50 protein-coding genes (1 of these 50 cut by a window edge) are annotated in these 56,587 nt (G+C 72.8%); 28 read left to right on the top strand and 22 right to left on the bottom strand.

All coding sequences use genetic code 11. From position 1 onward, the window contains the following. Positions 1-143 precede the first annotated feature (143 nt). Positions 144-899 carry a potassium channel family protein gene (locus ACFV9D_RS08350; protein WP_385142813.1) on the top strand — a complete coding sequence of 252 codons (756 nt, stop codon included), beginning with the start codon at positions 144-146 and terminating at the stop codon, positions 897-899. On the opposite strand, the gene ACFV9D_RS08355 is transcribed toward ACFV9D_RS08350, so the two are convergent. Then, complete coding sequence (locus ACFV9D_RS08355; RefSeq protein WP_385143211.1) at positions 880-1,215, bottom strand: peptidase inhibitor family I36 protein; 336 nt, start codon at positions 1,213-1,215, stop codon at positions 880-882. The two genes, ACFV9D_RS08350 and ACFV9D_RS08355, sit on opposite strands and share 20 nt — an antisense overlap. Before the next feature lie 204 nt (positions 1,216-1,419). Next, positions 1,420-3,042 (bottom strand): MFS transporter, encoded by a 1,623-nt coding sequence (locus ACFV9D_RS08360; RefSeq protein WP_385142816.1) that lies wholly within the window; start codon positions 3,040-3,042, stop codon positions 1,420-1,422. Between the two features lie 126 nt (positions 3,043-3,168). On the opposite strand from ACFV9D_RS08360, the gene ACFV9D_RS08365 reads away from it, so the two are divergent. The 7 genes from ACFV9D_RS08365 (at position 3,169) to ACFV9D_RS08395 (ending at position 11,033) form a co-directional block, all read left to right on the top strand. Next, positions 3,169-3,801: a TetR/AcrR family transcriptional regulator gene (locus ACFV9D_RS08365; RefSeq protein ID WP_385142819.1), complete on the top strand. Its 633-nt coding sequence runs from the start codon at positions 3,169-3,171 to the stop codon at positions 3,799-3,801. A 208-nt stretch (positions 3,802-4,009) separates the two neighbouring features. Then, positions 4,010-5,221 carry an alpha/beta hydrolase gene (locus tag ACFV9D_RS08370; protein ID WP_385142822.1) on the top strand — a complete coding sequence of 404 codons (1,212 nt, stop codon included), beginning with the start codon at positions 4,010-4,012 and terminating at the stop codon, positions 5,219-5,221. Between the two features lie 74 nt (positions 5,222-5,295). Continuing rightward, on the top strand, positions 5,296-6,147 hold the full coding sequence (locus ACFV9D_RS08375) for a DUF4429 domain-containing protein (protein WP_385142824.1): 852 nt from the start codon (positions 5,296-5,298) through the stop codon (positions 6,145-6,147). Positions 6,148-6,369: 222 nt separating this feature from the next. Continuing rightward, positions 6,370-7,689: a sensor histidine kinase gene (locus ACFV9D_RS08380; protein ID WP_385142827.1), complete on the top strand. Its 1,320-nt coding sequence runs from the start codon at positions 6,370-6,372 to the stop codon at positions 7,687-7,689. Then, positions 7,686-8,372: a response regulator gene (locus ACFV9D_RS08385; RefSeq protein ID WP_385142831.1), complete on the top strand. Its 687-nt coding sequence runs from the start codon at positions 7,686-7,688 to the stop codon at positions 8,370-8,372. Before ACFV9D_RS08380 ends, ACFV9D_RS08385 begins: the two co-directional genes overlap by 4 nt. Positions 8,373-8,847: 475 nt before the next feature. Then, on the top strand, positions 8,848-9,828 hold the full coding sequence (locus ACFV9D_RS08390) for an alpha/beta hydrolase (RefSeq protein WP_385142833.1): 981 nt from the start codon (positions 8,848-8,850) through the stop codon (positions 9,826-9,828). Then, positions 9,825-11,033 carry an acyltransferase gene (locus ACFV9D_RS08395; protein ID WP_385142836.1) on the top strand — a complete coding sequence of 403 codons (1,209 nt, stop codon included), beginning with the start codon at positions 9,825-9,827 and terminating at the stop codon, positions 11,031-11,033. The genes ACFV9D_RS08390 and ACFV9D_RS08395 overlap by 4 nt, the downstream gene beginning before the upstream one ends. Positions 11,034-11,072: 39 nt before the next feature. Here ACFV9D_RS08395 and ACFV9D_RS08400 read toward each other — a convergent pair whose 3' ends face one another. Beyond that, on the bottom strand, positions 11,073-12,083 hold the full coding sequence (locus ACFV9D_RS08400; RefSeq protein ID WP_385142839.1) for an aldo/keto reductase: 1,011 nt from the start codon (positions 12,081-12,083) through the stop codon (positions 11,073-11,075). Positions 12,084-12,087: 4 nt separating this feature from the next. Beyond that, on the bottom strand, positions 12,088-12,462 hold the full coding sequence (locus ACFV9D_RS08405; protein ID WP_385142842.1) for a MerR family transcriptional regulator: 375 nt from the start codon (positions 12,460-12,462) through the stop codon (positions 12,088-12,090). A 52-nt stretch (positions 12,463-12,514) separates the two neighbouring features. Between ACFV9D_RS08405 and ACFV9D_RS08410 the strand changes: the two genes are divergently transcribed. Beyond that, positions 12,515-13,345: a serine hydrolase domain-containing protein gene (locus ACFV9D_RS08410; RefSeq protein WP_385142845.1), complete on the top strand. Its 831-nt coding sequence runs from the start codon at positions 12,515-12,517 to the stop codon at positions 13,343-13,345. A 15-nt stretch (positions 13,346-13,360) separates the two neighbouring features. Here ACFV9D_RS08410 and ACFV9D_RS08415 read toward each other — a convergent pair whose 3' ends face one another. From ACFV9D_RS08415 to ACFV9D_RS08435, 5 genes are all read right to left on the bottom strand, one after another. After that, positions 13,361-13,990: a hypothetical protein gene (locus ACFV9D_RS08415; RefSeq protein WP_385142848.1), complete on the bottom strand. Its 630-nt coding sequence runs from the start codon at positions 13,988-13,990 to the stop codon at positions 13,361-13,363. Then, positions 13,987-15,414 (bottom strand): ATP-binding protein, encoded by a 1,428-nt coding sequence (locus ACFV9D_RS08420; protein ID WP_385142850.1) that lies wholly within the window; start codon positions 15,412-15,414, stop codon positions 13,987-13,989. The genes ACFV9D_RS08415 and ACFV9D_RS08420 overlap by 4 nt, the downstream gene beginning before the upstream one ends. After that, the gene (locus tag ACFV9D_RS08425) at positions 15,411-16,094 is read right to left on the bottom strand and encodes a response regulator (protein WP_385142853.1); all 684 of its coding nucleotides are present in this window, start codon (positions 16,092-16,094) and stop codon (positions 15,411-15,413) included. Before ACFV9D_RS08425 ends, ACFV9D_RS08420 begins: the two co-directional genes overlap by 4 nt. 67 nt (positions 16,095-16,161) lie before the next feature. Continuing rightward, the gene (gene murJ, locus ACFV9D_RS08430) at positions 16,162-17,817 is read right to left on the bottom strand and encodes a murein biosynthesis integral membrane protein MurJ (RefSeq protein ID WP_385142856.1); all 1,656 of its coding nucleotides are present in this window, start codon (positions 17,815-17,817) and stop codon (positions 16,162-16,164) included. Next, positions 17,814-18,989 carry a lipid II:glycine glycyltransferase FemX gene (locus ACFV9D_RS08435; protein ID WP_385142858.1) on the bottom strand — a complete coding sequence of 392 codons (1,176 nt, stop codon included), beginning with the start codon at positions 18,987-18,989 and terminating at the stop codon, positions 17,814-17,816. Before ACFV9D_RS08435 ends, murJ begins: the two co-directional genes overlap by 4 nt. Before the next feature lie 190 nt (positions 18,990-19,179). On the opposite strand from ACFV9D_RS08435, the gene ACFV9D_RS08440 reads away from it, so the two are divergent. Continuing rightward, a complete protein-coding gene (locus ACFV9D_RS08440; protein WP_385142861.1) occupies positions 19,180-20,373 on the top strand; it encodes an Ig-like domain-containing protein in 1,194 nt (397 codons plus the stop codon). 114 nt (positions 20,374-20,487) lie between these two features. On the opposite strand, the gene ACFV9D_RS08445 is transcribed toward ACFV9D_RS08440, so the two are convergent. Continuing rightward, positions 20,488-21,144 (bottom strand): pirin family protein, encoded by a 657-nt coding sequence (locus tag ACFV9D_RS08445; protein ID WP_385142864.1) that lies wholly within the window; start codon positions 21,142-21,144, stop codon positions 20,488-20,490. A 104-nt stretch (positions 21,145-21,248) separates the two neighbouring features. Between ACFV9D_RS08445 and fasR the strand changes: the two genes are divergently transcribed. The 5 genes from fasR to fabF all read left to right on the top strand — a co-directional run bounded on the left by fasR (position 21,249) and on the right by fabF (position 26,172). Further along, entirely contained in the window at positions 21,249-22,430 is a 1,182-nt protein-coding gene (fasR, locus tag ACFV9D_RS08450) for a fatty acid biosynthesis transcriptional regulator FasR (protein WP_385142867.1), read from the top strand. A gap of 89 nt (positions 22,431-22,519) precedes the next feature. Continuing rightward, entirely contained in the window at positions 22,520-23,437 is a 918-nt protein-coding gene (locus ACFV9D_RS08455) for an ACP S-malonyltransferase (RefSeq protein WP_385142870.1), read from the top strand. Positions 23,438-23,453: 16 nt separating this feature from the next. After that, a complete protein-coding gene (locus ACFV9D_RS08460) occupies positions 23,454-24,524 on the top strand; it encodes a ketoacyl-ACP synthase III (RefSeq protein WP_385142872.1) in 1,071 nt (356 codons plus the stop codon). 57 nt (positions 24,525-24,581) lie between these two features. Further along, on the top strand, positions 24,582-24,830 hold the full coding sequence (locus ACFV9D_RS08465) for an acyl carrier protein (RefSeq protein ID WP_385142874.1): 249 nt from the start codon (positions 24,582-24,584) through the stop codon (positions 24,828-24,830). A 79-nt stretch (positions 24,831-24,909) separates the two neighbouring features. Beyond that, positions 24,910-26,172 carry a beta-ketoacyl-ACP synthase II gene (fabF, locus tag ACFV9D_RS08470; RefSeq protein ID WP_385142877.1) on the top strand — a complete coding sequence of 421 codons (1,263 nt, stop codon included), beginning with the start codon at positions 24,910-24,912 and terminating at the stop codon, positions 26,170-26,172. Between the two features lie 239 nt (positions 26,173-26,411). On the opposite strand, the gene ACFV9D_RS08475 is transcribed toward fabF, so the two are convergent. Next, a complete protein-coding gene (locus ACFV9D_RS08475) occupies positions 26,412-28,025 on the bottom strand; it encodes a PQQ-binding-like beta-propeller repeat protein (RefSeq protein WP_385142880.1) in 1,614 nt (537 codons plus the stop codon). 49 nt (positions 28,026-28,074) lie between these two features. Next, on the bottom strand, positions 28,075-28,569 hold the full coding sequence (locus tag ACFV9D_RS08480; protein WP_137989482.1) for a DUF3145 domain-containing protein: 495 nt from the start codon (positions 28,567-28,569) through the stop codon (positions 28,075-28,077). A gap of 271 nt (positions 28,570-28,840) precedes the next feature. Here ACFV9D_RS08480 and ACFV9D_RS08485 point away from each other — a divergent pair, with 271 nt between their 5' ends. Together ACFV9D_RS08485 and ACFV9D_RS08490 are read left to right on the top strand one after the other, a co-directional pair. Further along, positions 28,841-29,740, top strand: a complete 900-nt coding sequence (locus ACFV9D_RS08485; RefSeq protein WP_385142883.1) for an SGNH/GDSL hydrolase family protein — start codon at positions 28,841-28,843, stop codon at positions 29,738-29,740. A gap of 11 nt (positions 29,741-29,751) precedes the next feature. Further along, positions 29,752-30,684, top strand: a complete 933-nt coding sequence (locus ACFV9D_RS08490; protein ID WP_385142886.1) for an aldose epimerase family protein — start codon at positions 29,752-29,754, stop codon at positions 30,682-30,684. A gap of 60 nt (positions 30,685-30,744) precedes the next feature. Here the strand turns inward: ACFV9D_RS08490 and ACFV9D_RS08495 are convergent, their stop codons facing one another. Beyond that, a complete protein-coding gene (locus ACFV9D_RS08495) occupies positions 30,745-33,219 on the bottom strand; it encodes a glycoside hydrolase family 3 protein (protein ID WP_385142889.1) in 2,475 nt (824 codons plus the stop codon). 117 nt (positions 33,220-33,336) lie between these two features. Between ACFV9D_RS08495 and ACFV9D_RS08500 the strand changes: the two genes are divergently transcribed. The 3 genes from ACFV9D_RS08500 (at position 33,337) to ACFV9D_RS08510 (ending at position 35,987) form a co-directional block, all read left to right on the top strand. Further along, the gene (locus tag ACFV9D_RS08500) at positions 33,337-33,906 is read left to right on the top strand and encodes a TetR/AcrR family transcriptional regulator (protein WP_385142892.1); all 570 of its coding nucleotides are present in this window, start codon (positions 33,337-33,339) and stop codon (positions 33,904-33,906) included. A 78-nt stretch (positions 33,907-33,984) separates the two neighbouring features. Then, positions 33,985-35,235, top strand: coding sequence for a pyroglutamyl peptidase (locus ACFV9D_RS08505; RefSeq protein WP_385143214.1), 1,251 nt, complete (start codon positions 33,985-33,987; stop codon positions 35,233-35,235). Between the two features lie 11 nt (positions 35,236-35,246). Further along, the gene (locus ACFV9D_RS08510; RefSeq protein WP_385142894.1) at positions 35,247-35,987 is read left to right on the top strand and encodes a carbon-nitrogen hydrolase family protein; all 741 of its coding nucleotides are present in this window, start codon (positions 35,247-35,249) and stop codon (positions 35,985-35,987) included. Between the two features lie 4 nt (positions 35,988-35,991). Here ACFV9D_RS08510 and ACFV9D_RS08515 read toward each other — a convergent pair whose 3' ends face one another. From ACFV9D_RS08515 to ACFV9D_RS08525, 3 genes are all read right to left on the bottom strand, one after another. After that, the gene (locus ACFV9D_RS08515; protein ID WP_385142896.1) at positions 35,992-36,543 is read right to left on the bottom strand and encodes a Clp protease N-terminal domain-containing protein; all 552 of its coding nucleotides are present in this window, start codon (positions 36,541-36,543) and stop codon (positions 35,992-35,994) included. Next, positions 36,543-36,752: a helix-turn-helix domain-containing protein gene (locus ACFV9D_RS08520; RefSeq protein WP_315894318.1), complete on the bottom strand. Its 210-nt coding sequence runs from the start codon at positions 36,750-36,752 to the stop codon at positions 36,543-36,545. Before ACFV9D_RS08520 ends, ACFV9D_RS08515 begins: the two co-directional genes overlap by 1 nt. Positions 36,753-36,842: 90 nt before the next feature. Further along, positions 36,843-37,664, bottom strand: coding sequence for an EI24 domain-containing protein (locus tag ACFV9D_RS08525; protein WP_385142899.1), 822 nt, complete (start codon positions 37,662-37,664; stop codon positions 36,843-36,845). A 100-nt stretch (positions 37,665-37,764) separates the two neighbouring features. On the opposite strand from ACFV9D_RS08525, the gene ACFV9D_RS08530 reads away from it, so the two are divergent. After that, positions 37,765-40,269 (top strand): M14 family zinc carboxypeptidase, encoded by a 2,505-nt coding sequence (locus ACFV9D_RS08530; protein ID WP_385142902.1) that lies wholly within the window; start codon positions 37,765-37,767, stop codon positions 40,267-40,269. 61 nt (positions 40,270-40,330) lie between these two features. Here ACFV9D_RS08530 and ACFV9D_RS08535 read toward each other — a convergent pair whose 3' ends face one another. Both ACFV9D_RS08535 and ACFV9D_RS08540 read right to left on the bottom strand, forming a co-directional pair. Then, on the bottom strand, positions 40,331-40,753 hold the full coding sequence (locus tag ACFV9D_RS08535; protein WP_385142905.1) for an organic hydroperoxide resistance protein: 423 nt from the start codon (positions 40,751-40,753) through the stop codon (positions 40,331-40,333). A gap of 63 nt (positions 40,754-40,816) precedes the next feature. Beyond that, complete coding sequence (locus ACFV9D_RS08540; RefSeq protein ID WP_385142908.1) at positions 40,817-41,836, bottom strand: NADP-dependent oxidoreductase; 1,020 nt, start codon at positions 41,834-41,836, stop codon at positions 40,817-40,819. 98 nt (positions 41,837-41,934) lie between these two features. Between ACFV9D_RS08540 and ACFV9D_RS08545 the strand changes: the two genes are divergently transcribed. Continuing rightward, on the top strand, positions 41,935-42,369 hold the full coding sequence (locus ACFV9D_RS08545; RefSeq protein ID WP_385142911.1) for a MarR family winged helix-turn-helix transcriptional regulator: 435 nt from the start codon (positions 41,935-41,937) through the stop codon (positions 42,367-42,369). A gap of 16 nt (positions 42,370-42,385) precedes the next feature. Here the strand turns inward: ACFV9D_RS08545 and ACFV9D_RS08550 are convergent, their stop codons facing one another. Next, positions 42,386-43,213 (bottom strand): hypothetical protein, encoded by an 828-nt coding sequence (locus ACFV9D_RS08550; RefSeq protein WP_385142913.1) that lies wholly within the window; start codon positions 43,211-43,213, stop codon positions 42,386-42,388. 122 nt (positions 43,214-43,335) lie between these two features. On the opposite strand from ACFV9D_RS08550, the gene ACFV9D_RS08555 reads away from it, so the two are divergent. From ACFV9D_RS08555 to ACFV9D_RS08580, 6 genes are all read left to right on the top strand, one after another. Next, a complete protein-coding gene (locus tag ACFV9D_RS08555; protein WP_385142916.1) occupies positions 43,336-43,920 on the top strand; it encodes a hypothetical protein in 585 nt (194 codons plus the stop codon). A gap of 328 nt (positions 43,921-44,248) precedes the next feature. Beyond that, positions 44,249-45,292 carry a rod shape-determining protein gene (locus tag ACFV9D_RS08560; protein ID WP_385142918.1) on the top strand — a complete coding sequence of 348 codons (1,044 nt, stop codon included), beginning with the start codon at positions 44,249-44,251 and terminating at the stop codon, positions 45,290-45,292. A 36-nt stretch (positions 45,293-45,328) separates the two neighbouring features. Continuing rightward, on the top strand, positions 45,329-46,855 hold the full coding sequence (locus tag ACFV9D_RS08565) for a GAF domain-containing protein (RefSeq protein WP_385142921.1): 1,527 nt from the start codon (positions 45,329-45,331) through the stop codon (positions 46,853-46,855). A gap of 169 nt (positions 46,856-47,024) precedes the next feature. After that, positions 47,025-48,218, top strand: a complete 1,194-nt coding sequence (locus tag ACFV9D_RS08570; RefSeq protein WP_385143216.1) for an MFS transporter — start codon at positions 47,025-47,027, stop codon at positions 48,216-48,218. A gap of 50 nt (positions 48,219-48,268) precedes the next feature. Next, entirely contained in the window at positions 48,269-49,828 is a 1,560-nt protein-coding gene (locus ACFV9D_RS08575; protein WP_385142923.1) for an acyl-CoA synthetase, read from the top strand. Continuing rightward, the gene (locus tag ACFV9D_RS08580) at positions 49,821-51,347 is read left to right on the top strand and encodes a carboxyl transferase domain-containing protein (protein WP_385142926.1); all 1,527 of its coding nucleotides are present in this window, start codon (positions 49,821-49,823) and stop codon (positions 51,345-51,347) included. The genes ACFV9D_RS08575 and ACFV9D_RS08580 overlap by 8 nt, the downstream gene beginning before the upstream one ends. 28 nt (positions 51,348-51,375) lie before the next feature. On the opposite strand, the gene ACFV9D_RS08585 is transcribed toward ACFV9D_RS08580, so the two are convergent. The 3 genes from ACFV9D_RS08585 to ACFV9D_RS08595 all read right to left on the bottom strand — a co-directional run. After that, positions 51,376-51,555 carry a hypothetical protein gene (locus ACFV9D_RS08585; RefSeq protein ID WP_385142928.1) on the bottom strand — a complete coding sequence of 60 codons (180 nt, stop codon included), beginning with the start codon at positions 51,553-51,555 and terminating at the stop codon, positions 51,376-51,378. 175 nt (positions 51,556-51,730) lie between these two features. Next, positions 51,731-55,402 carry a S8 family serine peptidase gene (locus tag ACFV9D_RS08590; protein ID WP_385142931.1) on the bottom strand — a complete coding sequence of 1,224 codons (3,672 nt, stop codon included), beginning with the start codon at positions 55,400-55,402 and terminating at the stop codon, positions 51,731-51,733. 125 nt (positions 55,403-55,527) lie between these two features. After that, positions 55,528-56,587 carry the 3' portion of an MFS transporter gene (locus ACFV9D_RS08595; RefSeq protein WP_385142934.1) on the bottom strand. Its footprint extends 191 nt past the window's final position, so the window shows 1,060 of its 1,251 coding nt (coding positions 192-1,251); its start codon lies off the right edge, out of view; the stop codon is at positions 55,528-55,530.

Below are 56,587 nucleotides of genomic sequence, written 5' to 3' on the forward strand. Positions count from 1 at the left end.
TCCTCTAGGCGGGCCCCCGCACCGCGCGGCCCGTGGGGGGGGGGCCCGACGGGGGCGCGGCGGGGGGCGCGGGGGGCGGGGGTACGGGGGGGGGGGGGGGGGGGGGGCGGGGCCCCCCCCCCACCCCCCATACGATTCCCGGCATGAAGGAACGCTGGGAGAAGCGCACCCAGACGCCACTGCTGATCCTGGCAGTGGCGTTCGGCGTTGCATACGCCATTCCGATCGTGGCGCCGGACGCCGATCGCTGGGTCCATGAGCTGTGTCTGGCCATGGAGTGGGTGGTGTGGGGCGCCTTCGCCTGCGACTACGCCGTACGTCTCGCCCTGGCCCCGGCCAAGTGGCAGTTCGTGCGCGGTCACCCGCTCGACCTCCTCGCGGTCCTGCTGCCGCTCGTGCAGCCGCTGCGGCTGCTGCGTCTGGTCTCCACGCTCCTCCTGGTGGGCCGGCGGGCCCGGATGGCCCCGCAGATAACGCTCACCACCTATGTGGCGGGCGCGGTGGTCGGGCTGATGATGTTCGGCTCACTGGCCGTGCTCCATGTGGAGCGCACGGCACCCAACGGCAACATCAAGACGCTCGGCGACGCGGTGTGGTGGTCGTTCACCACGATGACGACCGTGGGCTACGGCGATCACGCCCCGACCACGGGTCTCGGCCGCGTCCTCGCCGTCGGCCTGATGCTCTCGGGGATCGCCCTGCTCGGTGTGGTGACCGCCAACATCGCGGCCTGGTTCATCTCCCGCTTCGAGCGGGACGACGCCGCCGAGCGCCGGCAGACGGAGCTCCTGGAGGCCCTGACCCGGGAGGTCCGGGAGCTGCGCACCGAGGTGGCGCGGCTCTCCGCGCCGAGCCCGGTGCCGCCGCAGGGCGAGCTCCCTACCTCTCCCAGATCTTGAAGGCTCTGACCTCGTACGGAGTCTCCGGCACCCAGGTCCCGCGCCCGGGATAGGTCTCGAACTCCCCGGTCTCGGCGCACTCCGCCGACTGATACGTGGTGACCGGCCGTCCGGTGCGGTTCGCGAGCGCCCGCGCGCTCGTGCCGGGCGGGAGGGCGACACAGCTCTCGATGTCGGTGTCGGCCAGTTCGTGGGTGCGCACCGTGCCCTTGAAGCCCGCCTTGGGCCACAGACACAACTGACCGGGCCCGCAGGCCCCGAGCCCGGGTGCCGGAGCGGCCGCCACGGGCGCGGCGGTGAGCAGGGTGGCGGCCATGGCGACCAGCGCGACCAGTGCGCCCGGGAACACGTGCTTCGTATACATGTCGATGAACCCCCCGTTTTCGTAACTCTCTGTAATCAGAACTCTGACGGAGGTCACTGCCCGTTGGGAAGAGGCCAAGGGTCGGTTCACCCGGATGGGTGACAGCCCCGCCGGACTCGGTCCGGCGGGGCTGTCATCAGGTCTCACAGATCGACGTCAGATGTGGGCGCCGCCCGCACCTGCCTCCGCGTTCGCGCCGCGCTCGGTGAGCGTGGCGACCCCGGCCGCGACGACGGCGACGACACCGGCCACGGTGAAGGCCAGGCCCATGCCCTCCATGAAGGTGTCGTGGATGACGCCGCCGATCCGGTCGAGCATGTCCGGGGTCATGCCGGGCGCCTGCGCGAGCTCCGGCGGGACCATGCCGAACTCGGCCGCCTCCTCCAGACCGGGCGCGGGCGCACCCGGGACTCCGGCGGCCGTCCAGTTCTCCTCGAAGGTGCCGGCCACCTTGGAGGACATGACCGCGCCGAGCACGGCCGTACCGAGCGCGCCGCCGACCTGCATCGCGGCCTGCTGCAGACCGCCCGCGACACCGGAGAGCTCCAGCGGGGCGTTGCCGACGATGACCTCGGTGGCGCCGACCATGACCGGGGCGAGACCCAGGCCGAGCAGAGCGAACCAGAGGGACATCACGAGCGTGTCGGTGGTCTCGGTGAGCGTGATCATGCCGAACATGGCGGCCGCGGTGCACACCATGCCGCCGACGAGCGGGATGCGGGGCCCGAACTTGGTGATGAGCGCACCGGCGAGCGGCGAGGAGACGATCATCATCGCGGTCAGCGGCAGCAGGTGCAGTCCGGCGTCGATCGGGCCGAGCCCCTGGACACCCTGGAGGTAGAAGGTCACGAAGAACAGGCCGCCCATGAAGGCGAAGGCCATCAGGACCATCAGCACCACACCGGCCGAGAGCGGCACGGAGCGGAACATCGCCAGCGGGATGAGCGGCTCCTTGACCTTGGTCTCCCAGAAGGCGAAGAGCCCGAAGAGCAGGATCGCGCCGGCCAGGCAGCCCCAGGTGTTGCCGCTCGCCCAGCCCCAGTCCGCACCCGCCTGGATGATGCCCCAGATGAGGGAGCCCATCGCGCCGGAGAGCAGCAGGATGCCGAGGATGTCGAAGGAGCGCGGGGCGTTCTCGGCGCGGAGGTCCTTGAGGATCACCAGACCCAGGACGAGCGCGAGCACACCGACCGGCACGTTGATGAAGAAGACCGACTGCCAGCTGACGTGCTCGACGAGGAAGCCGCCGAGGATCGGACCGCCGGCGGTGGACGCGCCGATCACCATGCCCCAGATGCCGATGGCCATGTTGAGCTTCTCGGCGGGGAAGGTGGCACGCAGCAGGCCGAGCGCGGCCGGCATGAGCAGGGCGCCGAAGAGGCCCTGGAGGACTCGGAAGGCGATCACGAAGGCGATCGAGTCGGAGAGGCCGATCGCGGCCGACGCGGCGGCGAAGCCGGCGATGCCGATCAGGAAGGTCTGCCGGTGGCCGAAGCGGTCACCCAGCTTGCCGGCCGTGATCAGGGCGACGGCGAGCGCGAGCAGATAGCCGTTGGTGATCCACTGGAGCTGGTCGAGCGTGGCTCCGAGGTCCTGCTGGATGGCGGGGTTGGCGATGGCGACGATCGTGCCGTCGAGCGCGACCATCATCACGCCGACCGCCACGGCGAACAACGTCAGCCAGGGGTGGCCTCGCAGGCCCTTCGCCGGAGCCGGGGCGGGGCTCCGGTCACCCCCCTGACCCTGCGGGGCCTTTTCCACGGTGGTCTGACTAGTCATGGGAATGAGGCTAATGTCAGCGACTGACAATTGACAAAGCAATTCACGCGACGGTAACTGTCACGTAGCTCACAGGTACCCTGAGCTGCACGAAGCCTTGGAAAGTGGCGAAAAGAGGGCCATACGGTGACGGTTTCCGGTCTGCGGGAACGGAAGAAGCAGCGCACACGGGACGCGCTGCTGCGCGTCGCCCTCGAACTGTTCACGACCCAGGGGTACGAGCAGACCACCGTCGACGAGATCGCCGACGCGGTCGAGGTCTCCCAGCGCACCTTCTTCCGCTACTTCTCCTCCAAGGAGGAGGTCGCCTTCGCCGTCCAGCACATGGTGGAGGACCGCTTCGTCCAGGCACTGGCGGAACGGCCCCCCGAGGAGGGCCCGCTCGACGCGATGCGCAAGGCCGTGCTCTCCGCCTGGGACACCATCGGCGAGGCGATCATGGAGGTCGTCCCCCTGGAGCTGTATCTGCGGAGCTTCCAGATGATCGAGTCGACTCCCGCGCTGCTCGCCGCCCACCTGCGCCGCTCCAGCGAGATGGAGGAGGCCATCGCCCGGCTCATCGCCGAACGCGAGGGCCTGGACGTGGACGAGGACCCGCGCCCCCGGATCGCGGTGGCGGCGTTCAGCGGCGTCATGCGGGTGACCGGCCAGCTCTGGGGCCGGGGCACGGACCCGACCCTTCAGGGGATGCGCGAGATGACCGAGCACTACCTGGACCACCTCGGCCCGGCCCTCGAACCGGAGTGGCGGAGCGCTTAGTCCCGTACGTCCGAGGGGTACGCCCCAGGGGTACATCCTGGTACGTCCTAGGGGTACATCCTGGTACGTCCCGGGGGTACAGCGTGCGCAGAGCGGATACCCGAGGCGTACGCCCGCGCGTACGGAACGTCACCCCGCCCCACCGTGCGCGGTGATCCACGTCACTCGACGCCCGGTGCCCGGCGCCCGTCTCCTAGGGTGTGGCGCAGTGACTTCCTTCGACTCCTCCCCCACCCTCACCGTCTGGCGCATGATGCTCGCGCTGGCCGTGGTGTTCGTGCTCCTGGCGACCACCGGCTGGACGACGATCCGGCATCAGCGCGGGCCAGGAGAGTCCCGGGAGGCGGCGCTCGCCACCTGGGTGCACGGCAGGATCGGCCACCGGGCCCTGCCGGACCCGGCCGCCCCCGCCCGTACGATCGCCGCGTTCTTCGCCTCGATAGGCCCGGCGCAAGGCGCCTTCCTCGCCGAGGCGCACCCGCTCGTCGTGGGCAATCTCAACGGCGCCCCGGTCACCCTCCGCTACCGGGCCAACCGGATCTCCCTCGCCCGCGCCCTCGACACCGAGCAGGACAGGGTCGAGGACTCCAGGCTGACCGCCGACGGCCGGCACGAGGCGCTGCGCCGCGCGCACCGCTTCACCTCGCTGATGCGTGCGGACCGCCAGATCCTCGCCTTCGACCCGACCGGCGGCGGCCGGACGGCCGAGGTGCTCGGCGATCTGGAGCGGGCGCAGCGGGTCTCGGTGATCGTGCCCGGCGTCGACACCAATCTGCTGACCTTCCAGAAGACCAGCCGCAAGTATTCGGCCCCGGCCGGGATGGCGCAGTCGCTGTACGCCGCCGAACGCCGGGCCGCCCCCCGGGGCCGTACGGCCGTCATCGCCTGGGCCGACTACACGGCCCCCGTCGGGGTCGGCATCGACGCCGCGATGGGGCGGCTCGCCTCGGCGGGCGCGGTACGGCTCGTCGACATGACCGCCGCGCTGCCCGGCTCCTCCCGCGTCAGCCTGTTCTGCCACAGCTACGGCTCCGTGCTCTGCGGGGTCTCCGCGGCGCGGCTGCCCACCCGGGTGACGGACGTGGTCGTGGCCGGAAGCCCCGGCATGCGCGTGGAGAGCGCGGCGGAGCTGTCCACCCGGGCCCGTGTGTGGGCCATGCGGGACGCGGACGACTGGATCGAGGGAGTCCCGCACCTCGCGGTCGGCGGGGTCGGGCACGGGGCGGACCCGGTGGAGCCGGAGTTCGGTGCGCGGCTGCTCTCGGCGGCCGGCGCGAGCGGCCACACCGGCTATTTCGAGCCGGGCACCGACAGCCTCGACAACTTCGCCGCGATAGGCGTTGGTTCGTACCAGAGCCTGACCTGCGCGAGCGTCGACAGCGCCTGCCGCAGCGGAATCTCCGGCGCGGAAGGCGTCTGACGCGCGTAGAGCGCGGGATTTCGGCCCCCCGTACAGGGGCGACGCACGGGCGCCCGCCGCATACGATGAGGCACATGGGTGATGTGCTGGCCGGAATTCATGCCACCTGGGAGTTCGAGAGCGACGCCGTCGTCATCCGCTTCGAACGGGGGATCCGCACACCGAAACTGTTCCAGGCGCTGCGCGAACGACGTATCCCGCACGAGGCGTTGACGTCGGTGACGCTCGCCCCGGGCAAGCGGGGCACCGTCGTGCTGCACGCGGTGCCGCGGCTCGGCGCCGACCCCCTGATGGAAGCCGCCGCGGGGCAGCTGAAGGAGGGGTGCGATCCGTACCGGCTGGTGCTGCCGGCCGAGCGGGAGACGCTGGCCGAGTACTACCGCGACGAGCTGCGCGCGATGCTCGCGCCGGAGGACGGGCCCTCGGACGCCTTCCTCGTGGCGGCGCCCCAGGGGCCGCAGTCCTTCAAGGCGTACGACGGTAAGGCGAGCTTCGACGGCTCGTCGCTGGTGTCGTTCCGCTGGTTCTGGACGGGCGCGTCCTCGGAGAAGTGGAAGGCGGGCGACCAGACCTTTCCGGTACGGGAGCTCAGCGGGGTCGAGTGGCGCTCGCCGGACGTCTTCGACGGGTATCTTCGCCTGCTCCCCCGATCCGGGGAACCCCGGCCGGCCCAGGCGGACCACGACCCGGCGGCCGTCGTCTTCGGCCTCGGCTACGGCCCGGTCCACGAGTCCCTGCCGTTCGCCGCGGCGGTCCTGGCGGCGATCCGCGGCACGGGACGGACGGCCGCGCTCCCGGAGGCGGAGCTGCGCGACCCGGCGGGGGTCGCGGAGCGGATCCGGCACCTGGGGGAGCTGCACCGGGCCGGTCTGGTGACGGACGAGGAGTTCACGGTGAAGAAGGCGGAGCTGCTGGCGGAGCTCTGACGTCGCTGGGCGGGTTCGCGGGTCATGGCGCGGGCTCGCGGGGCATGGCCCCGGCTTCGCGGTCCCAGCGGGGGCTTCCCAGGTTCTGGCGCGGGCTTCGCTGTCCTGGCCCGGGCTTCGCTGTCCTGGCGCGGGGTTCGCCGTCATACCCGGGTATCACCCGCCGACCGGGTCCTCGGTATGACGCCCGGCGGCCGTCCGGCTGCCTACCCTGAGCGGGCCATGAAGATCACACGCTCCCTGCGAGCCGACCACCCCGTCGCCCGGATGCTCGCGCCCGTCCGAGGGGTGATGCAGTCCTTCGGTACCGCCCTCGCGACCCCGACGGAACCCGGCGCCCCGCTGCTCGCCGACGCGCGCACGCGCTGGCTGAGGCTGCTCCCCTACGGCGTCGCGTTCGCCTTCGTCGCCTCGCTGCTGCCCACGAGCATCACGGTGCTCATGAACGACTACCAGGTCAACGGCGGCCTCGCCGGAGCCCTGGCTACCGCGCAGACCGCGCCACTGCTGCTCGCCGTGACCCGCCCCCTCCAGGCCTGGTGGATCATCGGCGTCGCCGATCTGGCCGGGGCGCTGGTCATGCTCGGCGCGGACGGCCTCGACGGGCGCTCATGGCCGTGGACGCCGCCGGTCGTGGTCGGCTATCTCGCCCTGATGCTCGCCCTCGGGCTGCGCGAGCCGCGCCGGACGCTGCTCGGGGTGTGGCTGGTGACCGGGGCCACGGGGTTCGTCCTCACCGCGGTCGCGCCGGAGAACACCGACGGCATCCACGTCCTGCTCTTCGTCCTGAGCGGGGTGGCCCTGCTCGTCATGGCGACGCTCCGCGAGCGCGGGGACGCCGAGCGCCGCAGCGCGGCCGAACGGGCCCGCAGCACGCTCCTGGAGGAGCGGGCCCGGATCGCGCGCGAGCTGCACGACGTCGTCGCCCACCACATGTCCGTGATCACGGTCCAGGCGGACTCGGCGCCGTACCGGATCCCGGACCTTCCGGAGGCGGCCCGCGAGGAGTTCACCTCCATCGCCGCGAGCGCGCGGGAGTCGCTGACCGAGATGCGGCGCCTGCTCGTGGTGCTGCGCAGCGACGGCACGGAGGGCGAACGCGCCCCGCAGCCCGGCCTCGACCGGGTGCAGCAGCTGATCGAGGCGACGGTACGGGCGGGGGTGCCGGCCGAGTTGTCGATGGCGGCGGACCTCAAGGACTTCGGCGACGTACCGCAGGCGGTGGATCTGTCGGCGTACCGGATCGTGCAGGAGGCCCTGGCGAACGTGGTCCGGCACGCGCCGGGCGCCGAGACCCGGGTCTCGATCCGTTCGGACGGCGACTGGCTGACGGTCCTGGTCGTCAACGGCCCGGTCGCCCGGCGCACTTCGCCCCTGGAGGGCGGGGCCGGGACCGGGCACGGGCTGGTCGGGATGCGGGAGCGCGTACGGTTGACGGGCGGCACGCTGGACACCGGGCCGCTGCCGGACGGCGGCTTCCGGGTCGCGGCCCGGCTCCCGTTGACCGCGACGACCCCGCTGACCTCGAAGGACGTGTCGTGACCATCCGCGTGATCATCGTCGACGACCAGGCCATGGTGCGGGCGGGGTTCGCCGCACTCCTCGCGGCGCAGGCCGACATCGACGTGGTGGGCGAGGCGCCGGACGGGCGGCAGGGCGTGGACGTGGCACGGTCGACGCACCCGGACGTGGTGCTGATGGACGTACGGATGCCGGAGATGGACGGGCTCGCGGCGGCGCGGGAGATCCTGAACCCTCCGCCGGGGGGCACGCACCGGCCGAAGGTGCTGATGCTGACCACCTTCGACGTGGACGACTACGTGTACGAGGCGCTGCGCGCGGGCGCGTCGGGCTTTCTGCTGAAGGACGCGCCGCCGGCCGATCTGATCGCAGCGGTGCGGGTGGTGGCGGCGGGTGAGGCGCTGCTCGCCCCGTCGGTGACGCGGCGGCTGATCGCCGACTTCGCCGCGTCGAGGCCGGCCCCGCGGGCGGACCGGGCGGCGCTGCGGCTCAACGGTCTGACGCCGCGTGAGACGGAGGTCCTTGAGCTGATCGCGCGGGGCCTGTCGAACCAGGAGATCGCGGGCCGGCTGGTCCTCGCGGAGCAGACGGTCAAGACGCACATCGGCCGGGTCCTGGCCAAGCTCGATCTGCGCGATCGGGCGCAGGCGGTGATCTTCGCGTACGAGTCGGGGCTGGTCACCCCGGGCGACGGGCACCGCTGACGCGGCGGGTTCCCTCACGGGGGCGGCTCCCCACGGGGTACTCCCCCACCCCACCCTCCCCCAGACTCCGTCCGGGGGGACCCCCATCCCGAAACTCTGACGAGACCGGGGGCTCCGCCCCCGTACCCCGTGCGCGGCAGCTTCGCGCCGCGACCTGGACCATCCGGTGCCGCCCACATCGGTGCCGGCGGCCCCGCGTGGCCTCGGACGGACCGACTCCGGCTCCGGCTGGGGCGGGTGGGCCCAGCTGCGGCGGCGGGCCGCCGCCCCGCTCGAGGCGTGGGCCGCGCGCGGCGGCCCTGGGCCACCTCGCCCCCGGGGGTAAACCCCACCCCCGCGCGGGGGTGGGCCCCTCGTCCACCCCCTACCTCGGTATCAAGGGGGACTTGGCTCCCGGGTGTGACGTGTCGTCACCCACCCTCTTCCTACCTTCCTCTCGCCACGGACGAGAGACACGAAGAGGGAGGGCCCCCATATGCGCCGCTACACGAGGACCTTGATCGCCGCCGCGCTCACCACGACGGTGGTCGCAGGGACCGCGGGGTGGGCGTCCGGGAGTGGGCAGCAGGCCGTGACGGGAGCACCGGTCGGCACGGCGGCCTGGCGGGCGGACGGGCTGCCCGATCCGGCAGGGATGAAGCCGTCCCAAGTCGCCGCGTTCTTCCGGGACCTGACACCCGGTCGACAGCAGCAGCTGGTCCGGGAGCACCCCTCCGTCGTCGGCAACCTCGACGGCGCCCCGCTGCGACTGCGGTACGAGGCGAACGCCCGTACCACCGGCGGGCGGTACGCCGGGCAGCAGGTCCTCGCCGTCGACCCGCGGGACCGCGGCCAGGTCGCCCTCGTCTCCGGGGACCTGGCGACGGCCGAGCACGTGGCCGTGATCGTGCCCGGGTCCGACATCGACGCCGGGAACATCACACCGCTCACCGACAAGGCCGAGGCCCTGCGCCGGGCCACGCACGGCCGCACCGCCGTCATCGCCTGGGCCGGCTACACCACGCCCGTCGGCGTCGGTATCGACGCCGCCACCGGGGACCTCGCCGAGGCCGGGGCGGAGCGGCTGACCCGGCTGACCGACGGCCTGGCCGCGACCGGGCTCCCCGCCCCGTCCGTGTTCTGCCACAGCTACGGCTCCGTCGTCTGCGGTCTGGCCGCCCACGACCTCAAGGCCAAGGACCTCGTCGTCTTCGGCTCCCCCGGCATGCGCGCCACCAACGTCGCCGAACTGCGCACCTCGGCCCGGGTGTGGGCCGCCAAGGACCCGTCCGACTGGATCGACAAGGTCCCGAACGTCTCGTTCGCCGGGCTCGGGCACGGGGCGGACCCCGCCGACCCCGCCTTCGGCGCCCGCCCCGTCCCCGCCACCGACGCCCGTGGCCACGACGGGTACTTCGCGCCCGGCACGCAGTCCCTCCGTACGTTCGCCGCCATCGCCGAGGGGGATGTCCGATGAGCACGACGCTGACCCGCGCCGTCGAGAAGATCGAGTCGCGCACCCCCGCCCACCGCGACCGGGCGATCGACGGGCTGCGCGCCCTCGCTCTGCTCGCCGTGCCCACCGGGCACTGGCTGCTCGGCGGGTTCACGCTCTCCGCCGACGGGGCCCTCCACAACGCCAGCCCGCTCTCCGCGTTCGCCGGCCTCGCGCCCGTCAGCTGGATCCTCCAGATGCTGGGGATCTTCTTCCTGGTCGGGGGGTACGCCTCCGTCCTCTCCTACCGGCGGCACACCGGCTCCACCGGTGCGTGGCTGAAAGGTCGCCTGGCCCGGCTCGGCCGCCCCGTCCTCGGGGTCACGGCCGTCTGGGCGGCGCTGCTCCCGCTCCTCCACTACGGGTTCGGGGTGCCGGGCGACACGCTGCGGACGGCGTCCACGCTCGTGATCCAGCCGCTGTGGTTCGTCGGGGTGTACACGGTCGTCACCGCCCTGACCCCGCTCTGCGTGCGCGCCGCCCGCCGGACGGGCGTGTGGGCGGCGGCCCCGCTCCTCGCCTCGGTCGCCGTCGTCGACTTCCTGCGCTACGGGCCGTACGCGGATGCCGTGCCGTCCTGGCTGAGCCTGCTCAACATCCTGCCCGGCTGGCTCTTCGCCTACCAGCTCGGTGTCTCCTGGGGCGAGGGCCGGGTCACCCGGCGGCACGCCTGGGCCCTGCTGCTCGGCGGCGCGGCGCTGTTCGCCGCCCTGCTGCTCGCCTTCGGCTACCCCGCCTCGATGGTCGGCGTCCCCGGCGAGGCCCGCACCAATTCGCACCCGCCGTCGCTGCTCGTCCTCGCCCTCGCCGCCGCGCAGAGCGGTGCGGCGATCCTGCTCCGCGACCGGCTGGGCAAGCTGCTGAAGCGGCCCGCGTTGTGGGCACCGGTCGTGGTCGTCAACCTGTCCGCGATGACGATCCTGTGCTGGCACCAGACGGCGATGCTCGCCGCCGCGATCCCGGCCTCGTACGTGGGTGAGGTCCCGGGTCTGGTCGGCGCGCCGGACTCGGTCGGCTGGATCCTCGCCCGGCTCGCGTGGATGCCGCTGTTCGCGGGGCTGTTGGTCCTGATCGGGCGGTACGCGCGCGGATTCGAGTCCCCGTGGACGCGTACGGGAGCGGCCCGGCGGACGGCGGCGGGGCTGCTCGCCGCGGGGTTCGCGGTCTTCGCCCTGGGGCTGGCGTGAGGGCCCCGGCCGGGCCCCCGCCGGGGCCTCTCCCGTCCGTTACTCCCGCGCCGCCGCGGTGAAGGTCATGTCCGGGTACCGGTCCCCCGCCACCCCCGCGGCGATCGGCTCCAGCTCCGTCAGTTCGGCCTCGGTCAGCGTGATCCGGGTCGCCGCCGCGTTCTCCTCCAGGCGGGTCCGCTTGCGGGTGCCGGGGATCGGGACGACCGTCAGGCCGTGCACCGCGGACCGCTGCTGCACCCAGGCCAGGGCGATCTGCGCCGCCGTCGCGCCGTGCGCCGCCGCGATCGTGTGGACCGGTGCGAGGAGAGCCGCGTTCTTCTCCGCGTTCTCCCCGGTGAACCGCGGCTGGTACCGGCGGAAGTCGCTGCCCGACAGGTCCTTCGAGGCGTCCGCGAAAGCGCCGGTCAGAAAGCCCCGGCCCAGCGGCGAGTACGGAACGAACGTCACGCCCAGCTCGGCCGCCGCGCCGACCGCGCTGCGCTCCACGTCACGCGAGAACAGCGACCACTCCGACTGGAGCGCGGCGATCGGGTGCACCGCGTGCGCCTCGCGCAGCTCCGCGCCGGTCACCTCGCTCAGGCCCAGCTGCTTGACCTTGCCCTCCCGTACCAGCTCGGCCATCGCCCCGACCGACTCCGCGAGCGGGACCGCCGGGTCGCGCCGGTGCATGTAGTAGAGGTCGATGGTCTCGACGCCGAGCCGGCGCAGGCTCCCCTCGACCGCGGTCCTGATGTACGCGGGGTCGTTGCGGATCCCCCGGTAGTGCGGGTCGTCGGCGCGCCGCTCCAGGGCGAACTTGGTGGCCAGGGTGATCTCGTCGCGGTGCGCGGCGACGAACGGGGCGAGGAACTCCTCGTTGGCGCCGCTCCCGTACGCGTCCGCCGTGTCGATGAGGGTGACGCCCGCCTCCAGGGCCGCGTCGAGGGTGTCGCGGGCGGCGGCCTCGTCCGTGTCGCCGTAGAACTCGCTGATGCCCATGGCGCCGAAGCCCTGGACGCCGATCTCGGGCCCGTCCGTACCGAGTCGGACTGTGGTGATCCTGCTCATCGGGTCATGCCTCCGCGTAGTGACTGATCTTGATGTCGAGCACGGCGAGCGTGTCCTGGAGCTCCGCGATCCGGGACAGGACGTCCCTCCTCGTCGTCTCCAGGAGCTCGCGCCGTTCGTCGCGGGTGTGATCGCCCTCCCGCACCAGCTCCGCGTACCGCACCATCGCGGCGACCGGCATCCCGGTCAGCCGCAGCTTGCCGACGAACGCCAGCCAGTCCAGATCGCGCTGGGAGAAGCGGCGCTGGCCGGTGTGCGAACGGTCGACGTGCGGCATGAGCCCGATCCGCTCGTACCAGCGCAGGGTGTGCGCCGAAAGACCGGTCAGGGCCGCGACCTCGCTGATGGTGTAGTGGGCGCTGCCTTCGATCACGCTCATGACCCCCACGCTAGGACCCTGGAGTGCACTCCAAGCAAGTAGGCTCGGCTCCATGTCCCTGCAGAGCCTGGCGATGATCGAGAACTGGCCCGTCCCCACCGCGGCCGCAGCCGTCGTGCGCGCGGACGGCACCCTGGCCGGGGCCCACGGCCCCACCGGGCAGCGGTTCCCGCTCGCGTCGGTCACCAAGCCGCTGGCGGCCTACGCCGTCCTCGTCGCGTACGAGGAGGGGGCGATCGACCTCGACGAGCCCGCCGGGCCGGAGGGGGCGACCGTCCGCCACCTGCTGGCCCACACCTCGGGTCTCGCCTTCGACGAGCAGCGGATCATGGCCGCGCCCGGCACGCGCCGGATCTACTCCAACACCGGGTTCGAGGTGCTCGGCGACCATGTCGCCAAGGCGACGGACATCCCGTTCGCCGAGTATCTGCACCAGGCGGTCCTGGAGCCGCTGGGGATGACCTCGACGACGCTGGAGGGCTCGCCCGCCAAGGACGGCGTCTCGACGGTCGACGACCTGGTGCGGTTCGCGGCGGAGGTGCAGGCGCCCCGGCTGCTCGACGCGCGCACGGTGCTCGACGCGATGACGGTGACGTACCCCGGGCTGACCGGCATCCTGCCCGGCTACGGCCACCAGCGGCCCAACGACTGGGGGCTCGGCTTCGAGATCCGGGACTCCAAGTCGCCGCACTGGACGGGCGCTTCGTCCTCGCCGCGTACGTTCGGGCACTTCGGGCAGTCGGGCACGTTCCTGTGGGTCGACCCGGACGCGCGCGCCGCGTGCGTGGCGCTGACCGACCGGGCCTTCGGGCCGTGGGCGGTCGAGGCGTGGCCGCCGTTCACGGACGCGGTCCTCGCGGAGCTGCGGGCGGCCGGGGCCTGAGCGGGAGCCGGCCGCTCACCCCTCATCGGTCGGGGGGCAGGACCGGGTGGGCAGGGTGCCGTCCGGGCCGGTGAGGACGACCGAGACCCGGCCCGCGGGGTGCAGCGCGTAGACCGTCGTGCAGACGATCTGCTGGACTGCGAGCGGGTCCAGTTCCGTCACCGGGCCCATGTACCGCACCCGGAACACCGGTTCGCCGTCCTGTCCCCGCTTGATCGCGTCGGGGCTCACGAACAGCTCGTGCTGCCCGTGCTCCGGCCCCGGGAGGCGGGTGCGGAGGCCGAGGGCGCGTTCGGCGGCCGTGGGGCCGTCCAGCAGGGCGGCGAACGGCTTGAGGGGCGTGTCGTCGAGGAGCGACGCGACACCATCGCCCGTGCCGGGGTGGGTGGGGCTGGGATTCGCCCGGTTCGACACGCCGTCTCCGTCCCGTACCACCGGCCGCAGACGCCCGGCGCCGTCGACGAAGAAGAGCGTCATCCGGAGCGCGGGCGGCGGGTCCACGGGCACGGCCGCCGCGTCACCGGCCTCGACGACGTCGCTGCCCCGGATGCCGCAGGCCCCGAGGGCGAGGAGCAGCCCGAAGGTGAGGAGCAGGGCGAGCACGGCCGGGACTCTGCGGGCCGCCTGGATCGTAACCGGGCTCACAGCGGGATCCTCACCGTGAAGACCGCCCCACCGTCGGGGTGGTTCGCGGCCAGGACGGTGCCACCGTGGAGCCGTACGTTCTCCTGGGTGATCGCGAGCCCCAGACCACTGCCGGAGGAACGGGCGCGCGCCGGGTCCGCCTTGAAGAAGCGGTCGAAGACGTGCGGCAGCACCTCCGGCGCGATGCCCGGCCCCCGGTCGACGACCTCGGTGACCAGCCAGGAGCCGTCGGTGAACAGCCGTACCGTCACCGGCGGACGGCCGTGTCGCAGCGCGTTGCCGACCAGATTGGCGACGACCACGTCGAAGCGGCGCGGGTCGAGCCGGGCCCGGATACCGGGCGGGAGGTCGGGGACCACCTGCTCCGGGTCGGTCCAGTGGCGGCTCCGCAGGGTCCGCCGGATCGTGTCGGCGACGTCCACCTCGTCCGTGTGCAGTTCGGCCGCGCGCGCGTCGAAGCGGGAGATCTCCATCAGGTCCTCGACGAGGACGGCGAGCTTGCCGGTCTCGGCGCTGACGAGCCGTACCGCCCGGGCCGTGTCGGAGTCGAGCGTGGCGGCGTCCTCGTCGAGGACCTCGGTGACCGCGAGCATCCCGGCGAGCGGGGTGCGCAGTTCGTGCGAGACGTCGGAGGCGAAGCGGCGGGCGCGGGCCTCGGCGCGCCGCAGCTCCTCGACCGAGCGTTGGAGTTCGGCGGCGGACTCGTTGAACGTCCGGGCGAGGTCGGCGAGTTCGTCGCTGCCCTTGGCGTCGATACGGGTGTCCAGCTCACCCCGGCCCATGCTGTGTGCGGCGCGCCTCAGGTCCCGCACCGGACGCAGCACGCTCCGGGCGGCGATCAGGGCGGGGATGAGCGCGACGGCGAGGGCCGGCAGGGCGCCGCCACGGGCCGCGGCCACCATGGCGTCGATGTTCTCCTGCTCGTTGCTCATGTCCACGACGGCGTAGAGGACCAGGCCGGTGGGGCGGCCGTCGGCACCGGGGCCCGGCTTGAGGAGGGCGGGGACGGCGATCGTGAGGTAGGGGGTGCCGTTCTTGACGACGCGCTGGAAGCTGCCGTGCGTGGTGCCCTGGGCGCGGGCGCGCAGTTCGGGGGTGAGGACGGAGGACGTGGGGCGTTCCGTGGAGGAGACCCAGAGGTCGCCGTACTGGGCGTAGACCCGCCAGGGGTGCGGTTTGCCCTGCTTGGCGATCCGGAAGAGCGCGTCGCGCAGCTGGTCCGGGTCGACGGGCAGCGGGGTGTTCAGCGTCCCGACCTGCTCGCGAAAGGCGGAGACGGCGTTGTCCTGGGCCTGTTCGAGGATCGCGTTGCGGGCGGCCCGGTAGGTGAGCGCGGCGGTGGTGCCGCAGCCGACGGCGGCGACGAGGAGGAAGGCGAGGACGAGCCGGGTACGGAGCCCGAAGGGGCGGAGGCGGCGCTTCACAGCGGTCCGAAGCGGTAGCCGAAGCCGCGCAGGGTCTGTATGTAGCGCGGGGCGCCGGGGGTGTCCTCGATCTTGTTGCGCAGGCGGCGGACGCAGGCGTCCACGAGGCGGGCGTCGCCGTGGTAGCTGTGCTCCCACACGTGCTCGAGGAGCTGCTGGCGGCTGAAGACCTGCTCGGGGTGGGCGGTCAGATGGAGGAGGAGCTTCAGCTCGGAGGGGGCGAGGGCGAGGCGCTCGCCGGACTTTGCGACGGTGAGTCCGGCCCGGTCCACGGCGAGTTCGCCGTGGAACTCGACGGCGGGGCGCCCGGCGCCGGGCTCCTCGATGCGCCGCAGTACGGCTCGTATGCGGGCCTCGATGACCTCGGTACGGGCGGGCTTGACGATGTAGTCGTCGGCTCCGGCCTCCAGTCCGACGACGACGTCGAAGTCGTCACCGCGCGCCGTGAGCATGATGATCGGCAGCTGACTGGTCTCGCGGACGCGGCGGCAGACCTGGACGCCGTTCATGCCGGGCAGCATCAGATCGAGGAGCACCAGATCGGGCCGGAACTCCCCGAGCAGGGCGAGCCCCGCCTCGCCGGTCGCGGCGGTGCGCACCTCGTGCCCACGCCGCCGGAGCCCGAGCTCGACCCCTTCGCGTACGGAGGGGTCGTCTTCTATGAGGAGCACGCGAGGCATTCGAGCAGTATCCCAAGGTCGAAGGGCCTCCCTAGGGGGAGGTGGGAGACGGTCCGGGCGACGGCCGTCAGCGGCTCCGGGCGCGGCCGCGCAGGCGCTGGGCCGCTCCTGTCAGGAGGGCCTGCACCTCCGTGAGGCGGAGCGGGCGGGCCAGGATGCCGAAGACCGCGAGGATGGTGAGGCCACCGGCCAGGCCCGCCGCGAGGGCCCCGGTCGGCGCGGTCATGTCGGCGGCGAGCAGCGCGAATCCAGCCGCCGGTACCGCCGCCACCAGCAGCCGCGCCAGCGCGGACCGGGCCGACGCGGACCGGGCCGACGGGACCGGTCCCGGCCCGGCCAGCCTCCGCCGCAGTACGTACGCCGTCAGCGCCCAGCCCGCCCACAGCGCCAGCGAGTACGCGGCCGCCACGCCCGCCACCGCCCAGGTCGCCGGCAGGAGGGCGTACGCGGTGAGGGACAGGCCCGCGTTGAGGCCGGTGATCACCAGGTTCAGCAGGAACGGGGTACGGGTGTCGCGCAGGGCGTAGAAGGCGCGGGTGCAGACGTACTGGCCCGAGAAGGCGATCAGGCCCGGCGCGAAGGCCATCAGGATCCACGCCATCGCCCGGATCTCGGACGGGCCGGTCCTGCCGTACTGGAAGACCAGGCCCATCAGCGGCACCGCCAGGGCGAACAGCGCGCATGCCGCCGGCACGACGGCCGCCGCGCTCGTCCGGAGCGCGTACGAGACGTCCTTGCGCACCCCCGCCAGGTCGCCGTCGGCCGCCGCCCCGCTCATCCGGGGCAGCAGGGCGGTCACCAGGGAGACGGTGACGATGCCGTGCGGCACGGCCCACAGCAGATACGCGTTGTTGTACGCGGCGAAGCCGAAGCCGCCGCCCGCGCCCAGCTCCTCCGCCCGTGTCCCCGCCGCCGTCGCCAGCTTCGTCGTCACCCAGTACGCCGCCTGGTTGGTGAGGACGAGGAGCACCAGCCACCCGGCGGACCGCAGCGGCGCCGTGAGTCCGCTGCCCCGCCAGTCGAAGCGCGGGCGCCAGCGGAAGCGCGCGGCGCGAAGCGACGGGACGAGCGCGAGGGCCTGGAAGGCGATGCCCGCCGTCGTGCCCCAGCCGAGCAGCGCCGTCTCGCCCGCGGTCAGGTCCCCGCCCGCCGCCGTCGCCAGGAACAGCGCGAAGACGGCGATGACGACGACGTTGTTGAGGACCGGCGTCCACATCATCGCGCCGAACCGGCCCCGCGCGTTCAGCACCTGCCCGAGCAGGGTGAAGAGCCCCAGGAAGAAGATCTGCGGCAGGCAGTACCGGGCGAAGGCGGCCGTCATCGACTCCTGCGCGCCGGTGTAGTCGGTGTACGCGTCGACGATCGCGGGCGCGGCGAGCACCGCGCCCGCCGTCAGCACCAGCAGGGCGAGGACGCAGACCGTCAGGAGGCGGTCGGTGTAGGCGACGCCCCCGTCGTCGTGCTCCTTGGCCGCCTTGACCAGTTCGGGCACGAAGACCGCGTTGAGGGCCCCGCCCAGGAGCAGCATGTAGACGATCGTGGGGATCGAGTTGCCGACCGCGTACCCGTCGGCGATCGGCCCGGCGCCGAGCGCCGCGGCGACGATCGCCGAGCGGACGAAGCCGGTGGCGCGCGAGACCAGCGACCCGGCGGCCATCAGCGCGCCGCTGCGCAGCACGGAGGGTGTGCGCTGCTTCGGCCGCGCCACGAGGGTCGCCGTCATCGGCGGGCCAGGTACGCCTGGAACGCCCGGTACAGCGTGTGGTTCGTCGTGCCGCCCAACGGTGTCTCCCACTCCCCCAGCGTCTCGACGGCCCGCCCGCCCGTGCCGAGCTTCCAGCGCAGCAGACCGTGGGCGCGGTCGTCCGGATCAAGGGTGGAGGGTATCCCGCGCATGTCGTAGACGTCGGCCCCGGCGGCGTGGGCGTCGAGCATCATCCGCCACTGCAGGGCGTTGGAGGGGCGGACCTCGCGGCGGTGGTCGGCGGAGGCGCCGGTCTGGTACCAGACCCGCCTCCCCACCGTGATCATCGTGTGGGCGGCGAGGATCTCGCCCTCGTGGCGGGCGAGGTAGAGCCTCATCCGGCCCGGTTCCTCGGCGTTGAGGACCGCGTACTGCCGCTCGTAGTACGCCAGGGAGCGGCCGAGCCGGAAGCCGTCGCGCTGCTCGGTGATCCGCAGGAGCCGGTAGAACTCGGGCAGGTCGGCCGCGGATCCGACGACGATCTCGACACCGGACTTGCGGGCCTTGCGGACGTTGCGCCGCCACTCCTGGTTGAGGCCGTTCCACAGGTCGTCGGCGGTGCGGCCGGCGAGCGGGACCTGGTAGACGTGGCGGGGCTGGGCGTCTGCGCCGTCGGAGTCGCTGGTGGAGTCGCCGCCGCAGCGGCGCCAGCCGCGGGCGCGGAGCCGTTCGGCGACGGCGGTGCCGAGCGGGTCGACCTCGTCGGCGAGGACGTCGGCGAGACGGCGGCCCGGTCCGGTGTGCGCCTTGAGGGTGGCGGCGTTCCAGCGGCGGAAGGCGGGCGAGGGCCCGATCCGTACGGCGAAGACCCCGGCAGCACGCAGGTGTTGGAGCAGCGGGGTGAGCCAGCCGTCGAGGTCGGGGTCGGACCAGTCGGCGACGGGCCCCTCCGGGAGGTAGGCGAAGTACTTGCGGGTGCCGGGGAACGGGCGCAGCAGGACGAGGGCGACACCGGTGAGCGGGCCGTCCCCCGTCCGCCAGCCGAGGAGTCGGTGGCTCCAGCCGTCCTTGACCTCGGCCCAGGAGGGCAGTTGGAGAAAGCTGGGGCCGGCCGCCTCGCTCCGCGCGAGGAAGGCGCGGTAGGCCTCGGGGGTGACGGGCTCCAGCCGAGTGGACTGCGGGGGTGCGGCCGTCACGAGCAGAGCTGACACAACGTGAGCCTCCTTGTTCCGCCCCTCGGTCGTGGGGCGCACCGGATGCTCACAGCCGTCCTTGACGGTGCCGCGCGTCGCGTGTGACCGGACGATGACCGTTCCTCTCCAGCCCTTGTCACAAAGGGTTCGGGGTGCGTGGGGCGGCCTACAGTCCGGGCATCCCATACCTTTTCCGGAGGCCTCCGTGATGCCCGTACGCACCCGAATACGCCAGACGCTCGCGGCCGTCGCCCTCTGCGGCTCGCTCACCGCCTGTTCGACGGGGGCGGTGGGCGCGGCCCGGGACGCCGGCCCGGCCGGTCCGGCCGGTGACGCCAAGCAGGCCGAGGACCCGGCGAAGGTGACCGTCGTGAGCCCTTCGGCGGGCCGGGTCGTGACGGTGAACGCCACGGGCGGCACGCTGACGACGGTGAAGGTCGTCGACGCGGACGGCGGTGCGCTGGCGGGCCGTACCGGGGCCGACGGGACGTCCTGGGTCTCGGACCGCAAGGCGGCGCCGGGCACCTCGTACCGCGTGGAGGCGACGACCCGTACCGCCGGAGGGAAGGAGACGACGACGCGGTCGACGTTCTCGACGGCGGAGGCCTCGGTGGTCAACAAGCTGACGCTGGCTCCCGGGAAGGACACCACGGTCGGGGTCGGGCAGCCGCTCTCGATCGTCTTCGACCGGCCGGTGACGAACAAGGCGGAGGTGGAGAAGCAGCTCAAGGTGACGACGTCGAACGGCACGGTCGGGTCCTGGGGCTGGCTGAAGGACTGGTCGGGCAACGACCGGGTGGACTGGCGGCCGAAGGAGTACTGGAAGCCGGGTACGAAGGTCACGCTCGACGCGACGCTCAACGGGACGGATTCGGGCGGGGGATGGTTCGTACGGGACTACCGCACGGGCTTCACGGTCGGCGCCGCGACGCAGGTCGTGAAGGTCGACCTGGACCGCAAGCGGCTCGTGCTGGAGCGGGACGGGCGCGCGGTGCGCACGATCCCCGTGTCGGGCGGCACCCCCGGCGGCGACAAGCGGTCGTGGCGGGGCACGGCGGTGCTGATGGCGAAGGAGGGCACGATCAACATGAACTCGGAGACGGTCGGGCTCGGGGACGCGTACGACAAGATGGTCAACTTCTCGATGCGGCTGACCTGGTCGGGCATGTACGCGCACGCGGCGCCGTGGAACGCGGCGTACTTCGGCCGCGCGAACCGCAGCTCCGGCTGCATCGGCATGAGCGAGGCCGACGCCACGTGGTTCTACGCCCAGGTCCGCCCGGGCGACCCCTTCGAGATCCGCGGCGCGGACACGAAGGGCACGGTGGCGGAGGGGAACGGCTACGGCGCGTGGAACGTGAGCTGGGAGCAGTGGCGCGCGAAGAGCGCGGTGGGCCGCTGACGCGAGCGCGACGCGGGCGGTGGGCACGGCCGCCCCGAGCGTGCGGGGCCCCGGGGGAGGCCGTAGGCCCGTCACGGGCGGAGCCGGCTCCGGGCGGCGGGGGGTCGCCCGCCGTCAGGCCCGCATCTCCCAGAGCAGGATCTCCGCGTCCGACGTGGCCAGGACCGCGAGGTCTCGCGCCTCGGTCACGCGGGCCGCGTCGCCCGCGGACAGTTCCTCGCCGGCCAGGCGGGCCGTGCCGCGCACCATGTGGGCGTAGACGCAGTCCGCGTCCGGGACGGCGGTGCGCTCGCCCGACTCCAGGCGGCGGACGTGCAGCATCGAGGCCGCCTCCGGGAGCGCGTACGGGGTGGAGTCGGCGATGCCGCGCACGATCTCGTACGAGGGGTCGCCGCCCGGCTCCAGCGGCGCGAGCCACATCTGGACGAAGACCAGCGGCACGTCGCCGTCGTTGCGCTCCTCGTGCCGGACGCCCGCCGCCGAGCTGAGCCGCTGGACGTCCCCGGCGCGGACGACGGTCGTGTGACCGGCCGAGTCGCGGTGGGTCAGCTCGCCCTCGACGACCCAGGTGACGATCTCGGTGTGACTGTGCGGATGCTCGGCGAACCCGGCGCCGGGCGCGAGCCGCTCCTCGTTGCAGGCGAGGATCGCACCGAAGCGGAGGTTGTCGGGGTCGTAGTGCGCGCCGAACGAGAACGCGTGACGGGTCTCGATCCCGGCACCGGGGTCACCCCCGGGATAGCGCTCGCCGGCGCGCTGGATACGAATCACGGGCCCCACCGTAGCCACCGTGGTGGGCGTGCGTCCCGCTGGGTGGAACGGACGCCCACAGCCCCGGGCCGCGGATACGTGCCCCGATGAGGCACCCTTAGTCCGTGTCTGAACCCGCGAACGCCGCTCACCCGCACTCCGCCACCCTGAAGCGCCTCGAACAGTCCTCCGGGCGGCTCGCCGCCAACGCCATTGCCCGTATGGACGAGACGCTGCCGTGGTACCGGGCGATGCCGCCCGAGAACCGGTCGTGGATCGGTCTGGTCGCCCAGGCCGGTATCGCCGCGTTCACCGAGTGGTTCCGGCACCCGGAGACCCCGCAGGCCATCTCCACGGACGTCTTCGGCACGGCGCCCCGCGAGCTGACCCGCGCCATCACCCTGCGCCAGACCGTCGAGATGGTCCGCACCACCATCGAGGTCATGGAGGCGGCGATCGAGGAGGTCGCCGCCCCCGGCGACGAGTCCATCCTCCGCGAGGCCCTCCTCGTCTACGCCCGCGAGATCGCCTTCGCGACCGCCCAGGTCTACGCCCAGGCCGCCGAGGCCCGCGGCGCCTGGGACGCCCGGCTCGAGTCGCTCGTGGTCAACGCGGTCCTCTCCGGCGAGGCCGACGAGGGTGCCGTCTCCCGCGCCGCCGCCCTCGGCTGGAACTCCCCCGAGCACGTCTGCGTCGTCCTCGGCACCGCCCCCGACGGCGACAGCGAGCTGACCGTCGAGGCCATCCGCCGCGCCGCCCGGCACGCCAAGCTCCAGGTCCTCACCGGCGTCCTCGGCGACCGGCTCGTCGTCATCGCCGGCGGCAACGACAACCCCCTCGCGGTCGCGAAAGCCCTGATCGGGCCGTACGCCGCCGGGCCGGTCGTCGCAGGACCCGTGGTCCCCGACCTGCTCGCCGCGACCCGCTCCGCGCAGGCCGCCGCCGCCGGGCTCAAGGCGTGTTCGGCCTGGCAGGACGCCCCGCGCCCGGTCCTCGCCGACGATCTGCTGCCGGAGCGCGCCATCGCATCCGACCCTTCGGCCCGCGAGCAGCTGGTGGAGGAGATCTACAGACCACTGGAAGAAGCGGGCTCGGCGCTTCTGGAAACTCTGAGTGTCTACCTGGAACAGGCGAGCAGCCTGGAAGGCGCGGCGCGGATGCTCTTCGTCCACCCGAACACCGTGCGCTACCGGCTTCGACGTGTGACAGACGTCACCGGCTGGTCACCCTCCGATGTTCGCTCGGCCTTCACGCTGCGGATCGCCCTGATCCTGGGGCGCTTGGCCGACGGAGATTCGCAGTCCTAGACTTTTGTCGAACACCAACAATTCCCCTGACGGTTCTTCGTCCTAGTCCCCACGGGCGCCGAGAGCCGTCCCCAAGAGAGAGTGTGAGGGTGCTCGTACTCGTCGCTCCCGGCCAAGGCGCCCAGACGCCCGGCTTCCTGACTCCCTGGCTCGAACTCCCCGGTGCCGCCGACCGCCTCGCGGCCTGGTCCGACGCCATCGGGCTCGACCTCGCCCACTACGGCACGAAGGCGGACGCGGACGAGATCCGTGACACCGCCGTGGCCCAGCCGCTCCTCGTGGCCGCCGGACTGCTGTCCGCCGCCGCGCTCGGTGAGGTCGCCCCCGGCGCCGTCGCCGGTCACAGCGTCGGCGAGTTCACCGCCGCCGCGTTCGCCGGCGTCCTCGACGACACCGCCGCGCTGCGTCTCGTACGGACGCGTGGTCTGGCGATGGCCGAGGCCGCCGCGATCACCGAGACCGGCATGTCCGCGCTCCTCGGCGGCGACCCGGAGGTGACCGTCGAGCATCTGAAGAAGCTCGGCCTGACCCCGGCGAACGTCAACGGCGCCGGCCAGATCGTGGCCGCCGGCACCCTGGAGCAGCTGGCCGCTCTGGAGGCGGACAAGCCCGAGGGTGTCCGCCGCGTCGTCCCGCTGAAGGTCGCCGGCGCTTTCCACACGCACCACATGGCGCCCGCGGTGGCGAAGCTGGAGGCCGCCGCGAAGGAGCTGACGGTGGCCGCCCCTGCGGTGCGCTACGTCTCCAACAAGGACGGACAGGTCGTCACGGAGGGCGCGGACGTCGTCGCGCGCCTCGTCGGCCAGGTCGCCAACCCGGTCCGCTGGGACCTGTGCATGGAGACCTTCAAGGAGCTGGGCGCGACCGCGCTGATCGAGGTGTGCCCCGGTGGCACCCTGACCGGTCTCGCCAAGCGCGCCCTGCCGGGCGTTCCCACCGTCGCCCTGAAGACCCCCGACGACCTCGACGCGGCCCGCACGCTCGTCGCCGAGCACGCAGCAGCCTGAGAAGGAGCCGTAGAGCATGTCGAAGATCAAGCCCAGCAAGGGCGCCCCGTACGCACGGATCATGGGTGTCGGCGGCTACCGCCCCACCCGGGTCGTGCCCAACGAGGTGATCCTCGAGAAGATCGACTCGTCCGACGAGTGGATCCGCTCGCGCTCCGGCATCTCCACCCGCCACTGGGCCTCCGCCGAGGAGACCGTGACCGCGATGTCGGTCGAGGCCTCCGGCAAGGCCATCGCGGACGCCGGGATCGCCCCGGAGCAGATCGGCGCCGTGATCGTCTCCACGGTCTCGCACTTCAAGCAGACCCCGGCCGTCGCCACCGAGATCGCCGACAAGATCGGCGCCGGCAAGCCGGCCGCGTTCGACATCTCCGCCGGCTGCGCGGGCTTCGGCTACGGCCTGACCCTCGCCAAGGGCATGATCGTCGAGGGTTCGGCCGAGTACGTCCTCGTGATCGGCGTCGAGCGGCTGAGCGACCTGACCGACCTGGAGGACCGCGCGACGGCCTTCCTGTTCGGCGACGGCGCCGGCGCGGTCGTCGTCGGCCCCTCCGACGAGCCGCACATCGGCCCCTCGGTCTGGGGTTCGGAGGGTGACAAGTCCGAGACGATCAAGCAGACCGTGCCGTGGAACGAGTTCCTCCCCCAAGCTCTCGACTTCGCTCGAGCAGGGGGGACCCCCACCGGCGACGTCTCGAAGCTCCCCCTCAACGAGCAGGGCGAGATCAAGTTCCCGGCCATCACGCAGGAGGGCCAGGCGGTCTTCCGCTGGGCCGTCTTCGAGATGGCGAAGGTCGCCCAGCAGGCGCTGGACGCCGCCGGAATCACGGCGGACGACCTGGATGTCTTCATCCCGCACCAGGCGAACATGCGGATCATCGATTCGATGGTGAAGACTCTGAAGCTGCCGGAGCACGTGACGGTCGCCCGTGACGTCGAGACCACCGGCAACACCTCGGCCGCCTCGATCCCGCTCGCGATGGAGCGGCTCCTGGCGACCGGGAAGGCGAAGAGCGGCGACACCGCGCTCGTCATCGGCTTCGGGGCGGGTCTCGTCTACGCCGCGACGGTCGTTACCCTCCCCTAGGCACCCCGGATCTTCGGGAAGCCCTTTTCCACAGCACATCACAGAAGGAGCGCCACCATGGCCGCCACCCAGGAAGAGATCGTCGCCGGTCTCGCCGACATCGTGAACGAGATCGCCGGCATCCCGGTCGAGGACGTCCAGACGGACAAGTCCTTCACCGACGACCTGGACGTCGACTCGCTGTCCATGGTCGAGGTCGTCGTCGCCGCCGAAGAGCGCTTCGACGTCAAGATCCCGGACGAGGACGTCAAGAACCTCAAGACGGTCGGCGACGCGACCGACTACATCCTGAAGCACCAGGGCTGATTCGGCCCCTGCTGACTCGGTCAGCCACCCGGCGGTGGCGCCGTTTTTCGACCATCACACACGTGGAGAAAGAATTCCTGTGAACTCGACCAATCGCACCGTGGTCGTCACCGGTATCGGCGCAACCACACCGCTGGGTGGCGACTCCGCATCGACCTGGGAAGGTCTGATCGCGGGACGCTCCGGCGTCAAGCCCCTCGAGGGCGAACGCTTCGCCGAACTGCCCGTCCAGATCGCGGCGCTCGCCGCGGTCGACCCGGGTGACGTTCTGCCCCGCCCGCTCGCCCGCAAGCTGGACCGCTCGGCGCAGTTCGCGCTGATCGCGGCCCGTGAGGCGTGGGCCGACGCGGGCTACTCCGCCCCGGCCGGCGAGGACGAGAGCATCGTGCCCGAGCGGCTCGGCTCCGTCATCGCTTCCGGCATCGGCGGCGTAACGACTCTGCTCGACCAGTACGACGTGCTGAAGGACAAGGGCGTTCGCCGCGTGTCCCCGCACACCGTGCCCATGCTCATGCCGAACAGCCCCTCCGCCAACGTCGGCCTGGAGGTGAACGCCCGGGCGGGCGTGCACACCCCGGTCTCGGCGTGTGCGTCGGGTGCCGAGGCGATCGGCTACGCCGTCGAGATGATCCGTACGGGTCGTGCCGACGTGGTCGTGGCCGGCGGCACCGAGGCGGCGATCCACCCGCTGCCGATCGCGGCCTTCGCCAACATGATGGCGATGTCCAAGAACAACGACGAGCCGACGAAGGCCTCGCGTCCGTACGACACCGGCCGTGACGGCTTCGTGCTCGGCGAGGGCGCGGGCGTGGTGATCCTCGAGTCCGAGGAGCACGCGAAGGCGCGCGGCGCCCGCATCTACTGCGAGGTGCTCGGCCAGGGCCTGTCGGCCGACAGCCACCACATCGCGCAGCCCGAGCCGACCGGCCGGGGCATCGCCGCCGCGATGCAGAACCTGCTGGACTCGACGGACCTCAAGCCGTCGGAGGTCGTCCACCTCAACGCGCACGCCACGTCGACGCCGCAGGGCGACATCGCCGAGATCAAGGCGCTGCGGAAGGTGCTGGGCGAGGACCTGGACCATGTCGCGATCTCCGCGACGAAGTCGATGACGGGTCACCTCCTGGGCGGCGCGGGCGGCATCGAGACCGTCGCGACGGTCCTGGCGCTCCACCACCGGCTGGCCCCGCCGACGATCAACGTCGACGACCTGGACCCGGACGTCGACGCGGACATCGTCCGCGACGAGCCCCGCGAGCTGCCGCAGGGCACGATCGCCGCGATCAACAACTCGTTCGGCTTCGGCGGCCACAACGTGGTGCTGGCGTTCCGCACGGTCTGACCTGCAGTCACGTGTGAGGCCCACTCCCGGCTGGGGGTGGGCCTCTGCCACGTCCGCCGGACGGAGTCCGGCACAGCGTCCCGAAGCCCGCGAAGCGGTGCGAGGGGCGCACGCGGAAGGGGCCAACTCGTTCGGCTTCGGCGGCCACAACGTGGTGCTGGCGTTCCGCACGGTCTGATCCGCAGTCACACGGCGAGGGCCCACCCCCGGTCGGGGGTGGGCCTTCGCCGTGTTCGGGGTCAGTGGAGGGCGAAGACGGCTGGTTCGCCGCTCATCGACAGGTGATTGACGACGACGTGGCCGCCGGTGACCGGGATCAGCTCGGGTTCGATCGACAGGGTGCCGCCCCCGTTCTCCGGGGCGACCTCGCCGCGTTCGGCTCCGGTGGCGGGATCGAGCAGCACGATCCGTGCCACGTCCGCTTCGACGAGTACGCCGAGGCCGCCGTCCGGCTGCCGGGCGAGCGCGTAGATGAGCGCCCTGTCGGAGGTGTACTCCCACACCTTCCTGCCGTCCTTCAGGGAGTGCGCGGCCACCTTCTCGGAGACCGACGAGCTCGTCTCGACCTTCGTGACCAGCAGGTCGCCGAGGATCAGCGGGCGATCCCCCGCGCTCCCCGCGAGGAGTTGCCCGGTCGGTCCGGCCATCGGCACGGTCACCGTGGGGGCTCCGCGGTCGTCGAAGCCGAGCAGCGCGTGCGTGCCGCGCTTGTCGGCCTCGTGGACGGCGACGACCACGGGCGCCACCGACACCACGAAGGCCGCTGTCCCCGACTCGACGGGCAGTGCCCGGGTCCACTGCTCCTTGCCGGTACGGGTGTCCAGGGCGACGAGCCGGGCGCCGTTGCCGCACTGTTCGACGAGGAGCGCGCGGGCGGCGGTCGCGTCCACCGCCCGGGCCTCGCAGCCCTGGCCCAGCATCCGCTGCCAGCGCTGCTCGCCGGACTCGGCGGAGCGGCCCCGCACGGCGCCCTCCTCCGCGGTGACGGCTGTGGAGCCGCCCACGGCGAGCGCGCCCTGGACGAGCCCCGTGCCCGTCAGAGGCCGCTTCCACAGCTCCTTCCCCGTGGAGGTGTGGACGGCGACGAGCGTCGCACAGGGCTTCTCGTGTCCTGCGTACGCGATGAGTCCGACGTTCCCCTCCCCGTCCGGGGACATCGCGCACACCGCCTCGCGGGCCGGTGCCGGAAGGCTCCAGCGCACCGCGCCGTCGCGGACGTCGTACGCATGGAGTCCGTCGAGCCGTGCCTGGACGACGGTGTCCCCCAGGCCCCAGGCGCCGGGGCCCTCGTCGTACCGGTCGCCGGCCGCCGGGACCTTCCAGACGGCCCTCGGCTCCGGGCGCCCCTCGGTTTCGTCGCCCTCGCCGCCCGGCCGGACGCCCCACAGCCCGGCCACGAGCCCGAAGCAGACGGCGACGGCGACGGCGAGCAGGACGACGGCGCCCCGCGGCCTGCGACGCCCGCTGTTCGGGCCCAGGGCGGCCCCGTCCCCTGCGGCGGTGTCCGGTGCGAGCCGCACCTCGTTCCCGGGCCCGACCGGGCCCCACGCCTTCAGGCCCAGGGCACCTGCGGCCGTCACGCGTGGCCTGGATTCCCTCCGGCTCCCGGGGATCGCGTCCTCCACGACCGCCTCGCCGGCGTCCCCGGCTCCCGGCACCGGCCTCCCCCGGCGCACCCGCGCCAGTCCTGCCGCGCCCGCCGCCGTCAGGGCCCCGGCCGCGAGCAGCGGCGGCCACACCGCGCCCCCCGCGACGTCCCAGCCGAGCACCCCCGCGAACAGCACCGCCGCCGCCCCGAAGGCGGCGCCGGACAGCAGAACGGCGGCCGTCGAGGCCGCCGAACGTCCGCTCATCACGCACACTCCCCCCGGGCCCCGCACGCTGCGGGCCCCGGCCGGGAATCTAGACGACCTGGTGCAGCCAGCGCACCGGAGCGCCCTCGCCGGCGTAGCGGAAGGGTTCCAGTTCGTCGTCCCAGGGCTTGCCCAGGAGCTTGGCGATCTCCGCCTCGAGCTCCGTCTCGCCGCGTACCGAGCGGGCCAGCGCGGCGCGCAGGCGGTCCTCCGGGATCAGGATGTCGCCGTGCATACCGGTCACGGCGTGGAAGATGCCCAGCTCCGGCGTGGCGCTGTAGCGCTCGCCCTCGGCGGTCGGGCAGGGTTCCGCGGTGACCTCGAAGCGGAGCATCTGCCAGCCGCGCAGCGCGGAGGCGAGTTTGGAGGCGGTGCCGGTCTCGCCCTGCCAGGAGAACTCGGCTCTCCAGGTGCCGGGGGACGCCGGCTGGCGGATCCAGTCGAGCTGGACTCTCGCACCGAGGACACCCGCGACCGCCCATTCGACGTGCGGGCACAGCGCGCGCGGTGCGGAGTGAACGTACAGAACTCCACGTGTCGTCACCGGGACCTCCAGTGTGGGACGAGGTTCGCCTTTCCCAGCGGCCTCAGTAAACAGCATCGGGAGTGAAACTTCGCAAACCCCCGAAAAGGGGACAGCATGTGACGTGATGTAATTTACCGGAGCCGGTTGGCAAAGGTGCCTCTGGTTCGACGGGGGAAAAGCTACCGTGCCGCACCGCCCTTGGGGTGACGTACGGTCGGTCCGGGGGCCGGTGGACACCAAGCTTTCACTCGCCAGGACGCCGAACGGACGCCGGAGGAGGGGCCGAGGCATGCGCGGCAGACGACGATTCCGTACCACGGTCGCCTCCGCGGCGGCCGCGCTGCTGCTGTGCGCGGGCACTCTGACGGGGTGTGAGGCGGCCGGCTCCGAGGCGACCGCGCCGCCGAAGCCGCGGCCGACGCCGAAGCCCACGCCCGTCTGGGACCGCTCCCCCGCCTCCGTCGCGGCCGTCGGCGACTCCATCACCCGCGCCTTCGACGCCTGCTCGATCCTCGCGGACTGCCCCGAGGTCTCCTGGGCGACCGGCACCGACACGGGGGTCAACAGCCTGGCCCTGCGGCTGATCGGCGCGGACGGAGTGGCGGAGCGCAGCTGGAACCTGGCCCGCACCGGGGCGCGGATGGCGGAGCTCCCGGAGCAGATGGCCCGGGCCGCCGCCGAGAAGCCCGAGCTGGTGACGGTGATGATGGGCGCGAACGACGCCTGCCGGGACAGCGCCGAACTGATGACTCCGGTCGAGGAGTTCCGCACGGACTTCGAGACGGCGCTGGCCCGACTGCGGGCGACCGCGCCGAAGGCGCAGGTGTACGTGTCGAGCGTGCCGGATCTGAAGCGGCTGTGGTCGCAGGGCAAGGACAGTCCGATGGGTCGCCAGGTCTGGAAGCTGGGGATCTGCGCCTCGATGCTGGCCGACGCGGAGGATCTGAGCGCGCCGGCCGAGCGGCGCCGGACGCTGGTGCGGGATCGGGTGGTGGCGTACAACGCGGTCCTGCGGGAGGTCTGCGCGAAGGACCAGCGCTGCCGGTACGACGGCGGTGCGGTGTTCGGCTTCCGGTTCGGTGGCGGGCAGCTCAGCCCGTGGGACTGGTTCCACCCGAGCAAGGACGGGCAGGCGCGGCTCGCGGAGATCGCGCATCGGCAGGTGACGGCTCCGGAGCCGCCCGCGTAGGGTTCCGGATCATGAGGATCACGAGTGAGCCCTTCGGTTCGGTCGACGGTACGGACGTCACGCGCTGGACCCTCCAGCGCGGCGCCGTGCGGGTACGGGTGCTGACGTACGGAGGCATCGTGCAGTCGGTCGAGACGCCGGACCGGGACGGTGTCCCGGGCGCAGTGGTCCTCGGTTTCCCCGATCTGGAGGGGTACCTGAAGTGTCCGGAGCCGTACTTCGGTGCGCTGGTGGGGCGTTACGCCAACCGGATCGCGGACGGGTCCTTCACCCTGGACGGCACGACGTACCGGCTCGCGCGCAACGGCGGGCCGAACTGTCTGCACGGTGGGGAGCGCGGCTTCGACAAGCGGGTGTGGGACGCGGAGGAGGTCGCGTCCGGGGTACGGCTGTCCCGGGTGAGCCCGGACGGCGAGGAGGGCTTCCCCGGCCGCCTGGCGGTCTCGGTGACGTACACGCTCGACGCCGAAGGGGCGCTGCGGATCGGCTACCGGGCGGAGACGGACGCTCCGACCGTGGTCGCGCTCACGAACCACTCGTACTGGGATCTGGGCGGCGGCGCGCACGAGCTGCGGATCGCCGCCGGGCGGTACACGCCGACCGACGGGACGGGCATCCCGACCGGGGCGTTCGCCGAGGTCGCGGGGACGGAGCTGGACTTCCGCGCCGGGCGTCCGCTCGATGTCTTCCTCGACCACAACTTCGTGCTGGTCGGCCGGGGTTCGGACGCCGCCGAGCTGTACGCGCCGGAGACCGGCCGGACGGTGACCGTGGTGACGACCGAACCGGGGCTGCAGGTGTACGCGAACCCGGAGCTGGGCGGGGTCGCGCTGGAGACGCAGGCCTTCCCCGACTCGCCGAACCGGCCGGAGTTCCCGTCGACGGTCCTGCGGCCGGGCGAGGTGTACACGTCCACCACGGTCTACCGCTTCGGGACACGCTGAACGGCGTACTGAAGCCCCGGGGCGGCTGTCAGGTTCCGCCCCGGGGCTCGTCATGGGAGGTCAGAGCTCCAGGGTGGCGGTGAGGCGCGCATCGGTGAGCGAGTGCGCGGCCCTGACCCCGTACGTACCGGGGGCGAAGGCCCAGTCGTTCTTCTCCTCGTCCCAGATCTCGAAGGCGCGGCGCGGCAGCGCGATCTCGACCTCGACGGACTCGCCGGCACCCGCCTCGACCGATCCGAAGCCGGCCAGCCAGCGCGCCGGGCGCTCCACGCCGTCCTCCGTCGGCGCCAGGTAGATCTGGACGACCTCGCGGCCGGTGCGGGTACCGGTGTTGGTGATCCGGACCTTCGCCGTCGTCGGGGTGACCTCCAGGGAGTCGTAGACCCATGTGGTGTAGCCGAGGCCGTGACCGAAGGCGTACGCCGGGGTGGCGCCGGCCTTGTCCCAGGCGCGGTAGCCGATGAACACGCCCTCGGTGTAGGCGAGTTCGCCGTCGGTCGGGGTGACCTCGGTGACGGGGACGTCGGCGAGGGCGACGGGCCAGGTGGTGGGGAGCCGGCCGCCGGGCTCGGCGGCGCCGGTGAGGACGTCGGCGAGCGCGGCGCCGCCCTCCTGGCCGGGGAACCAGCTGAGCAGGATCGCGGCGACGTCCTCGCGCCAGGGCATCTCGACCGGGGAACCGGCGTTGACGACGACGACCGTGTTCGAGTTGGCGGCGGCCACGGCCCGGACGAGTTCGTCCTGACGGCCGGGCAGAGCGAGGTCCCTGCGGTCGAAGCCCTCGGACTCGACGCGCTCGGTGGTGGCAACGACCACGACGGCGGTGTCGGCGGCGCGGGCGGCCTCGACGGCTTCGGCGATCAGTTCGTCGGGGTCACGCCGCGGCCCGAGGTGGACGAAGGAGAACATGACGGCCGGGAGCGGGGCCGCGAACTCCTTGTCCAGCGGGTGGAGCAGCGACACCTCGACGGTCTCGCCCGCGGTGAGGGCGACCTTGGCGCGCTCGACGGGCGCGCCGAAGAACGCCTCGAAGGGGTCGGTCTCCGGGCCCATCGTCTGCACGCCGTCGAAGACGGTCTCGCCCGCGACGGTGAGGGTGAAGGCGCCGAGACCGCGGGTGCCGAAGGAGTGCTCGCCGGACTCGCGCGGGGTGAAGGTACCGGTGATCTCGATGGAGTGCAGGGTCTCGTGGGTGACGCCGGCCGGGAGGTCGTCGCCGATCCACTGGACCTGGCCGTTGGGCAGGGTGCCCTCGCCGAGGACGGTGCCGTCGGCGCCGCGGCAGACCGCGCGGAGGGTGAACCCCTGCTCGGCGGGGGCGAGTTCGTCGCTGGGGTCGGCGCCGATGGAGAAGGTGAGGGCGCCTTCGGGCAGGGCGGCGACGAGGCCGTCGAGCGGGGAGACGGTGTGGTCGGGGAAGACCTGGGCGGAGCCGCCGCCGAGGACCCGGGCGTCGCGGGCGGCTGCGCCGGAGAGGGCGACGGTGGCGTTCGCGTTCAGCGGCAGGGCCGCGTTCTCGTTCCGTACGAGGACGAAGCCGCGGTGGGCGATCTCGCGGGCGAGCGCGTCCCCGTCGATCGCGGCGGGGGGTTCGGTGACGACCGGCGGGGCGCCTTCGAGGGCGCCGACGCGGGCGGCGAGCCGCAGCACGTTCCGCACGGCCGCGTCGACGGCCGCCTCCTCCACCTCACCGGCGCGGACGGCGGCTGCGAGCGCCTCGCCGTACACGGTCTGCGGGCCGGGCATGGCGACGTCGAGGCCGCCCTCGATGTCGCCCTTGGTGGAGCGGGCGGCCATCCAGTCGGAGACGTTGTAGCCGTCGAAGCCCCACTCGCCGCGCAGGACCTCGTTGACGAGGTGGCGGTGCTCGGTCATGGTCACGCCGTTGACCTGGTTGTAGGCGGTCATGATGCCCCAGGGGTGGGCGTTCTTGACGATGGCCTCGAAGGGCGCGAGGTAGAGCTCGCGCAGCGGGCGCGCGGCGACCTTGTTGTCGACGGTGAAGCGGTCGGTCTCGGCGTCGTTGGCGACGAAGTGCTTGACCGTGGTGCCGACGCCGCCGTCCTGGACGCCCTGGACGTAGCCGGTGCCGATCTCGCCGGTCAGGTACGGGTCCTCGCTGTACGCCTCGAAGTGGCGGCCGCCGAGCGGCGAGCGGTGCAGGTTGACGGTGGGTGCGAGGAGGACGTGGACGCCCTTGCGGCGGGCCTCCTGGGCCAGGAGCCGGCCGGCGCGGCGGGCGAGGGCGGGGTCCCAGGCGGCGGCGAGCGCGGTCGGGGACGGCAGTGCGATGGAGGGGTCGTCGGCGGTCCAGCGGACGCCCCGGACACCGATCGGGCCGTCGGACATGACCAGGGACTTCAGCCCGATCTCGGGCAGGGCCGGGAGCGACCACATGTCCTGGCCGGCGAGGAGCCGGGTCTTGGCGTCCAGGTCGAGCTTGCCGAGCGCCGCCTCGACGACCTGCTCTCGAACGGTCTCCGCACTGTTCTCCGCCACGGCCGTGCCTCCTCGTTGAAGTGCTGTTGGCGCCATGGTGGACTGTGAACCTGTAGATCGGTAGGTTACGTTACCTCTTCGTTATTCAAGCCATGACGTACGGTCCTCTCGTCAAGGACCGTTCGACAGGAACCACGGAAGGGGGCCACGGCGATGGTGCGGGCCAGGAGCGAGGAGCGGCGCGCGGACATCCTGCGCGCGGCCCTCGAGGTGATCGCCGAGCGCGGCTACCGGGGCGCCTCCCTCGGCGCCGTCGCCGAGCGGGTCGGGCTGACGCAGCAGGGTCTGCTGCACTACTTCCCGACCAAGGAGACCCTGCTCGTCGCCGTTCTCGCGGAGCGCGACAAGTGGGACACGAGCGGGGCGGGGTCGCGCGAGGGCTGGCGGCTCGATCTGATCGACTCGCTCGTCGAGTACAACGCGATGCGGCCGGGGATCGTGCAGACCTTCTCGGCGCTGCTCGGCGAGAGCGTGACCGACGGCCACCCGGCGCGGGAGTTCTTCACCGAGCGGTACGCCCAGGTCCGCGCCGAGATGGCGAACGTGCTGCGGCTGGAGTTCGGCGAGCGTCTGCCGTCCGGGCTGACCCCGGAGCGGGCGGCGCCGATCCTGACGGCCGTGATGGACGGACTGCAGTACCAGTGGCTGCTCGACCCGACGGCGGTGGACATGCCGGGGGCCTTCCGGGACTTCCTGCGCCTGCTGTACGGGGGCGACAAGTGAGGGCGCCGTAGCGGAAGTTACAGGTGGGGCGGGATACTGCGCGGGCCGGTTCCCGACCCGACGGAGGGCTCGCCTGTGCTGTCCCGGATACGTCATGCCTCGCTCGGTCTCGCGCTGATCACCGCCACGCTCGTCGTGGCGACGCCTCCCGCCTCCGCCGCCGGCGGCACGGTCGAGGAGGCCCGACTCGACCGTGCCGTGCCCCAGGAGATCCTGCGGCGCGGCGGATTCGACTCCATGGCACCGGAGTTCGCCAGGGCGCTCGCGGGCGCCGCGTCGTACGAGGAGGCCGAGCGCGCGGTCGTACGGCATGGGGAGCGGCTCTGGCGGGACGCGGTGGACCGGGCGCAGGAGCGTCGCGTACGGGGCGACCTGAGCCGGGACGACGACCGGCCGCTGTACTGGGCACGGCTCGCCATGACCCGCGAACTGCGCGGATGGCAGGCCGAGTTCCCGCTCGACGAGGCGCAGCGGACCCGGCTGCTCGACCGGCTCGAACGCTCCTCGCGCGGCCAGGACTCGATCCGCTTCCCGGCCGGTACGTCCGGCAAGGGCGTGAAGCGGATCCTCATGACCGGCTTCGACCCGTTCACGCTCGACCGGGACGTCCGCATCAGCAACCCCTCCGGGGCCACGGCTCTCGCCCTGGACGGCACCTGGATCCGCACGGCGGACGGAAGCCTCGCCCGGATCGAGACCGCCGTCTTCCCCGTCCGCTGGCAGGACTTCGCCGACGGCACCGTCGAGCGGACCCTGCGGGGCCAGCTGCCGAAGGTGGATCTCTTCACCACGGTCAGCCAGGGCCGGATCGGCCGCTTCGACATCGAACGGTTCAACGGGGCCTGGCGCGGAGGCTTCCCCGACAACCAGAACCTCTCGCGCACGGAGACCGTCCCGGTCGCCGACGCGGCCACGCAGCCCCAGTGGACCGCGACCACCCTCCCGTACCGCGCGATCGTCGCCGCGAGCACCGGGCGCTTCCCGGTGTACGACAACACGGCGGTGACCGAGATCCCGGCCGGGGCGAGCGCTCCCGTGGCCCGCCCGGACGGGCCGACACCGGGCTCCACGGCCCGTTCGGGCGGCGGCGGGAACTATCTCTCCAACGAGATCGCCTACCGCGCGACCCTGCTGCGCGACCGGCTCGGCCTACGGGAGCTGCCCGGCGGCCATGTCCACACCCCGGTCCTGGAGTTCGGCGCGGGCAACACGGACCCGGCGACGGGCGCGATCACGGACCCGGAGTTCGTACGCAACCGGCTGGACATCATCGCCCAGGTCAGGGCGGTCATCGCCGTCGCCGCTTCCCAGCCCGCCGGGAACGGGTGATGATGGCGGTCATGATCGTCGCAGCAGCGCAGTTCGCCCCGGTCGCCGGGGACATCGACGCCAACGTCCGTACCATCGCCCGGCTGATCAGGGCGGCGGGCGCCGAGGGCGCCCGGCTGGTCGTCTTCGCCGAGCTCTGTCTGACCGGCTACGAGCCGAGCCTGATCAGGGACACCCCCGCTCTCGTGCTCTCCGAGGAGGACGAGCGCCTCGAGCCCCTCCGGGAGGCCTGCCGCGCGGTCGGCGCGGCGGCCGTCGTCAACGGGCCGGCGGGTACGGCGGCGCAGGGGCGGCCCGGTATCGCCTCGCTGGTGATCGGGCCGGAGGGCGCGCTGCTCACCCGCTACGACAAGCAGCATCTGTACGGCGTCGAGGCGGAGGTCTTCGCGCCGGGCACCGCCGACGGCCGCTTCGTACTCGACGGCGTGCGGTTCGCGACCGCCACCTGCTACGACAACCGCTTCCCGGAACTCGCGGAGCGGGCCGCCGCCGACGGCTGCGCGGTCTATCTCGCGAGTTCGGTCCTGGCCGCCGACAACGACTCGTTCGAGAAGGTGTATCCGGTACGGGCCCGGGACTTCGGTCTGTACGTGGTGCTCGGCAACGCGCTCGGACCGAACGAGGACGGCGTGGCCTGCGGCGCCGCGGGAGCCTGGGGCCCGGACGGCGAGCGGATCGCCGACGCGGGCCCGGAGGGCGAGGGTTTCGTCCTGGCCGAGGTCGCCGGCCGGACGGGGGCTGAGCGCCGGTAGGGCGCTAGGACAGGCCCTGGCCGAGGGTCCGTTCCACCGCCGCGTAGGTGATGCCGTGGTCGGCCAGGGTCTCGGCGACGACACCCGGACGGGCCGTCAGGGCCAGCAGCAGGTGTTCGTCGCCGATCGCCTTCTCGCGACGGCCGAGGCAGATCCGCAAGGACCGCTCCAGAACGCTCTTGGCCTCGCGCGTGAAGGACGGCCTTCCGGAGCGACGACCGCGCTCCTCGCGGTCGTCGGCGAGCGCGCCCGGCCCGTGGGCCTCCTCGACACGGGCGACGATCTCCGGCACGTCGATGCCGAGCCCGGCCAGTGCCTCCGTGTCGGCCTTCGACAGGCCGGCCCGGCGCCGGGCGTCGGCGAGGGCCTCCTCCAGCGAGGTGCGGCGGTCCGCCGCACCCAGGGCTCGCAGCGCGAAGGCGGCCTTGGTGCCCTCCGCTTCGAGCAGCGCGAGCAGCAGATGCTCCTCGGTGACCACGGGGGCACCTTGGCGCTGGGCCTGGCCCACCGCGCCGGTCACCACCGTCCGGGCGTCCTTCGTGAAGCGCTCGAACATCAATGCCTCCCGTACTTCTTGTGCACGGCCTGGCGGCTCACGCCCAGCTCCGCCGCGATCTCCTGCCACGACCAGCCCTGGGCGCGGGCGCTGCGCACCTGGACGGCTTCCAGCTGTTCGAGGAGCCGCCTCAGGGCGGAGACGGCGCGCAGGCCGACGCGGGGATCGCGATCCCCCGCCCGTGCGGCCAGATCGGTTGCATCGGTCATGATGTCAACCTACGTTGACACCCTCCGCGTGTCAACCTTGATTGACACGCGGAGGGTGTGAGCGGCGGCGGGCCGGTGAGGCGGGCGCTGCTAGACGCCCCGGTAGGGGGCCTTCGACATCGGTACGCCTGTCGGGGCGGGGTCCTGGGACTCCCCCTCGTCCTCGCCCGTGCGGGCCTCGCCCGTCAGCTCCCTGGCCATCAGCGTCGCGCCCGCGACCGCGCCCGGCATCAGGAACACGGCCACGAACGGCACCAGGAACGACAGGGTCAGAGGGACGCCGAAGCCCAGGGTCAGCATGCGGCGGCCGCGCAGCATGCGCAGACGGTCCTTCAGTTCGACCCTGCGGCGCTGAAGGGCGACGGCGGTCAGCTCCTCGGCGAGGAAGAAGCCGGAGACGCAGAAGCCGATCACCGGGACGACGGTCTGGCCGACGACGGGGATGAAGCCGCAGGCGAAGAGCAGCACACCGTAGAACGCGACCCGCAGCACGACCTTGAGGCTGTCGCGCGCCGAGATCCACAACTCGCGCCAGAGCGGCAGGCCCGACTCGGGGACCTCGCCGCCCTCGGTGCGGTCGACCTGCTCGGACAGCGACTCGTAGAAGGGCTGGCCGACGAGCAGGGTCACGGCGGTGAAGGTGATGACCGCGAGGAAGAGCCCGAAGGCGAAGACGAGGGCGGTCAGGGCGCCACGGAAGAGCCCCTGCCAGGGGGAGGTCCAGTCGTCGGCGAAGGGGGTCGCCCAGGCCGTCAGGTCGTCGGCGCCGTATCCGAGGCCGACGAGCGCGCCGACGTACAGCACGAGGGTCACGAGCCCCGGCAGCAGCCCGAACCCGAACCACCGGCCGTGTCGGCCCACCCACTTCTGACCCTGTACCAGATAACCGAAACCGGCCCCGAAATCACGCATGGGGATCACCCTATCGGGCCCCCACCGGAGGCCCTCTTGTTGTCGGGGGCACGACAGGGTAGACCCCTGCGTACTGATCACTCACGGAGGTTGCGTACGTATGGCGAAACCCGGACCCGTCCTGATCACCACCCTCTGCGGCACGCTCCTCGGCGCGTTGGCCCTCACCGCGCTGCCGGCGAGCGCCGCGCCCGGCCGGGCGCAGGAGCCCGGTCCCGTACGCGAAGGGGGCGGGCGGGACACCTCGTCCGCGCCGCCGCGCACCTTCTCGGCGCGCTCCCCCGCCCTGACGGACTCCCCTCTCCGCCGGGACGGCGGCTACCCGCGGCGTACCACCCTCGCGGTCCCGCCCGCCGACCCGGCCGACAAGTCGATCAAGCTCGGCCTCGCTCCGTACCACTCCCTCGCCCCGCGTCTCAACGCGCTGCAGAAGCTGGGCGACCGGGTGAGCGTCGAGGTCGCCGGGCGTTCGGCGGGCGGGCACGAGCTGTATCTGGTCACCGTCACCGCCCCGGAGAGCGCCCGGGAGACCCGCGAGCAGGAGCGGATGCGCGAGCGCATCGAGAACGCGCCCGCCGCCGCGGCCAAGGACACCCGCCTCAAGGCCGCGTACAAGACGCCCGTCTTCATCAACAACAACATCCACGGCAACGAGTGGGAGGGCACGGACGCGGCCCTGGAGCTCATCGAGGAGCTGGCCACCGCCACCGACCGCAAGACCGCCGGGCTGCTCGCGCGGACCCGGGTGTACCTGAACGTGACGGCCAACCCGGACGGCCGGATCGCCGGAACCCGCGCCAACGGCAACGGCTTCGACCTCAACCGGGACTTCGTCACGGCCTCGCAGCCCGAGGCGCGCGCCATCCGGCGGATCGCCATCGACAAGCAGCCGGCCGTGATGCTGGATCTGCACGGGTACGTCAACGGCACCCTGATCGAGCCGACGACCCCGCCGCACGGCGAGAACTACGAGTACGACCTGTTCCTGAAGCACTCCTACGCCAACGCGCTCGGCATGGAGAAGGCCGTCAACGGTCTCGGCTACACGCCCGCGAAGGACGGGGTCCGGCCGGCGGTCATCCCCTTCCGCGACGAGAAGGAGGGCTGGGACGACTGGCCGCCGATCTTCACCCCGCAGTACATGCCGTTCCAGGGCGCGGTGGCCGCGCACACCATCGAGTTCCCGATGACGGTGAACAACCAGGCCTACGACACGCTGCCGGAGGCCGAGCTGCGGCGCCGGGCGGCGATCAACGTCGACATCGCGGGCGCGGCGATGCGTGCCACGCTCGACCACACGGACACGCATCGCGCGTCGGTGCTCGCCGACCAGATCGAGACGTTCCGGCGGGGCGCGTCGGGCGAGGCGCAGCGGCCGGTGTCCGAGGAGACCGTGCCGGGGGTGCCGGGGATCGGCCCGGAGGACGTCTACACGACCACCTTCCCGCGCGCGTACGTCATCCCGGCGGGGCGCTCGCAGAGGTCGGCGGTGGCGGCCGCGCGACTGGTGGACCATCTGGTCGCCAACGACGTGCGGGTCGGGCGGACCGCCGAAGGCTCGTACGTCGTCGACATGCGCCAGCCCAAGCGCGGGATGGCGAACGTGATCCTGGCGGAGGGCCGGGACATCAGCGCGGACGTGTCGACGATGTACGACATCTCCGGCTGGAGCCTCGGGCTGCTGTGGGGCGCGACCGTACGGAAGGTCGAGCACGGTCCGGTGCCCCCCGTGGTGCGCACGGTCCACGCGGCGGCCCCCACGGGCTCGGTCGCGCCCTTCGGGGACCTGCTACTGCGGCTCGACGACCCGAAGGAGCTGGCCGCGGTCAACGCGCTGCTTGCGCAGGGGGTGAAGGTGCGCCGGACGGCCGACGGCTCGGCGGTGGTGCCCGCGTCGGCCCGGGGCGCGGCGCGGGTGCTCGCGGACCGGTACGGGGTGGTGTTCCGGGCCACGAAGGAGCGGGGCACGGCGCCGCTGGAACGGACCAGGGTCGCGGCCTCGGTGTCGGCCGGTGAGCTGTTCGCGCTGCGCGAGATGGGCTTCGAGGTCGTACCGGTCTCGACGGAGATCCTGAACGCGGGCTTCGACTGGTCGGCGGCGCGGGTGCTGTTCGTGTCGCGGGGGCTGGAGTACGGGGAGCTCACCCCGGCCGCGCGGGAGGCGCTGCGGGCGAGCGGCGCGGGTGTGGTGGGTGTCGGCCCGGCGGGCGCGGCGTTCAACGCGGCGGCGGGGCTGCTCCCGGCCACGGCCGTGGCGGGCAACGGGGACGCGAACGGCGTGGTGACGGTCCGCAACGCGGGCGGTGCGGTCACCGGCGGCGCTCCCGGGCACAGCTTCGTCTACTCGCCGCTGTGGTTCACCGGGCTGGGGGCGGGGGTGCGGACCGATCAGTCGTACGCGGCGGCCGATCCGCTCGTCTCCGGGCACTGGCGGGCCGGGGCCGACGGCCGGGGTGGTCCGGCGGACGCGGCCGGGCGGGCGTCGGTGATCAGCGGGACGGCGGTGCATGGCGCGCCGGTGGTCCTCTTCGGCACGGAGCCGCTCTTCCGTGACCACCCGAAGGGTGTGTTCGCGCAGGTCGGGCGGGCTCTGCTGGTGCGGTGACGCGAGAGGGCCGCACCCCGGTCGGTCGGGGTGCGGCCCTCATCAAGCGTACGCGCAAAAATCAGACGGCGAGCTCGACCGTGATGTTGCCGCGGGTCGCCTTGGAGTACGGGCAGACCTGGTGGGCCTTCTCGATCAGGCTCTTCGCGGTCTCGGCGTCCACGTTCGGGATGGTCGCCGAGATCTTGACGATGATCCCGAAGCCGTCGTCGTTCTTGCCGATGCCGACCTCGGCGGTGACCGTCGAGCCCGAGATGTCGGCGCTCTCGTTGCGGGCCACGACGCCCAGCGCGCCCTGGAAGCAGGCGCTGTAACCGGCGGCGAAGAGCTGCTCCGGGTTGGTGCCCGCGCCGGAGCCGCCCATGGCCTTCGGCGGGTTCACGACGACGTCGAGCTGGCCGTCGTCCGTGGCGACACGGCCGTCGCGCCCGTTCTCGGCGGTGGCGATGGCGGTGTACAGGACGTCGGACTGCTGTATGGACATCTGCGTCTTCCTTCTGCTGGTTCGCCGCGACTCGCGCCCACGATCGCGACGGCTGAGGGAAGACTAGCGGGTCGCCGAAACGATCATCTTTCCGGTGTTCTCCCCGCGGAGCAGGCCGAGGAAGGCTTCCACGCCGTTCTCGATGCCCTCGACGAAGGTCTCGCCGTACTTCAGCTCGCCGGAGCGCAGCCAGCCGCCGACCTCCTCGACGAACTGCTGCTGCATGCCGTAGTGGTCGCCGACGAGGACGCCCTGGAGGCGCAGCCGCTTGCCGATGATCATGGCCATGTTGCGCGGGCCCGGCACCGGCTCGGTGTCGTTGTACTGCGCGATCATGCCGCAGATGGTGGCGCGACCGTGCACGTTGAGCGAGGAGATCGCGGCTTCGAGGTGGTCACCGCCGACGTTGTCGAAGTAGACGTCGATGCCGTCCGGGGCGGCCGCGCGGAGCTGGTCCTTGACCGGGCCGTTCTTGTAGTTGAAGGCGGCGTCGAAGCCGTACTCCTCCACCAGGAGCTTGACCTTCTCGTCGGAGCCGGCCGAGCCGATGACCCGGGAGGCGCCCTTGAGCTTCGCCATCTGGCCGACCTGGCTGCCGACGGCGCCGGCGGCGCCGGAGACGAAGACGGCGTCGCCCTCCTTGAAGGAGGCGACCTCGAAGAGACCGGCGTAGGCGGTCAGGCCCGTCATGCCGAGGACGCCGAGGTAGCTGGAGAGGGGCGCGAGCTCCGGGTCGACCTTCGTGGCGTGCTGGGCGGGCACATCGGCGTACTCACGCCAGCCGAGGCCGTGCAGGACGTGGTCGCCGACGGCGAAGCCCTCCGCGTTCGACGCGATGACCTCGCCGACCGCGCCGCCGTCCATGGGGTGGTCGAGCTTGAACGGCGGGATGTAGGACTTCACGTCGTTCATCCGGCCGCGCATGTACGGATCGACGGAGAAGTGCAGGTTCCTGACCAGGATCCGGCCCTCCGCGGGCGCGGTGACGGGGGTCTCACGGAGCGCGAAGTCCGCGGGGGTGGGCCAGCCGTGCGGACGGGCGACAAGGTGCCACTCACGGCTGGACGTGGGAAGTGCGGACATCGGTACAACCTCCTGGAAACAGAAAATTACTTCACTACCTGAAACAACCATGCGCCTGGATATTTCATGTTGTCAAGTATCTGGGTACGATGGATCCCATGGCCACCTCACGCACAGACCCCCTGACCCTCGAAGTCGTCGAGCTGATCGGCACGGTCGTGGCGCGGTACCACCAGGAGTACGAGCAGGCTGCCGCGGAGCACACGCTCACCGGCGCCCAGGCCCGGGTGCTCGGGCTCCTCTCCCTGGAGCCGGTCCCGATGCGGAAGATCGCCCAGAAGCTGCAGTGCGAGCCGTCGAACGTCACGGGAATCGTCGACCGGCTCGAATCGCGCGGCCTGGTGGAGCGCCGCCCCGACCCGGCCGACCGCCGCGTCAAGCTGGCCGCGCCCACGCCGGAGGGGCTGGACACCGCGCACCGGCTGCGGGAGTCGCTGGACTTCGCGCGCGAGCCGCTCGGGCAGCTCACGGAGGTCGAGCGGACGCTGCTGCGGGATCTGCTGAAGCGGATGCTGGGCGAGGACGTGCTCTAGCGCCGACCTCGGCGACCTACCAGCAGATGAAGAGCCAGCAGGTCGGCTCGGGGCTCGGCGTGGGCGTCGGTGTCGTCGGCGCGGGCGGACCGCCCGGCGGCGTCGCCGTCGGGCTGCCGCTGCCCGTGGCGGTCGGCGTGGGACCGGGCTGCGACGCGGACGGCGAACCGGTCGGCGGGGCGCTCGACGGATCCCCCTGACCGCCGCCCGCGCCCTGGCCACCCCCGCTTCCGGAGCCGTTCCCGCCCCCGGATCCGCCGGATTCCTGGCCCGGTATGCCCGTGTGGCCGGGCGCGGGCGCGTCCGAGTCCTTGGGGGCGGCGGACTTCGTCACCTCGATCGGGGTCGTCCCGTCCGGCGGCGTGGCAGTCTCCGAAGGCACCGGCGGCAGCGAGGTCTCGACGACCTCCTCCTCCTGTACGGCGGTGGCGGCACCGCCCTCGTCCGGGGGCTCCAGGGCCAGCTTGGCCATGCTCAGCGCGCCCGCCGCGAGGACGAGACCGAGCGTGCCCACCAGGACGTTGCGCCCCTTGCGGCTGCGCGCCCGCCGGCTGCGGCGGGCACCGGCCCGACCGGACGCCGCGCCACGGCGCGCGGCACGACCGCCCGGGGCGCTCGCACGCGGCGGCTCCAGCGGGTCCAGTTCGTAGACGTACTCCGCCCGCTCGTCGTGCTCGACACGCCCACCGTGCTCGACGTACTCGACGCGCTCGACGCGCTCGGGCGCGACGGCGCGCGCGGCCGGCTGAGGGGTCTCGTACCGCAGCTCCTCGACGGGGGTCCCGCATCCGGCGCAGGCAAGTGCGCCGTTGAGGTGCCGTCGGCACTGGTGGCAGTAGTCCATGGCTGCCGCAGAGTATGTGTCGACAGGACACCGGAGGTAGGCGGGAACGTGAGGATCCTGTGAGGAAACCCCAGGTCGTCGGCGTGTCGTCGCGATTCTCCCGCTTCGGGCAGGATGGGCTCATGACACCGTCCGAGCCTTTCGGGCCACGCGAGTTCCAGCTCGTCCTGCTGCGCCGTATGGCCGACCACCAGCCGGATCTGGTCGAGGACGCGCTCCGGCGGCTGGGGGCGACCCGGGCCGAGTCGCGTGAGGCGAACCGGCGCTGGCAGGCGTGGACCCATGCCCGCCGGGGCCCCGGCGAACTGGCCCGCTACCGCTCGGTCCTGGGCGAGCCCGTGGCCCGCCGCGCGGTCCCCGAGCTCGGCGCCGAACTCCTGGAGTGGGAGCTTCCGCTCTGGCCGGCGCTGCGCTGGCAGGTGATCGTGGGAGCGTCCGGCGGCCCCGCCGCGCGCGGCCGTCGTACCGCGTCGGCGGTCTGGGGCAGCGGGCTGGTCCGCGCCCCCGGCTCCCCCGTGCCCGAGCTGCGCACCGAGGCCGATCTCCTGCCCTGGAGCTGCACCATCGCCGAGGTCGGCAACGCCTTCCCGCCGTCCCGGGCCCGGGACGGCAGCGCACCCACCCGGCTGCGCCTGGACTTCACCCTCCCCGACGGAACCCCGCGCGCCGCCGAGTTCACCTGGGGCCTGCTGCAACGCCTGCTCTGAGCGCGGCCCACACCGCCGCCGCCGAACCGGTGGGCATGTGCGACGCCGACCGGGTGGGCACGTGCCGCCGAGCCGGTCGGCATGTGCGACGCCGCCGGGCGAGCCCCGCCGGCACCGGAGCCGTCACGGCCCTGCCATACCCGCGAGCGGAACCGCACGGCCTCCGCACCCGACCCCGCACTGACCCGCCGTCAGGTGGACCGCACCCCCGGGCGGCTCAGCCCAGCGCGCGCTGCGCCGGTGCCGGTCGCACGATGCGATCAGAACGCCGGAACAGGACGGCGTACCACCTCGCTCCGTGCCAGCACCGCACTCCGGAGGATCAGCCGTGACCGTCAGCCTTGAGCAGCTGCGCCGTTGCCATGTCGCCGTCGACCTGGGGGCCGCCCGCACCCGCGTCTTCGTCAAGGGCGCCGGACTCGTCGTCGACGAGCCGAGCGTCGCCGCTGTGAACACCCGTACCGGCGCGCTGATCGCCGTCGGCGCGCTGGCCGAGAAGATGACCGGCCGCACACCCGACTACATCCGCGTCGCCCGCCCCGTCTCCGGCGGCACCGTCGTCGACATCGAGATGGCCCAGCGGATGCTCCGCCACCTCCTCGGCGAGAAGCTCCGCCGCCAGCTGCGCCGCAAGCCCCGGCTGCGCGCCGCCGCCTGCACCCCGCACGACAGCGACCCGCTCGCCCAGCGCGCCGCCGTGGAGACCCTCGTCGGGCTCGGCGCCCGGCGGGTGGAGCTGGTCGACACCCTGATCGCGGCGGCCGTGGGCTGCGGACTCCCCGTCGAGCAGCCCACCGCGACCATGATCATGGTCTGCGGGGCGGCGACCACGCAGGTCGCCGTCCTCTCGCTGGGTTCCATCGTCACCGCCCAGCGGATCCCGGTGGGCGGCGATGCGATCGACCACGCGGTCATCCAGCACCTGCGCCACCAGCACGAGCTGATGCTCCCCAGCCAGTCCGTCCGCCCGCTGCAACTCGCCCTCAGCGGCAACGGCCTGACCCTTCAGGGTCCGACCTCCACCGAGATCCACGGCCGCGACGTGGCCACCGGCCTCGCCCGTTCGGTGACCGTCGACACCGCCGCCGTACGCGAGGCGATCCACACCCCGCTGACCGCCGTGCTCGACGGCATCGGCAAGATCCTGCGGGAGTGCCCGCCCGACCTCGTGGCCGACCTCGCCGAGCGCGGCATCATGATGGTCGGCGGCAGCGCCCTGCTCCCCGGGCTCGACCAGATGCTCCGCGAGGCGACCGGGATGCCGGTGCACATCGCCGAGCGGCCGGACGTGTGCGCGATCCTCGGGCTCGGCGCGATGCTGGAGGGCAAGATCCAGCCGATGGTCCTCGACCCGCTGTCCGACTCGGAATGATCACTCCATTCCGCCCCTTTGTACGACAATGAGCCCATGTCACTCATGGACCAGGCCGACGAACCGGCACCCCGTCTGCCGATGCTGCTGGAAGCGGTCCTGAGTGTCGGCACCGATCTCGAACTGCGGGTCACGCTCCAGCACATCGTGGACTCCGCCGCCGAACTGACCGGCGCCCGCTACGGAGCGCTCGGGGTCGTCGACCCCGAGCGCCACCGGCTCACCGAGCTGTTCACCGCCGGGATGACGGAGGCCGAGCGGCGACGCATCCCCCGGCTCCCCGACGGACACACGGGGCTCCTCGGCGTCCTGATCCAGGACCCGCAGCCGCTGCGGATCGACGACCTGACGGCCGATCCGCGCTCGAGCGGGGTCCCGGAGGGCCACCCGGCGATGCGCTCGTTCCTCGGCGTGCCCATCCGCGTCCACACCGAGGTCTTCGGCAATCTCTATCTCACCGAGAAGCGCGGGGGGCCGTTCACCGAGGAGGACCTCGCCCTGCTGCGGGTCCTCGCCTCCCAGGCCGGGATCGCCATCGGCAACGCCCGGCTGTACGAGACCGCCCGGCAGCGCGAGCGCTGGATCGAGGGCGCCGCCGCGGTGACGACGGCCCTGCTCGCCGGGGAACCGGCGGCGGACGCCCTGATGACGGTCGCCGAGCGGGCGCGGCTGCTCGCGGACGCCTCGGCCGGCGTCGTCCTGCAGCCCACCGAGCAGGGCGGGATGGAGATCGTCGCGGCCTCGACGGTGGACGACCCGGGCGATCTGGTCGGGACGACGATCGCGCCCGGTTCACCGGTCCTGGCACAACTGCTCGGCGGTGAACCGGTGTTCGTCGAGGACTCGGCCACCGATCCGCGGATGACCACCCACGTACGCTCGCGGTTCGGGCCCTCGATGATGCTGCCGCTGCAGAGCGGCGGCCGCCTCATCGGCACCCTCGCTCTCCCCCGGCGGCGCGGCGGGCGACCGTACACGGCGGTGGACCGCCTGCTCGCCTCGCAGTTCGCCTCCCAGGCCGCGCTGGCCCTGGTCCTGGCGGACGCGCAGCACAACCGGGAACAGCTGGCGGTGTACAAGGACCGCGACCGGATCGCCCGCGACCTGCACGACCTCGTCGTACAGCGACTGTTCGCCACCGAGATGATGCTGGAGTCGACCCGGCGGCGGGCGGCGGAGTCCACCGACGAGAACGCGCTGCTCGGGCAGGCGGTGGACGAGCTGGACTCCACGATCCAGGAGGTACGGACGACCATCTTCGCCCTCCAGCAGCCGCCCGCCGACGCGCCGACGACCTTCCGGGGGCGCGTGCTGCGCGAGACGGGCGGCGCGGCGGTCCTGCTGGGCTTCCCGCCCTCGGTGCATTTCTCGGGCGCCGTCGACACCCTGATCGCCGACGCCGACGCCGAGCTGCTCCTCGCCGCGCTGCGCGGCGCGCTGGCTGCGGCCTACCGCCGGCCGGGCGTCACGGCGATCACGGTCGAGGTGGCGGCGACCCAGGAGGGCCCGCACCTGGTGGTGGCGGACGACGGCCGGCCGCCCACGACGGTGAACTGGCCGTAGGGTCTGTCCGGCGGCCCCGGCCACGATCCGCCGGACAGTCCCTGGCCGGCGCACTCACACCCCGGCCCCGGATGGCCCAATCCGGCGCGCTCCGTCCGGCGTCGCGACCTTGACTGGTCAGGTGGACACCCTCGAGAAGCCCTCCGGCGCCGCCTACCGGAACCTCGTCATGGCCACGATCGGCTTCGCGCTCACCTTCTGGGCGTGGGACCTGATCGCACCGTTGGCCGGTTCGTACGGAGACCGGCTGAAGCTCAGCTCCTTCGAGCAGTCGCTGCTCGTCGCCATCCCGGTCCTGGTGGGCTCGCTGGGCCGGATCCCGGCCGGCGCGCTCACCGACCGCTACGGCGCCAAGGTGATGTTCCCGCTGGTGTCGGCGCTCACGATCGTGCCCGTCCTGCTGCTGATCCCGGCGAAGAACTCGTACGGCGCGATGCTGGCCGTCGGTTTCCTCCTCGGCCTCGGCGGCACGACCTTCGCCATCGGCATCCCGCTGGTCAACTCCTGGTTCCCGCCTGCCAAACGGGGCCTGGCGCTCGGTGTCTTCGGCATGGGCATGGGCGGTGTGGCGCTCTCCGGCTACTTCACACCGCGCATCGCCAAGCACGGGGAGAACCTGCCGTTCGTCGTCGTCGCGATCGCGCTCGCCGCGTACGCCGTCCTGGCCGTGTTCCTGATCACCGACCGCCCCGACCGGCCGGTCCCCACGGCCTCCCTCGCGACGCGGCTGGGCAAGGCGGGCCGGCTGCGGGTGACCTGGGAGCTGTCGGCGCTGTACGCGATCGGCTTCGGCGGCATCGTTGCGTTCGGGGTGTACCTGCCGACGTATCTGAAGACCTGGTACGAGCTCGACCCGACCGACGCCGGCACCAAGGCCGCCGGATTCGCGCTGGTCACGGTCGTCTTCCGGCCGATCGGCGGCTGGCTCTCGGACCGGATCCACCCGGCCCTCGTCACCGCCGCCGCGCTCGGTTTCGTCGCGCTCCTCGCCATCGTGCAGGCCTTCGACCCGCCGCTGAACCCGGGCGGCACGATCGCCCTGCTGTGCATGGCGGCCGGACTCGGCACGGCGAGCGGCTCGGTGTTCGCGCTGGTCTCCCAGGTCACCCCGCAGCCGCAGGTCGGCAGTGTCACCGGCATCGTCGGCGCGATGGGCGGGCTCGGCGGTTTCGTGCCGCCGCTGGTGATGGGCGCGATCTACAGCGCCAAGGACTCCTATTCGATCGGCTTCATGCTCCTGTCCGACCTGGCGCTCGCCGGCTGCGTGTACGCGTACGGGCGGATGCGGACGATCCGGCCGACGGAGGAGAGCGGCGCCGGCCCGGCCCCGGAGGTGAGCAAGGTCGCAGCGCGCCGCACCTGACGGGCGAGAAGAATGCCTCTCGGCATCCCGCTACGCGAGGAGGACGACCGTTGAGCGCGCTCTTCCCGGCCCTGGTGGCCGGCTCGGACCGGCCCGCACTGCGTTTCGGCGCGGACGCCCTGACCTACGGCGAACTGGCCGCCGCCGCGAGCGAGCAGGCCGCGCGGATCAAGGACGCGGGCCGGGTGGCCGTCTGGGCGACCCCCACCGAGCGGACCGCGGTCGCCGTGGTGGCCGCGCTGCTGGCCGGCGTACCGGCGATCCCGCTCAACCCGCGCACCGGGGAGCGGGAGTTGGCGCACATCATCGGGGACAGCGCCCCGGGCGCGGTCCTGGCGGGCGCGGCGGACGACCTGCCGGCGGGGCTCGCTGGGCTGCCACGGATCGACGTGGAGGTGCGGGGACCGCGCGGGGCCGTCCGGCCCGGCGGCGACGGAATGCGGGACGCGGCCGGACGTGCCGGCCGGCACGAGGCCGACGCGGCCGTCCGGCCCGGCGGGGCGGGGGGAGGGTCGGTGGTCGTCGAAGGCGGCGGCGCCGGACCCGAGTCGCCCGCGCTGATCGTCTACACCTCCGGCACCACCGGGCCGCCCAAGGGTGTCGTCCTCTCCCGCCGTGCGATCGCCGCCTCTCTCGACGCCCTGGAGGACGCCTGGGCGTGGACCGCGGACGACGTCCTCGTCCACGCGCTGCCGCTCTTCCACGTCCACGGCCTGATACTGGGGATCCTCGGCCCGCTGCGGCGCGGCGGATCGGTCCGGCACCTCGGCGCGTTCTCGGTGGCGGGCGTGGCCCGTGAGCTCGGTGCGGGCGGCGGCACGATGCTGTTCGGCGTACCGACGATGTACCACCGGATCGCGGACGCTCTGGCCGACGATCCGGCGCTGGTACGGGCGCTGGCCGAGGCGCGGCTGCTGGTCTCCGGCTCGGCGGCGCTGCCGGTCCACGACCACGAGCGGATCACGGCGGCGACGGGCCGGACGGTGATCGAGCGGTACGGCATGACCGAGACGCTGATGAACACCTCCGTCCCCGTGGGCTCCGAGCCCCGGCCGGGGTCTGTCGGGCTCCCGCTCCACGGTGTGGAGCTGCGCCTGGTGGAGGAGGACGGCACGGAGCTCGGGGCGTACGACGGGGAGAGCGTCGGCGAGATCCAGGTCAGGGGCCCGAACCTGTTCAGCGCGTATCTGAACCGGCCGGACGCGACGGCGGCCGCGTTCGACGGGGACTGGTTCCGCACCGGGGACATGGCGGTACGGGAACCCGACGGGTACGTACGGATCGTGGGCCGCAAGGCCACGGACCTGATCAAGAGCGGCGGTTACAAGATCGGCGCGGGCGAGATAGAAAACGCGCTCCTGGACCACCCCGCGGTGCGGGAGGCCGCGGTGACCGGTGCCCCGGACCCCGACCTCGGGGAGCGCATCGTGGCCTGGGTGGTGCCGGCGGACGCGGAGAAGCCGCCGACGGCCGAGGAGTTGGCGGACCATGTCGCCGGGCTGCTCGCCCCGCACAAGCGCCCGCGCACCGTCCACTTCCTGCGCGCGCTGCCCCGCAACGACATGGGCAAGCTTCTGAAGAAGGCGCTCCCGGAGGCCCTCCATGGCTGAACGCCGCACGGCCCGCGAGGCCATCGCGCTGGTCACCGACGACTTCACCCCGCTGCGGACCCCCGCCACCGACGTGCCGGCGCTCCCGGACGGGCCGATCGGCTGGGCCGGGTACGACGCCGCACGCGCGCGTGCCGCCGGGAAGACCGGCGAGGAGGAGTCCGTCCTGTACGGCACGGCGAGGATCGGCGGTCACCGCGTGGTCCTGGTCGCCTTCGAGTTCGGCTTCCTCGGCGGCTCGCTCGGGCGGGCGGCCGGGGACCGGCTCGTCGCCGCGTACCGCACGGCCGTCGCCGACCGGATCCCGCTGGTCTCGCTCGTGGCGACGGGCGGCAGCCGGATGCAGGAGGGCATGATCGCCCTCGCCCAGCTCCAGCGCGTGGCGGAGGCGACCGTACGGCTGCGGAGGGCCGGGGTCCCGCATGTCACGGTCCTGCGCGACCCGTCCACCGGCGGCGGCTGGGCGACGGTCGGCGCGGGCGCGGACGTCGTGCTCGCGCTCCCCTCGGCCCAGGTGGCGTTCGCCGGCTCGCGGGTCCGCCCACAGGACGCCGACCCGGCCGCGTACACGGCCGAGAGCCAGTGGGAGCACGGCCATGTGGACGCACTCGTCGCCCCGTCGGCCCTGCGGTCGACCCTCTCCCTGTGGCTACGCCTACTGACGGGCGGCACCGAGCCCGACGGCCTGCGGCCTGGGGAGTCACCCGGGGCCGAGCCCGGCGAACCGTCCGGGGACCTGACGGGCGGCGCGCCCGGCGCACCACCCGGGGCCACGGCCAGGGAGCCGTCCGGGGCAATGGCCGGCGGCGCGCCCGGCGGGACGACCGACGACGCGCCGCACCCGGCGCCCGCGCCCGCTCCCCCGCCCCGCGCGCTCGCGGAAGTCGCCCCGCCCGGCACCGGGTGGGAGGCCGTCGTACGGGCCCGGGGCGGCGACCGGCCGCGCGCCGGGGCCTATCTGGACGCGTACTTCACCGCGCGGGCGACCGTCCGCGGGGACCGGGCCGGCGGGGTGGACGCCGGGGTCGAGTGCGGGTTCGGGCTTCATGAGGGTCGGACCGTCGCGTACGCCGCGCAGGACGGCTCGGCGACCCGCCCGGCGGGTTTCCGGACCGTCGCACGGCTCGTGCGGCTCGCGGACCGGCTCGGGATCCCCGTGCTCACGCTGATCGACACGCCCGGCGCCGCCAACGACGCCGAGGCCGAGCGGGCCGGGGCGGGCCCGGCGATCGCGGACGCGTTCACCGCGGTCGCCGAGGCGCGAGTCCCGGTGACGTCGCTCCTGGTCGGCGAGGGCGGTTCGGGCGGTGCACTGGCGCTGGCCGCGCGGGACAACACCTGGGCCACGCCCGACGGTTACTTCTCCGTCATCGCCCCGGAGCTCGCCTCGGCGATCCTCAAGCGGACACCCGAGCAGGCCCCGGCCACCGCCGACCAGCTCCGGCTGCGGCCTCAGGACCTGGTGGAGCTGGGGATCGTGCGCGGGATCGTCGGGCAGCACGAAGCCCCCTCGGCGTGAGGGGGCTTCGTGCTGGCTCGTGAAACGATCAGTCACCCTGGCAGGCGCTGAAGTCGCCGCAGACGAAGATCGTGACGTCCACGGGACCGTGCTCCACCAAGTACACGTCGCTGTCGCCGTACTCGGGGTCCTCGTGAGCGAGGGCCATACCGGAGCCGGCGAGAACGGCGGCGGCGGCCAGGGCGAGCGTGGCAATGGTCTTGCGCATGAAAACCTCCTGATGAGCGGGGTTGCTCACCTCGGAGCCTGGCCGTGGCATAGGACAGCGGCAAACGCTGACGGGCGTTCGGGGCACGGGGTGACCCATCCGAGGGGTCGTCACCCGGCAGTCGGGCGGGCGCTCCAGGGCATGCCCCGGGGTGCCCGCCGGCCGTCGGTCCGCGCTACTTCACCCCCACCGCCCGGATGATCTCCTGCTTGACCGCGCCACCGCGGTCGTCGGACGCACCCGCCCGGAAGGAGACGTACTGCGCGCCGTCCGGCACCCGCAGCTCACCCGTCCAGGACGCGGCGCGCCACGACTTCTTGAGGGCGACCTTCTGCCAGGTCCTGCCGTCGTCGTACGAGACCTCCAGCGCGCCGCCGCCGATCGTGCCGGTGTCGGGCGCGCCCTTCACGTACTCCGCCGAGATCCCGACCGGCACCCGGCTTCCGCCGCGCACATCGCCCTTGAGGTCGGTGTCGACGTCGAAGCCGAGGTTGATCAGCGGGAGGAAGGTGGAGCGGTCCTCCGGGGTCTCCTTGGAGCGGAAGGTCCACTCGGCGTGGCCCTTGGTCGACAGCCGCCAGCGCGCCGGGTCGAGCGTGGTGTCGGTGACGACCTTGAACTCGGCCTCCTCCGCCGGGGCGTCCCAGGCGTAGGCACCGGAACTCATCCTGCGGTCGACGCGGGTCCCGTTCACGTACACCTCGGTGAACTGGGTCATCGAGTCGTCGCTCCACACGTTCCCGAAGCCGGTGTGGTCGGGGCCGGAGTCGCCCCAGCCGGGGGTGTTGAACCGAAGGCTGTTGCCGGTCCGCTCCTGGCCCCAGCCGAGCCCGGTGCCGAGCCACGGGTGCCAGACGGGCTTGAACCACTCGCGGTGCGTCGTGCTGTCCGGCCGGTAGGAAACGATTCCGCCGCGCTGTTCGAGGGAGTCCGCGAGGTCGACCGACTCGTGCCAGCCCTGGCCACGGCCGGTGGAGACGTACTCGGTGCGCTCGGTCGGGAAGGCGATGTACTCCTTGAATCCGAAGCCGATCGGGAAGGTGTCGGTGATCGAGTAGCGGAACTCGCCGCCGAGCTCCTTCTTGCCCGTGGGCATGTGGAACGTGGAGCGGATGGTGGCCAGTTCGTCCTCGTCGGGCCGGAAGACGAGACCGTCGGCCGGGATCGCGCCGGGGTGGCCCTCGGAGAGGTCGTAGACGTACGAGGGGTACGGCGTGCCGGTCAGGTCGACGCTCTGTCCGCGCGCGGCGGCCGAGGCCAGCCGGGCGCCGTCGGCGGCGTTGACGGTGCCGACGGTCAGCGGCCGTTCCTGGAAGTCGGCGGTGCCGAACCAGGTGTTCAGCCGGCCCCGAGCGTCGTCCGTGACGAACAGGAACGCGGCGCCCGCGTCCTGGGCGATCTGCGCGATCTCGACGGGCGTCAGTGCCCCGGCGCGGACCAGAACGGCCTTGCCCTTCACGTCCTTGCCCGCGTACTCGGCGGCGGTTCCGGTGCCCGCGTCGACGAGCGCGCGCCGCGACTGGCCGTTGAGGGGGGCCGTGCCGGGCTGCCGGACGATCTCGGAGAGCCGGCCGCCGTCCGTGCCGGCCTCAATGCCTGGCGTGCCGAGCCGCCAGACCGTGCGGTACTCGAAGCTTCCGGTGGCGGGCTTGGCCGTCGGCGCGGCGAAGATCGAGTCGTACTTGATCGGCACCCGGACGGCGCCCCCGTAGGAGGCCCCGTTGGCGTCCCGGTCGAACTCCATCAGGAGCTGGCGAGTCTGGGTCCGCTTGTCGACCTCGGCCCGGATCTCCTTCAGCTGCCGTCCGTCGAGGGTGATCTCGCGGTCGCGGTCGAGGACGATCTCCGGGTCGGTGAGGAAGCCGAGGCCGAGCGAGTCCTTGCCCTTGGAGCCGTGCACGTCGAGGAAGGTGTCGACGGTGTACGTGCCGGGCTTCAGGCGCAGTTCGAGGGTGCCGGACTCGCCGACGATCGCCGGGAACGGGTCGGAGCCCTCTGCCAGGCGCTGGACGCCCAGGTAGGCCGGGGTCGGGGCGCCGTCCCGGTCCTTGACGTGGACGGTGAGGGTGTAGCGCTCCTCCTCCTTCACCAGGCCGAGCGCGGTGTGCGCGACCGGCGTGCCGGCGGCCAAGGCGACGATCCGGCCGGAGGAGTTGCCGACCGGGGCCTTTGTGCCGTCGCTGGTGACCGTGGTCTGCGCGGTGCCGTGGGCCGGGACGGTCAGCCTCGTATCGGCGAGGGTCGCGACGCCCGCGGGCATCCCCTCGACGGCGAGGTTCAACTCCACGGCGGCGTCGGAGTGGTTGGAGTACGTGACGGTCTGCGTGACCGGCTTGTTCGCCTCGTACGGCCAGGCGAAGAAGCCCAGGTCGGCGGAGCCGGTGGCGGTGACGTTCGCGGCGATCGCGGCGGCCACGTCGACCCGGCCGGCGCCGAGCGCGTAGGCGGAGTCGGTGAGCGTCTTCGACGAGGACATCAGGGCGTTCTTGAGCTGCGCGCCGGTCCAGTCGGGGTGCTGCTCGGCGAGGAGCGCGGCGACACCGGCGACGTGCGGGGTCGCCATCGACGTACCGCTCATGGAGGTGTAGAGGCCGCTGCCGGAGACCAGCTGGGAGCGGGCGGCCAGGATGTCGACACCGGGCGCGGAGAGGTCGGGCTTGAGGGCCTGGTCGCCGAAGCGCGGCCCCTGGCTGGTGAAGTACGCGGCCTCGTCGGCGGAATCGACGGCGCCGATGGTCAGCGCGGAGTCGGCGGCGCCGGGCGAGCCGATGGAGCCGGGGGCGCCGCTGTTGCCGGCGGCGATGACGAACAGCGCGCCGGTCTCGGCGGTGAGGGTGTTCACGGCCTGGGCCATCGGGTCGGTGCCGTCACTGGCCTCACGCGAACCGAGGCTCATGGAGACGATCTTCGCGTCGATGTCCTTGGCGGCCCACTCCATGCCGGCGATGATCTCGGACTCGCTGCCGGAACCCTCGTCGCTGAGCACCTTGCCGACGGCGAGGGTCGCGCCGGGCGCGACACCCTTCTCCGCGGCGCCCTCGGAACCGGCGCCGCTGCCGCCGACGGTGGAGGCGACGTGCGTGCCGTGGCCGTTGCGGTCGGCGACCTCCTGTCCCTCGATGAACGACTTCGACTCGGCGACCCGGCCGGCGAGGTCGGGGTGGGTGAGGTCGGCGCCGGTGTCGAGGACGGCGACCTTGACACCCTTGCCGGTGAGTCCGGCCTCCCACGCCTTGGCCGTGCCGATCTGGGCGTTGGACTGGGCCATGGTGGCCTCGACCCGGCCGTCCAGCCAGACCTTCCCGCCCGCCGAGCGCGTGGTGGGCGAGGTGAACGACCGCCAGAACGCGGCCGGATCCGTCGCCTCCACCGCCGCGCCGCCGATGCTGGGCAGCGCGCGGACGGTCTCGGTGCCGTGCGGCGCGGCGGCGCGTGCGCCCTTGCCGTACGTGACGATCAGCGGCAGCTCGTCCGTGAGGCCCTGCTCGATGAGGCCGCTGACGTCGAACAGCCGCTTGTCCAGGACACCGGATGCCAGGTAGGGGCGGGCCTCGTCGGGGACGACGGTGATCTGCCCGTCGGATATGTCGCTGCGTACGGCTCCGGTCGCGCCCTTGGCCCGGTCGACGGTGACGGTCTTCCTGCCGCCGCCCAGTTCGGTGACGGTGACCCGGTCGCCGGTGACGAGCGTGACGGTGGCGCTTTGGGCCGCGGCGCCCTTGAAGGTGTCGGGTACGGCGGGGGCGGTGGTCCCCCCGGCAGCGGCGGTCTGCCCTGCCGAGAGCAGCACCAGGGAGATGCCGGCGGCGAGCAGCCCGGCCCTTCCTCCTGCGGAAGGTCTGATCATCGACGCACTCCTCGACACCCGGGGGAAGGGGTGGTTCCGGGCGTCGCCGAGGAGTCTGTTCCTGACGGAGGCGGTTGAATACGGAACGGCCTGGCGGCTATGTGCCGTGGCGGCCAACCGCCAGTTCAGGCGGTCGGGTTGAGGGCGTCGTATCGGCGGAAACCCCGCCCGTACAGGGCAAGGACACCGATCGCGAGCACACAGGCGATACCGCCACCGGTGATGGCGACGGCCGGGGAGGTCAGATCGGCGACCGAACCGGCGAGGAAGTCGCCGAGCCGCGGCCCGCCCGCGACGACCACGATGAAGACGCCCTGGAGCCGGCCGCGCATCTCGTCCGGGGCCGCGACCTGCATCATCGTGTTGCGGAAGATCATGGAGACGGTGTCGGAGTAACCGGCGAGGGCGAGCAGGAGCAGCCCGAGCCAGAGGTCGCGGGTGAGCCCGAAGACGGCGATCGCGGTGCCCCAGCAGGCGACGGCGAGCAGGATCGCCTGCCCGTGGTGCCGGATGCGCCCCTGCCAGCCGCTGAGCACCCCGCCGAGGAGCGCCCCGGCGGCGGGGGCGGCGGCGAGAAGGCCGGTGGTGGTGGCGTCACCGTCGTACCAGAGGACGGCGACGACGGGGAAGAGAGCACGGGGGTGGGCGAGGATCATGGCGCAGAAGTCCGAGAAGAACGTCATGCGCAGGTTGGGCCGGGTGGCGAGGAAGCGCAGCCCGTCGAGGACGGAGGCGCGCTTGGTACCGGTCCGCTCGGGAAGCATGGAGGGCAGCCGCCACATCGCGTAGAGGGCGGCGGAGAAGGCGACGGCGTCGATGAGGTACGCGGTCTGGAAGCCGCCGACGCCGACGATGAGACCGCCGAGGCTGGGGCCGACGAGCGTGCCGAAGGTCATCGTCATCGAGTTGAGCGCGTTGGCGGCGCGCAGCTGCTCGGGCGGCAGCAGGCGCGGGATCATCGAGGTCCGGGCGGGCGAGTTGAGCGCGGCGCAGACGGACTGCAGGGCCACGATCGCGTACAGGAACCAGACCCGGTGGAAGCCGGCGAACGCGGCCGCGGCGAGGGCGGCGGACAGCACGGCGGAGCCGGTGGCGCTGGCGAGCCCGAGCTTGCGGCGATCGACGGTGTCGGCGATGGCGCCGCCGTACAGCCCGAAGACGATCAGCGGCACGAGCGAGAACAGC

Source organism: Streptomyces sp. NPDC059875 (genome assembly GCF_042731085.1).
Classification (GTDB): Bacteria; Actinomycetota; Actinomycetes; order Streptomycetales; family Streptomycetaceae; genus Streptomyces.

Bases quoted from the DNA above. Each gene is read 5' to 3' on its own strand.
- ACFV9D_RS08350 (WP_385142813.1), top strand. From the start codon at position 144: ATGAAGGAACGCTGGGAGAAGCGCACCCAGACGCCACTGCTGATCCTG.
- ACFV9D_RS08355 (WP_385143211.1), bottom strand. From the start codon at position 1,215: ATGGCCGCCACCCTGCTCACCGCCGCGCCCGTGGCGGCCGCTCCGGCA.
- ACFV9D_RS08360 (WP_385142816.1), bottom strand. From the start codon at position 3,042: ATGACTAGTCAGACCACCGTGGAAAAGGCCCCGCAGGGTCAGGGGGGT.
- ACFV9D_RS08375 (WP_385142824.1), top strand. From the start codon at position 5,296: ATGGGTGATGTGCTGGCCGGAATTCATGCCACCTGGGAGTTCGAGAGC.
- ACFV9D_RS08380 (WP_385142827.1), top strand. From the start codon at position 6,370: ATGAAGATCACACGCTCCCTGCGAGCCGACCACCCCGTCGCCCGGATG.
- ACFV9D_RS08390 (WP_385142833.1), top strand. From the start codon at position 8,848: ATGCGCCGCTACACGAGGACCTTGATCGCCGCCGCGCTCACCACGACG.
- ACFV9D_RS08395 (WP_385142836.1), top strand. From the start codon at position 9,825: ATGAGCACGACGCTGACCCGCGCCGTCGAGAAGATCGAGTCGCGCACC.
- ACFV9D_RS08400 (WP_385142839.1), bottom strand. From the start codon at position 12,083: ATGAGCAGGATCACCACAGTCCGACTCGGTACGGACGGGCCCGAGATC.
- ACFV9D_RS08405 (WP_385142842.1), bottom strand. From the start codon at position 12,462: ATGAGCGTGATCGAAGGCAGCGCCCACTACACCATCAGCGAGGTCGCG.
- ACFV9D_RS08410 (WP_385142845.1), top strand. From the start codon at position 12,515: ATGTCCCTGCAGAGCCTGGCGATGATCGAGAACTGGCCCGTCCCCACC.
- ACFV9D_RS08425 (WP_385142853.1), bottom strand. From the start codon at position 16,094: ATGCCTCGCGTGCTCCTCATAGAAGACGACCCCTCCGTACGCGAAGGG.
- murJ (WP_385142856.1), bottom strand. From the start codon at position 17,817: ATGACGGCGACCCTCGTGGCGCGGCCGAAGCAGCGCACACCCTCCGTG.
- ACFV9D_RS08440 (WP_385142861.1), top strand. From the start codon at position 19,180: ATGCCCGTACGCACCCGAATACGCCAGACGCTCGCGGCCGTCGCCCTC.
- ACFV9D_RS08460 (WP_385142872.1), top strand. From the start codon at position 23,454: ATGTCGAAGATCAAGCCCAGCAAGGGCGCCCCGTACGCACGGATCATG.
- ACFV9D_RS08465 (WP_385142874.1), top strand. From the start codon at position 24,582: ATGGCCGCCACCCAGGAAGAGATCGTCGCCGGTCTCGCCGACATCGTG.
- ACFV9D_RS08475 (WP_385142880.1), bottom strand. From the start codon at position 28,025: ATGAGCGGACGTTCGGCGGCCTCGACGGCCGCCGTTCTGCTGTCCGGC.
- ACFV9D_RS08485 (WP_385142883.1), top strand. From the start codon at position 28,841: ATGCGCGGCAGACGACGATTCCGTACCACGGTCGCCTCCGCGGCGGCC.
- ACFV9D_RS08490 (WP_385142886.1), top strand. From the start codon at position 29,752: ATGAGGATCACGAGTGAGCCCTTCGGTTCGGTCGACGGTACGGACGTC.
- ACFV9D_RS08495 (WP_385142889.1), bottom strand. From the start codon at position 33,219: ATGGCGCCAACAGCACTTCAACGAGGAGGCACGGCCGTGGCGGAGAAC.
- ACFV9D_RS08500 (WP_385142892.1), top strand. From the start codon at position 33,337: ATGGTGCGGGCCAGGAGCGAGGAGCGGCGCGCGGACATCCTGCGCGCG.
- ACFV9D_RS08510 (WP_385142894.1), top strand. From the start codon at position 35,247: ATGATCGTCGCAGCAGCGCAGTTCGCCCCGGTCGCCGGGGACATCGAC.
- ACFV9D_RS08515 (WP_385142896.1), bottom strand. From the start codon at position 36,543: ATGTTCGAGCGCTTCACGAAGGACGCCCGGACGGTGGTGACCGGCGCG.
- ACFV9D_RS08520 (WP_315894318.1), bottom strand. From the start codon at position 36,752: ATGACCGATGCAACCGATCTGGCCGCACGGGCGGGGGATCGCGATCCC.
- ACFV9D_RS08525 (WP_385142899.1), bottom strand. From the start codon at position 37,664: ATGCGTGATTTCGGGGCCGGTTTCGGTTATCTGGTACAGGGTCAGAAG.
- ACFV9D_RS08530 (WP_385142902.1), top strand. From the start codon at position 37,765: ATGGCGAAACCCGGACCCGTCCTGATCACCACCCTCTGCGGCACGCTC.
- ACFV9D_RS08535 (WP_385142905.1), bottom strand. From the start codon at position 40,753: ATGTCCATACAGCAGTCCGACGTCCTGTACACCGCCATCGCCACCGCC.
- ACFV9D_RS08540 (WP_385142908.1), bottom strand. From the start codon at position 41,836: ATGTCCGCACTTCCCACGTCCAGCCGTGAGTGGCACCTTGTCGCCCGT.
- ACFV9D_RS08545 (WP_385142911.1), top strand. From the start codon at position 41,935: ATGGCCACCTCACGCACAGACCCCCTGACCCTCGAAGTCGTCGAGCTG.
- ACFV9D_RS08550 (WP_385142913.1), bottom strand. From the start codon at position 43,213: ATGGACTACTGCCACCAGTGCCGACGGCACCTCAACGGCGCACTTGCC.
- ACFV9D_RS08555 (WP_385142916.1), top strand. From the start codon at position 43,336: ATGACACCGTCCGAGCCTTTCGGGCCACGCGAGTTCCAGCTCGTCCTG.
- ACFV9D_RS08565 (WP_385142921.1), top strand. From the start codon at position 45,329: ATGTCACTCATGGACCAGGCCGACGAACCGGCACCCCGTCTGCCGATG.
- ACFV9D_RS08570 (WP_385143216.1), top strand. From the start codon at position 47,025: ATGGCCACGATCGGCTTCGCGCTCACCTTCTGGGCGTGGGACCTGATC.
- ACFV9D_RS08580 (WP_385142926.1), top strand. From the start codon at position 49,821: ATGGCTGAACGCCGCACGGCCCGCGAGGCCATCGCGCTGGTCACCGAC.
- ACFV9D_RS08585 (WP_385142928.1), bottom strand. From the start codon at position 51,555: ATGCGCAAGACCATTGCCACGCTCGCCCTGGCCGCCGCCGCCGTTCTC.
- ACFV9D_RS08590 (WP_385142931.1), bottom strand. From the start codon at position 55,402: ATGATCAGACCTTCCGCAGGAGGAAGGGCCGGGCTGCTCGCCGCCGGC.